Source organism: Pseudoalteromonas sp. SWN29 (assembly GCF_015864465.1).
Classification (GTDB): Bacteria; Pseudomonadota; Gammaproteobacteria; order Enterobacterales; family Alteromonadaceae; genus Pseudoalteromonas.
Genome location: NZ_JADYXE010000007.1, coordinates 57,672 through 115,342, shown reverse-complemented (window position 1 = coordinate 115,342; position 57,671 = coordinate 57,672). Strand labels below are relative to the sequence as shown.

The window sequence follows — 57,671 nt, the reverse complement described above, 5'->3', positions numbered from 1 at the left end:
GTCTTGATCTAATCGCTGAAAATATTGCACCAAGTTGTAAGTAAACGAATCGTAGTTATCGATCATTAACAGCATTACACAACAAACCTTATAAATTATTGACCACGACTTTACACAAGTGGTGCTAAGCGCTGCATTCTACCACTATTAATTAGCCAACATAAATTAGCAAAAAGCGTTAAAAATTAACTCCTTTAGCTAAAAAGGCTTCAAAGTCTTTGGCGGGTATTGGCTTACTCAGTAAATAGCCTTGTATTTGATCGCATTCATAGTCACTTAACTGTTGTAGTTGCTCAACTTCCTCTACGCCTTCGGCAATAATATCGAGCCCTAAGTTTTTAGCTAATTGGCAAATACTTAATACTAATGCTTGGTCACGGGTGTCGGTTACCATATTGCGTATAAAAGACTGATCAATTTTTAATTTATTCACCGGAAAACGCTGTAAATAACCCAGTGATGAATACCCAGTACCAAAATCGTCAATCGATAAGCTAATACCTAATTCGCTTAATTCACGTAGTACGCTAATACCAAATTCTTCATCGTCCATAATAGCGGTTTCAGTTATTTCAAGCTCAATTAACTCAGCCGGCACAGCAAAGTGCGCTAGGCGGTCTTTAATACTTTGCACAAAATACTGCTGAGTAAATTGCCTAGCCGATATGTTTATTGCTAAACGTATATTTAAGTTTTGTTGATGCCATTTTTTAGCTTGCTCAAACGCAGTATCGAGTATCCACTCCCCTAGCGGTAGTATAAAACCGCTATGCTCTGCAATAGGAATAAACTGCGCAGGAGATATAAATTCACCATTATCAAACCAGCGAATTAAACACTCACAGCTGTCTATTTGTTGTGTCTTTATTTGCATTTTAGGCTGAAAGTAAAGCTCAAATTGCTGCTTTTCGATTGCTGTTTCAAGGCGTCTGGCAATATATATTTTACGTGCATGCTTAGCACCGCTTTCACTATCAAAATGAGCAAATGGTACATTACGCTTTACAGCCTCTTCTAGCGCTATATTTGCATGCAGTAGTAGCTCATTATAATTATTACTGGTAGGAAAGCGCGTTACACCACAATTAAAACCCATGCGCATTTCGCCAAAAGGGGTTGATATAGCTTGGCTTAAACGACTTTGAACTCCGCTGAGTAAATCATCTATAGTGATTGAACAGTCTTGCGCGGTATAAACAACCACAAAGTTGGCATCTGCAATATGGTAAATAGTCAGCTTATTTGTACTATTTAAACGCTTAGAGAAATCACGCGCACTTTTAGATAAATGCTTAGCAAATGCATTTATACACTCGTTTGCACCGGTTAACCCATATTGCTCTAATAGTAATTTAAAGTGATTTACATCAATCAGCATTAAGCTGAAAGGTTGCTCTAAAGTAATAAGCTCATTGGTGTAGCTTTCTAAGCTAGCCTGATTAGGTACTTTTGAATACGGATGATGAAATGCTAAATACTCAAGTGAACGTTCGGCTTCGAACTGCTCAGTTACATCACGTATGTGCACATCAAAGGCATCTATTTCTTGTAGCCAATGTATTTGATAGGTGAGGTAATGGTTGTCCAACTGAGTATAAAAGCGCTTTACAAAGCTCGATGTTTGCTTAGCCTCAAGTAGTTGTTGCTCTATATTACGGCTCAATAATGCAATGGGTGTGCTGTTTTTATCTGCTACATACTCTTTATGCATCGCGATAGCCGCAGGGTTGCAATAATTGAGCTTTAAGTCTGCGCTTAAACTAACAATGGGGTTTGGATTGCGCGTAGGAAATAGCGCTAAACGCTCATTATGGGCGCTGAGTTTAATAAACTTTGATGCGTATCTGCCTGTATATATACTTACAAATATTAAAAATAATGAAAATACAATGACCACTTGTACTGTAGTTTGTAAGTCAGTTTCGGTTTCAAGGTAACCTTCTTTAACGCCTAACGATATTTGCGATTCAACTACTTTTAATATGTGGACCAATTTAACCTGTAATGCTGTTAACTGCTCCAACTGCTGCCTTGCTAAATCCCAAGCAACACTGGGCCCCGATAAATTATTATGTAACTCTAAAGCAAGGCTCAATCCACCTTTTAGTGGCTCAGCTAACTTTTGCTGTAGCTGCGCTTCTTTATTGTTTGCATCAATGGCGTTGAGCAGTAATAGCAGCTCGGCATGATTATTTAAAAAGTGAGTTAGGTATAACTGCTGATCGTTCGTTGCGTAATATTCATAAAGTAATCGTTCTTGCTTAACAATAAGTGTTTCTACAAATCGAATATCGCGAAGCGAAGGGATTTGCTGCTCCATAAGCTTAGATGAGGTATTTTTTATTGAATTGGCCTGTAAGTAAACAATGGCAGATACCACAATACCTACGATTACTACCCCAAGGTAAAATTGACGCGCTTTACTGGCAAACTTATTATTGAAGATTTTCATGTCAATTTTGCAACGACCTCATAATTATTAACAACAAATATAAAAACGTAATTATATACAATTAAAGTGGATACTGTTGTTTATATTTTGCTATATAAAAGGATCGATTTTGAAGGGGGTTTGTAAATAAAAAGTGTGATAAAAATAGTGACTAATTAAACGATCAGTCTTGTTATTTAATTATTATACGCTTATCCAATATTCTTTATTACTTGGCCACTTGTTAAATTGATATGTACTTTAGCTGCATCGACAAACGTAAAGCCTTGTTAAGCGGCTACAAATTCTTCAGCACCACCAAAACCATGAACACTCATTGCTTTTATGAGCGTTACCCCTACTAGCCGTTTATAAATAATCTATAATGAGGTTTTATTGTAGCTTTGCCTTTAATAAATGATAATAAGGCTAAATACACAGTCAGTTTCAACATAATACTGGGAATAAAGTATGAATAACGACCACCTGGCTTTGTTTGTACGCATTGCTAATACATATAATATAAGCCTTGCAGGAAGAGAGCTTGATTTATCACCAGCAGTCGCTAGTGCATATATTAGTAAGCTTGAGGAAAACTTAGGAGTACGCCTTATTCATCGTACTACACGTAAGGTGTCGCTGACCGAAGAAGGTGAGGCATTTTTACCTCATGCACAAGAAGTGTTAGCAACGCTTGAAACTGCCCGTGCGTCTGTAGGTGCAGGAAGTTTAGTACCACAAGGTACATTACGTATCACGGCTCCTGCTTCATTTGGACGCATGCATATAGTTCCTGCATTAAAAAGCTTTATGCAAGAATACCCAGGATTGACTATCGATTGTCGCTTTAGCGATACCATTGTTGATTTAGTAGAAGGCGGTTTTGATATTGCAATTCGCGATGCGGCACTTAAAGATTCAAATCTAATTGCTCGTAAACTGGCATCAGATAACCGTATTGTATGCGCATCACCTGAATACATAGCTAAAAACGGCTTGCCTAAAACGCCACAAGACTTAGTTAATCATCAAACGATTAACTTAGCCAGTGTAGAAAGTTGGGCTTTTAAATCAGGTAAAGACACTCTTAATATTAAAACCAAAGGCGCACTTCGTTTTGATAACGGCGAAGCGGTTCGTGATGCATGTGTACAAGGGTTAGGTATTACTATTAGTTCTAATTGGTGTAGCTATAAATGTTTAGAGGATGGCAGCCTAATAGAAGTGTTAAAAGACTTCCCGCTGGTAGCTAATGCCGATATTTGGGCTGTATATCCAAGCAATAGATTATTAGCTCCTAAGGTGCGTGCGTTTATCGATCATTTTATTGCTTACTTTGGTGAAGTCCCTTATTGGGAAAAAGCAGCAACTGCTAAAAAGTAAAAGCGGTTGTTTGCGCTATATCAAATTAAGTTGCCAATGGTTGATTTATGATTGTTTAAACCCCAGTGTATTATATGAAGGCAGTAATTCACTTAAACAACTCATTTATATCCTACTAAGGAGCAAATATGTTAGGCGAAGACCACTCACTCACAAATGACTTTCCAGAGTATTTAAATACCATTGCCAAGCTAAATGAAAGCGATACTGAGTTTGCAAAAAAAGCAGATAAGTACGATAAGCTAGACAAAGAAATTAGAATGTTAGAACTTAAAGATGCGCCAATTAGCGACGAGCAAATGCATCTATTAAAACACGACCGATCAGAGTTAAAAGATTGGCTGTATGAGCACTTACAACAAGCTACACAATAAGCAAAAAAAAGAGCTCACTGATGAGGTGAGCTCTTTAGATCAACAATGGGTATTTTCTCTAAAACTTTACAAAGCCACCCACTGGTTTCATAAATACTGTGCTTGGGCCTGCAAAAGCTTGCGCAAACTCTTCTGATAATTGACTAAATACCGTTACTTTATCCATATCAACTACGCTTAAAAATAATGGCCCACTTTTGGCCCAACCAGCAAGATGTGTTTTAGCTGCGTCTTCATTTTGGTAGCGCTCGTAAATGTGCACACTGCGTTTATCTTCACTTACTGTCCACTCATATATTAAAGTCCCAGCTTCACTTTTAGCCGAAGCAATTAGTTGTGCCATTACCAGTAAAAACTCGTCATATTTACCTTCTTTAATTTGGCCTTGTACAGTCCACGTAACGTGATTTTTCATTATGCTTTACCTAGTTTAAGTTGCGTTAAAATACTGTTTAACGTGTCTACTAGCTGTTGGTTTTTAACATTATTAAGTGCATCAACATGAGGAGGTGCAAAGCGTCCTGTATCGTTATCAAAATACAGGCCTGCGGCATCTTTAAATTCATCATTAAGCGCTGCGCGACAAAAAATATCTGCGCCAATTTTTAAATCGCCGCCATCTATGCCGTAAGCGTCTTTTACCATTTTACTACCCAGTAATGATTTAGGGTTTACCGATACAACTAATGGCCCACTATCTTTAAGCTCCAGTCCTAAATGACGCGACCACATAGTAATAGCCAATTTACTTTGTGCATAAGCCGCACTATCTGAAAGTTCAATGTTACCTACTAGCGCATCTAGGTTAACGCTTGATTGCGCAGCTGATGACACACTAACCACTCGAGAATCACGGCCAAGAACAGGTAATAATAGTTTTGTAAGAAGATAAGGTGCAATCGTGTTTACAACAAAGCGAGCATCAAGACCATCAACCGTTGTAATATCAGCTAATTGATAAACGCCTGCATTATTAATCAGTACGTCGAGCTGCTTATTATTTTCGGCCAAGTCGGCTATTACTGTTTGTGCCAATACCTGTACTTGGCTCATATCGCTTAAGTCAGCAATATAGGTATGTGTACTTCCACTTGGGTATTGCTCGGTTAAAGCTATTTGTAGCGCGCTGAGTTTTGCTTGGCTGCGGCCATGCAATAATACAGTGTGACCTTGTGCTAATAACATTTTAGCGGTTTCAAGCCCAATGCCATCGGTAGCACCGGTAAGTAATATTGTTTTGTTCATGTTGATCTCCCCTTACTTTATTTTCGCTATGTTAGCACCCCAACTTACTGCTGATAATTAGGCCAATAGTTGAATCAGTTTATAGAATTAATTGATAAAGCTAAGCCTATGTTAGTTAATGTAAAAATATTACTTTAAAAGGCAGATGAGTATTTAAGCTGAATGTTTTTTATGCTTTTATTTGAATTACCCAACAATCATAACTATTGTTTTTAAACCACCTTAATAGTAGTATTTATCATATAAATACACTTTTCGAGAAAACACATGAAAGTTTTAGTTACTGGCGGCATGGGTTACATAGGTAGCCACACATGTATTGCATTGCATGAAGCGGGCATTACACCTGTTATTTACGATAATTTGTCTAATGCTAGCCCTCGCGTACTTGACCAACTCGAAAAGATTACTGGTACTCGATTTGAGTTTATCTTGGGTGATATTCAAGACGAACAACAATTTAAGCTTGCTCTAAAACATACTCAAGCTAAGGCTGTATTTCACTTTGCTGCTTTAAAAGCCGTTGGCGAATCAACTGAGCAACCACTGCGTTATTATCAAAATAATGTGTCGGGTACATTAAGTATGTTACAAAGCATGCAAGAAGCCGATGTTAACCACATTATATTTAGCTCATCAGCTACTGTGTACGGCGAGCCAGACTACCTCCCTATTGACGAAAAGCACCCTGTACGCGCAACTAATCCTTATGGTTGGACTAAAGTCATGGTTGAACAAGCCATGCAAGACGTATGTAATGCCAATAGTCAATTTATGGGCATAGCACTGCGTTACTTTAACCCCGTAGGTGCGCACCCAAGTGGTTTATTAGGTGAAAGCCCTAATGGTATTCCTAATAACTTAATGCCATTTATTGCTCAAACGGCGGTAGGTAAACGCGACGTGGTTAATATTTTTGGTGACGACTACGACACTGAAGATGGCACGGGCGTACGTGACTATATTCACGTTTTAGATTTAGCTAAAGGCCATGTGGCGGCATTTATGCAGCATAAAACAGATACCGCCTTTCATGCTTACAACCTAGGCACAGGCCAAGGTTATTCAGTGCTTGATATGATTAAGGCATTTAGCGCATCAGCTGGTAAAAATATTCCGTATAAGAGTGCACCGCGCCGTGCAGGCGATATTGCCTGTAACTACGCCGATGCCACAAAAGCGCAAAACACACTTAACTGGCACGCAGAACTAACACTTAGCGACATGACCAACGATACATGGCGCTGGCAAACTAATTACCCAAGTGGGTTGGAGAGTTAACATGGCTTTATTAGAAAGTACTCACAGACGTAAAAACCCGCTAACGGGGCGTTGGGTATTAGTATCACCGCATCGTAATAACCGCCCATGGTTAGGCGCAACAGAAGCCGTTAATGAAAACGTATTACCAAAACATGATGAAAGCTGCCCACTTTGCCCAAGCAATACCCGTGCAAATGGCGACAGTAACCCTGATTACAAATACACACACGTATTTAGAAATGACTTTGGCGCATTAACACCTAATGCCAGCGAGCAATTACAAAGCTTAGAATCAGACAGCGATTTATTTATTGCCGACGAAGCCAGCGGAGAATGCCGCGTAATTTGTTTTTCTCCAGAGCATAATAAAACACTACCAGAGCTTAGCCAAAACGCATTGCACGAAGTAGTAAAAACCTGGAAACAAAATTACACAGAGCTTGCACAGCAGTACGAATGTGTGCAGGTGTTTGAAAATAAAGGCGAGATCATGGGGTGCTCGCAACCTCATCCTCACGGCCAAGTATGGGCTCACTCGCACTTATCAACCGAAATTGAAGCCGAAGATACGCAGCAGCTCGCCTATTATAAAAAACATGGCAGCGCAATGCTTGCCGATTACGTGCAAAAAGAGCAAACAGATAAAACCCGCGTAGTATTTGAAAACGAACATTGGCTTGTTGTGGTGCCATTTTGGGCAGCGTGGCCGTTTGAAACAATGATCGTAACTAAAGATAACATTCAAAACTTTAGCCAGCTAAACGATGCGCAAACAGACTCTTTAGCACAAGCACTTAAAGTATTAACCACTAAATACGACAACGTATTTAATTGTAGCTTCCCGTATTCTATGGGATGGCACAATGCACCGGCTAATCGAGGCTCAGATGAGCAACATTGGCGCTTGCATGCCCATTTTTATCCGCCGCTACTTCGCTCAGCTACCGTGAAAAAACACATGGTTGGCTACGAAATGCTAGGCGAAAGCCAGCGCGATTTAAGCGCAGAAACCGCCGCTTCTATTTTACAAGCAGCCAGTACCAAACACTATAAAGATACAGCAGGACACACAAATGAAGCTTAACGAATTCCAACAACAATTTTTGTCACTGTATGACGTGCCTGCTCAAGGTATTGCAGCCGCTCCAGGGCGTGTAAATCTAATTGGCGAATTTACCGATTACAACGACGGTTTTGTTTTACCGTGTTCGTTAGAGTTTCGGACCCAAATAATGTTTAAGGAGCGCGACGATAACATTATCACTGTGCATTCTTTAAATTACCCAGGCGAAAAAGACAGCTTTAGTGTTGATGAAGCAATCACTGAAGGCCAATCGCAATGGGGTAACTATATTCGTGCCGTGTCATTTGTATTAAAGCGTGCGGGCCATACTTTACGCGGCGCCGATTTACTTATCGACAGTAACTTACCGCAAGGCAGTGGCTTGTCGTCATCGGCAGCACTAGAAGTTGCTGTTGGCGGTATGTTTAACCATATTGCACAGCTTGGTTTAAGCGAAGAAAAAATTGCACTGCTAGGCCAAGAAGCCGAAAACGACTTTATGCATTGCCAATGCGGCATTATGGATCAGCTTATTTCAGCTAAAGGCGAAAACGGTCATGCGCTATTAATCGACTGTGAAAACCTCGCAACTAAATCAGTAAAAGTACCGGATGATTTAAATATTGTTATTGTTAACTCTAACTACCCACGTAAATTGGTAGATAGCGAATACAACCAGCGCCGTATTGATTGCGAACAAGCAGCTGTAAAAATGGGTGTAAAAACACTTCGCCAAGCAACCATGAATGGCCTGCAAGCAGTAAAAGCAACATTAAGCGAAAACGAATATAAACGTGCACACCACGTAATTAGCGAAAACGACCGTGTAATTGCAGCAACTACTGCACTACAAAATAATGATATGGATACACTTCGCACGCTAATGGCTGCATCGCACCAATCACTTAAACACGACTTTGAAGTAACCGTACCTGCAACCGATGGCCTAGTAGAAATTTGTAAAGAAGCGATGGGCGATCGCGGTGCAGTTCGTATGACGGGTGGCGGCTTTGGTGGTGCTATTGTATGTTTATGTCGTGATGCAGAAGTGCCACTAATTAAAGCAGCGGTTGAGCAGCATTACTTTGAACGCTTTAACTTAAATGCCGATATTTACGTATGTTCAGCGGGTTCAGGGTTACAAATTACGTCTTTTTAAATAAAGTTAAGGAATAAGCATGGCAAAGGTTAATTGGGGAATTATTGGGTGTGGCAATATTGCTCACACCTTTGCTAAAAGCATTGCGCATTGCGCTGATGCTCAACTTATTGGCGCAGCATCAACGAGTACGCAGCGCGCTAAAGAGTTTGCCACGCACTATTCAATTAAAGGTTATGAGAGCTATCAAGCTCTTATGCAATGCCCAAATATTGATGCCATTTATATAGCTAATACCCACGAGCAACATTTTAAAGCCATAGCGCAATGCTTAACACACAATAAGCACGTGCTAAGCGAAAAACCAATTACCGTTAATGCTCAGCAGTTGCAAAACCTCACTGAGCTTGCCAAGCAACAAAACTGCTTTTTAATGGAAGGCGTTTGGATGCGTTTTTTACCGGCCATAGTAAAATTACAACAGCTCCTAAGTGAAGGTGTTATTGGTAATGTGCACAGTGTTAATGCCAACTTTAGTTTACCTGGCAGCTTTGCCGACACTCACCGCTTAATGAACCCTGCAACAGCAGGTGGCGCCCTGCTCGATTTAGGTATTTATCCTATTTCGATTGCCGATATGGTATTTAATAAAGCCCCAGAACACATCAAATCCTTTGTACACAAAAGCACAACCGGTGTTGATGAGCGAAGCACTGCTATAGTTGATTACGGTAACGGGCAATTTGCATCACTTACCAGCGCACTTCAGCAAAACGGCCCAACAGAAGCATGTATTAATGGTGAGCTTGGCTATATGCGTATTCCTGAATTTGTAGGCGCGCAATCTATAGAACTGCATATAAATGGCCAAGATCCGCAACACTTTGAATACGACTTTAGTGACGATGAAAACTTTAAGTTTGAAATTGCACATGTCACGCAGTGTATATTACAAAAACAAACCCAAAGCAGCGTATTACCACTGGGTACTAGCTTACGGGCTATGAACATAATGGGTACCTTGCGAGCACAATGGCAGCTGCAATATAGCAATGCTATTGAGTCGGCTGAACTGACTAATTAAAAAATAAAAATACACAACAAGGACACACAATGACACACACACTCAAAGCGCTTTCAAAAGCCATGTTACTTGCTACGTGCAGTTTATCTGCCAGTGCAGCCTTTGCTGAATCTAATAAACCAGAGCAGCTATATCCGCCAATCACTAGCGAAGTACTTCCAGAACTTGCGGCAAAAGGTAATTACAATGTGGGTGTGCAAACACTTGATTTAGTTAACCCCGCGCAATTTGATCCCGCTATACAAGGTCAAAAAGATCGCCCTTTAAAAGTAGAAGTATGGTATCCGGCTGCAAATACAGCAAAAGTGCCACTTACCAGCTACACCGATGAAACTCGCTCAGGTAAAGAATTTACTCTGCAAGCTGATGCTATGCGCGATGTAGCCATTAATAATAAAGAGCATTACCCTGTTATTGTGCTTTCGCACGGTTATACAGGCTATCGTACGATTATGTACTACCTAGGCGAGCATTTAGCGTCGCATGGTTACATTGTGGTAGCGATTGATCATACCGACTCAACCAATGCTGATGTTGATTTTAAAAACGCACCGTTTTCGGGCTTTTTTAGCACGCTTATAAATCGCTCACGCGATCAGCAGTTTGTTATTAATTACTTTAACGAGCAAAAAAACTTTGCAAGCAAGCAAGTAGATAACAAAAGCGCTGGCGTAATTGGTTACTCAATGGGTGGCTATGGCGCGGTAAATACCATTGGTGGTTGTTACGCTTTTAATGAGCAAACAACAGCAATGTTTACAGGTATGAAAGACCCAGCTCAAATTAAAAAAGTACAACAATTACTAAACAGCTGCGCTGGTGGGCAATACCAAAATCCAAGAGTAGACCCGCGTATAAAAGCGATGGTGGCCTTTGCACCGTGGGGCGGACAACATAATATATTTGACGCAAAAGCGATGAAAAATATTAAAGTACCGTCGCTTTATATAGCCGGTAGTTTAGATGACATATCAGGCTATGAAGGTATTAAAAGCCTTTATAACCAAACAGGCAGCGAAGATAAGTACATGCTGACTTACAAAAATGCACGCCATAATATTGCACCTCACCCAGCTCCGGCTATTGCACAAAGCAGCAGTGAATTAGATATAGGGCATTACTACGAGCCATCGTGGTCTATGCGCACACTAAACGAAATCAACAAACACTTTGTACTTGCCATGATGGATTGCCACGTAAAAGGTATCGCCAGCGAGTGTAAATACTTAGATTTACCACAAAACGGCGACCAAGCTGTTGTTGATGGTAAGCCGCTGCCACAGTGGCGCGGGTTTGATAATCGCTTTTCAACGGGTATGGATTGGCAACAAGCCAAACCACACACCAAGTAATAATAAGCTTTAAGCGGCTGTTTTAATCAATAGCCGCGTACGCCCTTAAAATAATGCCAAAACAAAACGCCTTTTATATAAAAGAGTTACCAGTAAATATTCGCGCGTTTGTTTTTTAATCGGCTATTTTAAGAAAAAACCATTGCCATTGACTTCGGTTAAAGGCAATCTAGTCATATATAAGATAAGATAAATAACATAAATATCATGTCCAAATACATACTCTCAATTGATCAAGGAACCACAAGCTCTCGGGCCATCTTGTTTACAAAAGATGCAGACGTTTTTGGTACAGCACAACAAGAATTTTCGCAGCATTTTCCGCAAAATGGTTGGGTAGAACACGATCCTAACGATATTTGGCAAACAGTGCTTAGTACTAGCCGCGAAGTCTTAACTAAAAACGATGTAAAACCTGAAGAAATTATTGCCATTGGTATCACCAACCAACGCGAAACCACCCTAGTGTGGAACAAAAAAACAGGTAAACCAATTTATAACGCCATTGTATGGCAAGACCGCCGCACCAGTGATTATTGCGAAAGCCTAACGACTGATGAGCTTTGCCAAACGATTAGCGACAAAACAGGCTTATTACTCGACCCTTATTTTTCGGCGACTAAAATTCGTTGGATTTTAGATAATGTTGAAGGCGCACGCGAGCAAGCACTGGCTGGCGAACTGGCTTTTGGTACGGTTGACACTTACCTGCTTTGGCAGCTAACTGACGGTAAAGAACATCGCACTGATGCAACCAACGCGTCACGCACTATGTTATTTAATATTCATACTCAGCAGTGGGATCAAGAGCTTCTAGAGTTATTCGATATTCCAGAATCTATGCTGCCAGAAGTTATGGATTCAGCCGATGAGTTTGGTTCAACAAGCGCCGATATTTTTGGCGCGCCAATTCGTGTTTGTGGTATTGCAGGCGATCAGCAAGCTGCGCTTGTTGGCCACGCATGTTTTGAACAAGGCATGGCTAAAAGTACTTACGGTACGGGCTGTTTTTTAATGCTCAACACCGGCGAAAAAGCTCTGACCTCAGAAAACCGCTTACTGACTACTGTTGCCTATAGATTAAACGGCAAGCCAACCTATGCTATTGAAGGCAGCATATTTATGGCAGGCGCAACTATGCAGTGGATTGTTGAAGGTTTAAAGCTACTTAGCCATGCTGGCGAAAGTGAGTCGATGGTTAAAGATGTACCGCTAGACCATGGTGTATTTTTAGTGCCTTCGTTTACGGGTTTAGGCGCTCCTTATTGGGACCCTAATGCACGTGGTGCAATTTTAGGCTTAACACGCGACTCTGGTATTAGCACTATTGTTGCCGCTGCTTTGCAATCGGTGGGTTATCAAACCAAAGATTTACAAAAAGCGATGGAGCGTGATGGTCTTCGCCCAAGTGTGCTTCGTGTAGATGGCGGCATGGTAAAAAATAATTGGGTTATGACCTTTTTATCAAACATTTTAGGCGCAACAGTTGAACGCCCAACAGTGACCGAAACCACCTCTTTAGGCGTAGCATATTTAGCAGGCTTACAAACAGGTGTGTATGAGTCTACTGAGCAGCTAGCTAAAATGTGGACATGCGACCGTCGTTTTGAGCCAACTATGAGCGCCGACGAACGTAACGACCTATATGCAAAATGGCAGCACTGCGTAGCTCAAGTATGCTTAACAAATAAAAACTGTCCGTAGTAAATACTAAGTGGCTAAAGGCAACACTTTAGCCTCTTCGCCTTTTTAACTTAGCTAATAGCTTGATTTAAAAGGCGTGATTTACTACCTCAAATTACAAATGAATCAGCGTAAAAATAAAAAACTAGGTTTTCTATTGTCAAATGAAAACAGCAGCTTTATGATGTTTATGTCTTATTTATATTACAAATAAAAAGGTTAGCTCGGTGGAATTAGCAGATAACGAATATGACTTACTAGTCATCGGTGGCGGTGTAAACGGCACTGGAATAGCAGCTGATGCTGCAGGCAGAGGATTAAAAGTACTTTTGTGCGAACAATCTGATCTTGCCTGTGCAACATCTTCAAACAGTTCTAAGCTGATCCACGGTGGTCTACGCTACCTTGAGCATTACGAATTTAGATTAGTAAAAGAAGCCTTAGCCGAGCGTGAAGTACTACTTAAAAATGCACCACATATTATGTGGCCGCTTACTTTTAGATTACCGCATCAAAAGCATTTACGCCCTGCATGGATGATTCGCATTGGTTTGTTTATGTATGACAACCTAGCAAAACGCGAAACACTTGCGGGTTCTCGTGGTATTAAATTTGGTGAAAACAGCGTTTTAGAGCCTTCAATTACTAAAGGTTTTGAATACTCAGATGGTTGGGTTGATGACTCTCGTTTAGTGGTTTTAAACGCCCTTGCAGCGCAACAAAAAGGCGCCGTTATTAGCACGCAAACTAAGTGTGTAAATGCTAAACGTGAGCAAGGTAAGTGGCAGGTAACGCTTGAGCAACAAAAGAGCAAAGCTAAATACAGCATTTCAGCTAAAGGTATTGTAAACGCTGCGGGCCCTTGGGTTGCTAAATTATTTGATGAAGCGCTAGCAGAAAAATCACCACAAAATATTCGCCTTGTAAAAGGTAGCCACATTGTAGTGCCGCGTATTCACGATGAGAAACAAGCTTACATTTTACAAAATAAAGATCAGCGTATTGTGTTTGTTATTCCGTTTGAAGATGACTTTTCGCTTGTTGGCACAACCGATGTAGAACACAAAGGCGAAGCGCAAGACGTTAAAATTAGTGATGAAGAAATCGATTACTTAATTGATATTACTAACAGCTACTTTAAAAATCATATTAAACGCGAAGACATAGTACATACCTTCTCAGGTGTACGCCCATTACTTGATGACGAATCAGTTAATGCACAAGCTGTTACTCGCGATTATAAATTAGAACTTTCGAGTGATGCCAAGCAAACACCACTACTGAGTGTATTTGGTGGAAAAATTACCACTTATCGTAAACTAGCTGAAGCCGCAGTTAATAAGCTTGAAGAATTTTATCCGCAAATGAGCGAAGCGTGGACTAAACATAGCTCACTCCCAGGTGGCGATTTTAGCTCGGTAGAAGCACTTAAATCAGAGCTAAAAGCAAAATATGAATGGCTACCTGAAATAACGCTTAAACGCTTTGTACGTACTTACGGTACTCGTGCTAAAAACATACTAGGTAGTGCAACCGGCCTGAGTGATTTAGGCCAAGATTTTGGTCATGGTTTATTTGCAGCAGAAGTTGATTACTTATTAAATGAAGAGTGGGCAGAAAACGCATACAATATTTTATGGCGTCGGAGTAAATTAGGACTTCGCTTTAATGAAGCACAAGTTGCGACACTTAATCACTACATTGATAACAAACAAGCTGCTAAAAGCGCTTAGCTAAATTATATAGCTGCTTTTAACTGCAGCTATAATGATTTCCCGTAACCCCTTTATAATTTAACCGTTATAGAGGGGTTTATTTTTTTGACTCTAAATTAAATAAATAATTAAAGCCGCTTAGTGTGGCTGCTTTTATATCAAACTCAACACACTTCACACCAATTTGTTTAAGCGCTGTAGTAAAGCATTTATTTAGCTGCTTTGTACCAATTACCACAACTTGTGTATCACTCAATAATTGCCACTCGCTTGCATGTCGTGCAGCTCGTACATCGCTGCCAATTAACACGCCCGACAAATAAGCTTTGGCTTGTACTGGCGATAACTCTTTTGAAAGTTGACGGGTACGCACGCTAAAAATACCATGTGCTAAGTTACCGCTATCGCTGCCTAAAGTAAGCTCACAACCTTGTTCAAATGCCTTAAAGTCAAACTCACCTTCTGCGCAGTCATTCGCAATTAAAACACTTTGATGACACAACAAATCATACAACTCACCGGTCATGGCTGTTTTAAAGCAGATGATTTCGCCGTTGTTTATAAGCACCCATTTGGTATGTGTACCCGGCAAACAGAGTAATATTTTACCTTGTTGATACTGTGGATTTTGTTTTAAAAAGCCGAGTATTTGCAGCTCTTCACCACGCATTACATCAAATAAGCCATTTTGCAGCGTACATTTTGTACCTGGGAATGCCTTAATAATATGCCCATCGCAATCAAAGCTAATAGCCGCATTAAGGAGTTTTTCGGGATTAATTGGGCATTCTAAATAAGGGGTTTTGTGCCAGCCAATACTTGAGGTAATTTGCCCTGCAATATATATAGGTAAACTGCCATATTGTTGCTTCCACACCGCAACCGTGTCTATTAAGGTTTGTTCAAAATTTTGATTCGCCTTAACCACACCCAGGCCATCACGCTGTGCTAATAATGTAAGTTTTGACTGTGCTTTCACTTCGCACAAATAAGCGCGTAAATGACTTGTGCCCCAGTCAACAGCAATAAAAAGAGATGAATTAGCCAAACTTTACAGCCTCCCACCGTCAATTTTAATACTTTGCCCGGTAATCATACTGCTTTCGTCGGCGGCTAAAAAGAGTGCCAAATTAGCAACATCTTCAGGTGTTACTAACTTTTTAAGCGCCATGGCTTCCATCCACTTAACTTGCTCTTCTTCGGTAAACCAACTTGCTAGTTGACGGTCGGTGGCAACCCACCCTGGTAAAATAGCGTTAACGCGAATACCAAACTCGCCATAATCGCGTGCAAGTGCCTTAGTCATACCAATTAACCCTGCTTTTGCTGTTACATAACCGGCCATTTGTGGCTGGCCCATAATCGCGTTAATAGAGCTAAAGTTAATGATACTACCCGCCTCATCACCTTTCATAAAAGACATAGCAACTTGAGAAGCAAAAAAAGCAGGGTTTAAGTTTATTTGTAAGCACTGATCCCAGTCTTGCACTGTAACGTCTTCGCTTGCTTGGCGGCGGTCGTTCGCTACATTATTAACTAATACATTTATTGCACCAAAAGCGGCGCATGCATCTACAAGTGATTGCTGAAGTGCATGCGAGTCAGTAACATCTACTTGTCTGTACCATAGTTTTGCATCGGGTAAATCACTAATGAGCGATTGCGCAGCCTTATCATCAATATCAATAAACGCTACTTTTGCATTTTGGTTTACAAAGGATTTAACCATTGCTCTGCCAATGCCTGATGCACCACCGGTAATAAACACAACTTTGCCAGAAATACTATGATATTGAGCTAGGGTGTCCAAATTAAACTCTCCAAACAACAACTTACAATAGTGTTTTGCTTATTAAAAACGCCAATAGACGTTATAAAGAACTAAAACGCTGTGCTAAAATAATTAGCCAATTAAAACTTTATATCATATCCTCAAGTACATTAATATGATATATGATATATAATAAAGCAATATATCAACTCGGAATCCTGCGCAATGAAAAGCCAACCTCGTCAAAATTTAACACAACAATTAACCCACGATTTGGGTTTTGCTATTGTGCGTGGTGTTTACCCTGTAAGCGAAGGCCTGCCTTCTGAAGCCGATTTATGTATAAAATACGATGTGAGTCGCAGTGCTACTCGCGAAGCCGTAAAAATGCTCTCTGCTAAAGGACTTATTTCATCTCGTCCTAAGCAAGGTATTCGCGTACTACCAGAAAGTAGCTGGAATATGTTTGACACCGACGTACTGCGTTGGATTTTAAGCAGTAAGCCATCTTTATCATTATTAAAAGAGTTTACTCAAGTGCGTGTTGCGCTTGAGCCACAAGCAGCCGCGCTTGCAGCAGTAAATGCCACTGCTGAACAGCTCGCTGAAATTGATAACGCCTTAGCTCGTATGGCTGAAGCTGACGAAGGCTTAGACGACCCACTAGAAGCTGACATTGCTTTTCATACCAGCATATTAGTGGCCAGTAACAATCGCTTTTTTGTACAGTTAACTGAGTTTATTAGTACTGCCCTTAGAGTAAGTATTCGTTACACAAACCACATTAAAGGTGTACCGGGCGCAGACGTGGCTAAACATGCTGATATTTTAGAAACTATAAAATCACGCGACCCTGAACGCGCAAAAAAAGCAGTAGAAACAATTTTAGAAGAAGCACTACAGTTAATTGAATCTAAATTAGTTTAATGTTAGTTCAACATATTGTATGAATATTGAGTCCATCGAATTTACTCTTTGCAGTATATTTTATGGACTTTTTTATTGCCTATAAGACTTAAATTACAGGATTACAGGCATTAAAAAATCCGATATCAGTCACCTGATATCGGATTTTTAATTACTCAAACCAGATCGATCTGATTAAGCTCCTTTTTAGGCTCGAATTATAGTCCTAATTTCTTCTCAAGATAGTGGATGTTAGTGCCACCATTTTTGAAGTTTTCATCTGCAAGAATTCTTTTATGCAAAGGAGTATTAGTTTTAATTCCGTCAATTACTAGCTCGTTAAGTGCATTGCGCGCGCGGGCAATAGCTACGTCACGGTTTTCACCGTAAGTAATTAACTTACCAATCATTGAATCGTAATGTGGTGGAACCGTGTAGTCAGCGTAAATATGGCTGTCCCAACGAATACCTAAACCACCAGCAGGATGGAAACGTGTAATTTTACCCGGTGAAGGAATAAACGTTTCAGGATCCTCAGCATTAATACGACACTCAATAGCATGACCACGAATAACAACGTCGTCTTGAGTGAATGATAAAGGCTGACCCGCTGCAATTTTTAACTGCTCTTTTACTAAATCGATACCAGTAACCATTTCAGTTACAGGGTGTTCAACCTGAATACGTGTATTCATTTCGATGAAGTAAAACTCGCCGTTTTCGTATAAAAACTCAAACGTACCTGCACCACGGTATCCAATTTCGATACACGCACGTGTACAGCGCTCGCCAATAAATTTACGCGTTTCAGCAGTAATTCCTGGTGCTGGCGCTTCTTCAACTACTTTTTGGTGACGACGTTGCATTGAGCAATCACGTTCACCTAAATGTACTGCATTACCTTGGCCGTCAGCTAATACTTGAACTTCGATATGGCGTGGGTTTTCTAGGAATTTTTCCATGTAAACCATGCTATTACCAAAGAATTGCTTAGCTTCTTGCTGTGTTAATGCAATTGAATCAATAAGTTCAGATTCGCTGCGAACAACACGCATACCACGACCACCACCGCCACCAGCGGCTTTGATGATTACCGGGTAACCGATACGCTTAGCGATTTGCATGTTGCGTTCTTTATCATCTGATACCGGGCCGTCTGAGCCTGGTACACATGGAACGCCTGCTTTACGCATTGCTGCGATAGCAGATACTTTATCGCCCATAAGACGAATAGTGTCGCCACGAGGACCAATAAATACAAAACCACTTTGCTCAACTTGGTCGGCAAAATCAGCATTTTCTGCAAGGAAACCGTAACCAGGGTGAATCGCTACAGCGTCAGTTATTTCAGCCGCAGCAATAATGCGCGGAATATCTAAATAACTTTCAGTTGCTGATGGTCTACCAATACAGATGGTTTCATCTGCAAGCAATACATGCTTAAGATCGCGATCTGCCGTTGAATGCACAGCAACCGTTTTGATCCCAAGCTCTTTGCAGGCGCGCAATATACGAAGTGCAATTTCACCTCGGTTTGCAATGACTACTTTATCTAACATTAGAGTTGGCCTTTTAGGTTACGCTATTATTCAATGATGAATAGAGGTTGATCAAATTCTATTGGCTCGCCATTTTCAGCTAAGATAGCTCTTACTGTACCGGCTTTATCTGATTCAATTTGGTTCATCATTTTCATAGCTTCGATAATACAAAGCGTGTCGCCAACTTTAACTTGTTGACCAACTTCTACATATGCTGGCGCTTCTGGAGAAGCCGCAGAGTAAAAAGAACCAACCATTGGTGATTTAACTTGATGACCAGTAGGTTCTGCTGGTGCTGCTGCTTCAACAGCTACAGGAGCCGCTGCAACTGGTGCTGCTGGCGCTGGTGCATATTGCTGTGGAGCAAATTGCGGGTAACCTGGGCCTGCGCTCATGTTGTTACGATTAATACGTACTGATTCTTCACCTTCAGTGATTTCTAGCTCAGCAATACCTGATTCTTCTACTAATTCGATAAGCTTCTTTATCTTGCGAATATCCATTACACGACCCGCCTGTTAGTTGTTTGTGTGTTAATTTAAATTAAATTGCGTTTTGCAACCGGCTCACAGCGGCATTTAATGCTGCGTGATAACCCATTGCACCTAATCCACATATCACGCCTTGCGCCACATCAGAAAAATACGAATGATGACGAAAAGCTTCACGTGCGTGCACATTACTTAAGTGCACTTCAAAAAACGGAATATCAACACTTAGCAATGCATCACGTAATGCAACGCTTGTATGCGTAAATGCAGCAGGGTTAATTATTATGTAATCAACCGCTTGCCAAGCACTGTGTATTCGTTCAATGAGGGCTTGCTCACTATTACTTTGAAAATGCGTTAACTCAACATCTAGACTATCAGCGGCACTTGTTAGTTCGCTCATAATTTCACTTAGCGTTTGAAAACCGTATTTATCCGGTTCACGTTTGCCAAGCATGTTTAAATTTGGACCATTTATAACCAAAAGGTTAAATTTTGCAGTCATAATACGCGATATATCCTATAAGTAATGAGTTAAGCGGTTACTAACTAGTTTTTCACTTTTAAGTAAGCAGAAAAAGCAATGTAGCAACAAATTCTCACGTTAACCAACTATTATAGTGATTTCGATGTAAATAGCAGCAAAATACTGGTCCAATCTCTATTTTGGGAACGCGAGGGGAGGCATGAATTAGAAAGCCACTCGGTATACCCAAGTGGCTGTGTTGCACTATTATTGTGCGCTGGCGCGCACTGTAGCAAGGTGTTTAGCAAAATCGTCAGCGTTTAAAAAGCCGGTTACACGTTGTGTACTTAACTCTTTACCTTGGGTGTTAAAAAACAAAATACTCGGTAAACCAAACACGGTGTACTCTTCCATTAGCTCAATTGTTTTATTATCACTGTCCGTTAAATCAACTTGAATTAGCTGATAATGGCTAAATTCACTTTGCACTTTGGCATCTGGAAACGTGTAATGTTCAAACTCTTTACACGCCACGCACCAATCTGCATATAAGTCGACCATAACCATTCGACCTTCATTATTCGCTTGCGCTACCGCTTCTTTTAGCTCAGCTAAATCAGCCACCTTTTTAAACTCATTACTTTGCGAGCTAACCTGTACAGGTTGTACTGGCCAAAAATAGTTTTTAGTTAACGTAAAGCCTGTAATAACGAGTAGCGTTGCAGCAAACCACAGCGCTGTTTTTAACTTGCTTTGTGTTTGACTGCTTTGCCAATGGTGTAAGTAAAGTGCCGTTGCTAATGCAAGCACACCTGCCATTAATAATATAATGTCGGCGCTTACTAGTCGCTCAAGTAATATAAGTGGCACTACGAGCATCACAAAACCAAACAAGGTTTTAACTTGCTCCATCCAACCACCCGCTTTAGGCAGTAATTTACCGCCAGATGTACCGAGTAATAATAATGGTAAGCCCATACCTAAACTAAGCACGTAGAGTGTTAACCCCCCTACTAAGTAATCGCCGCTTTGCGCTACAAATAACAGAGCAGCCGACAACGGCGCCGTAGTACAAGGTGATGCTATTAAGCCCGAAAGTACGCCCATTAAAAATACGCCAACGTAGTTGCCGCCTTTTTGGTTGTTACTTACCTGGGTTAACTTGCTCATCATACTGCTTGGCAGTTTTATTTCGTACCAGCCAAACATCGACATAGCCAATAATACAAATAATAAACTAAAGCTGATTAACACAAATGGATGCTGTAAATACCCCTGCACTTGCCCACCAAGCGCAGCAACAACTAAGCCAAGCGCTGCATAGGTAACTGCCATACCTTGTATATATACAAACGACAACGCAAACGCTTTTTTAGTTGAAAGGTTTTGCTGACCCGCAATTAAGCTCGATAAAATAGGAAACATAGGAAATACGCACGGCGTAAAAGCAAGGCCTACACCCACTACAAAAAATATGAGTAAATTAGTTATCAAGCTCTGACTTGCTAATTGCTCAGTAAAGGTGAGCTCTTTTTTGGTGTCATCTGAATTTGTTGTAGGTTCAGTAGTTGGCTCATTAAGTGCTGCAAACGTACTTTGCGCTGTTGCCGCTTCATCGGTAGCGCTATTTTGATCTACATTTTTAATCTGTGCGTCACTAATTACACTCAGTGGAATACTGATAACTTCAGGCGGATAACAAAGCCCTGCTTTTGCACAGCCCTGATAACGAACTTTAACAACGGCGCCTTCGGTTATATTGCTTAGCTTACTTACAACACTCGCAGAATTGAAAAAGACTTCTGTTTTACCAAAAAATTCATCTTCAATAATTTCGCCACTACCAGAGTCACCTACTTGAATGTTTGCGCCCTTGGCAATGATTTCTATTTTCTTTTTATATAAATAATAGTCTGGCGCTATATCCCAACCCACAAACAAGGTGCTGCCTTGCTGGTCAAAGTCAAATACAAACGCTTGGTCTACAGGTAAAAAAGAGTGTTGAGGAGGCCCAAGTAGATCACCAAGCACATTATTAGCCGCAGCCTTTACAGGTACGGTTAATAACGTTACCAATAATAAAAAGAAAAACCGCATTAATTTAGTACCTCATCCATCCAATTAAAATATGCCAAGTTACCTGTTGAGACTTCTACAACCTGAATCTCTGGCACTTCGTAGCTATGTAGCTCTTTTATTGTTAAAAACACATCGTTCATTTTGTCTGCTTTGGTTTTTATAAGTAGTTTAGCTTCAGTTGCTTCTGCCACTTCGCCTTCCCACATATAAACAGAGCCCATGTTAGGTAAAATATTTACACAAGCCGCTAGCTTTTTTTCTACCAACGCCCTTGCAAGAGTACGTGCTTCAGCTTCGTCTTTGCAGGTCGTAAAAATCATTTTAAATTGCGTAGTCATTATGAACCTATACTTATTTAACAGTGTCTAGCTTCATAGTATCTGATAGCCGATACAATGTGTAGACGCTAAAATATCAGTAAAATGACGATACCTATGCCCTAACCTTGAAAAGAGACCTCGTCACCCTCATTTATATTTCATCAACTCTTTTGAGTGTCATTATTTAGAGAGCGCTATGTTTAGATTTTTATTTGTGTTGTTTATTATCATCCCTATTATCGAAATCGCCTTGCTGATTCAAGTAAGCGACGTGATTGGCGGATTTGCAACAATTGCACTTGTTGTTATTACTGCGATTTTAGGAGCCAAAATGGTTAAAACACAAGGTATGGGTGCGCTGCAAAATGTACAGGCGCAAATGGCGCAAGGGCAAATGCCAGCCAAAGAATTATTTACCGGAATATGCGTGGTAATTGCAGGTGTATTATTACTTACCCCTGGCATTATGACAGACGTATTTGGATTACTATTATTAACCCCTGCAATTCGTAACAAATTGGCTGCAGGCCTTGCTAGCCAAGCAACTGTTAGAATGAGCGCAGGTATGCAACAAGGGCCATCGCCGTTTGCTGGGCAGCAACATGCTGAACGAGAGCAAATGGAACGACCAACAACTATTGATGGCGAGTATGAGAGAAAAGATTAAAAATTTATCGTTTTTTCTCTTGGAATTTTACACTCCACCCCCATTAATGAATGCAAATTAGAAAAGCTTTTTTCTGTACTGTTCAGAAACTGTTAGGAGAACTAAAAAACATGAACATTCGTCCTTTACAAGATCGCGTAATCGTTAAACGTCTAGAAGAAGAAACAAAATCTGCTGGCGGTATTGTATTAACTGGCTCTGCAGCTGAAAAATCAACTCGCGGAGAAGTTGTAGCCGTAGGTAATGGTCGCGTTTTAGAAAACGGTGACGTGAGAGCGTTAGAAGTTAAAGCCGGTGACACTGTGTTATTTGGCTCATATGTTGAAAAAGTTGAAAAGATCGAAGGTCAAGAGTACCTGATCATGCGTGAAGATAATATTTTAGGCATTGTAGGCTAAACCTACTTTTCGTTTATAAACATTTAAGAATTTAGAGGAATTTAAAACATGGCAGCAAAAGAAGTACTTTTTGCAGGTGACGCACGCGCTAAAATGCTAACTGGCGTAAACATCCTAGCAAACGCAGTAAAAGTTACATTAGGTCCTAAAGGCCGTAACGTTGTACTAGATAAATCATTTGGCTCACCAGTTATCACTAAAGATGGTGTATCTGTAGCAAAAGAAATCGAACTTGAAGACAAGTTTGAAAACATGGGCGCACAAATGGTTAAAGAAGTTGCATCTAAAGCAAATGATGCAGCCGGCGATGGTACAACTACCGCTACAGTACTTGCACAGTCTATTGTTAATGAAGGCCTTAAAGCTGTTGCAGCAGGCATGAACCCAATGGATCTTAAGCGCGGCATCGACAAAGCAGTTATTGCTGCTGTTGCAGAGCTTAAAGCATTATCGGTTCCTTGTTCTGATACTAAAGCAATTGCACAAGTAGGTACTATTTCAGCTAACTCTGATAAAGAGATTGGCGACATCATTGCACAAGCAATGGAAAAAGTAGGCCGTAACAGTGGTGTTATTACTGTAGAAGAAGGTCAATCACTTGAAAACGAACTAGATGTTGTTGAAGGCATGCAGTTTGACCGTGGTTACTTATCTCCTTACTTTATCAACAGCCCAGAAAAAGGCACTGTTGAACTAGATAATCCATTTATTCTACTTGTAGATAAAAAAATATCTAACATCCGTGAATTATTACCAACATTAGAAGCGGTTGCTAAAGCAAGTAAACCACTACTAATCATCGCAGAAGACCTTGAAGGCGAAGCACTAGCTACATTAGTAGTTAATAACATGCGCGGTATTGTTAAAGTATCAGCTGTTAAAGCACCTGGTTTTGGCGATCGTCGTAAAGCAATGCTACAAGATATTGCTGTATTAACTGGCGGTACTGTAATTTCTGAAGAAATCGGCTTAGAGCTTGAAAAAGCAACAGTTGAAGACCTAGGTACAGCTAAGCGCGTAATTATCACTAAAGATGATACTACTATCATTGATGGTGCTGGTGAAGAAGCGGGTATTAGCGGTCGTGTTTCACAAATTAAAGCACAAATCGAAGAAGCAACATCAGACTACGATAAAGAGAAACTACAAGAGCGCATGGCTAAATTAGCTGGCGGTGTTGCAGTTATCAAAGTAGGTGCTGCTACTGAAATGGAAATGAAAGAGAAAAAAGACCGCGTTGAAGATGCATTAAATGCAACTCGTGCAGCGGTTGAAGAAGGCGTAGTACCTGGTGGCGGTGTTGCACTTGTACGTGCTGCAAGTAAGCTGGTTGATTTAGTTGGCGACAACGAAGATCAAAACCACGGTATTAAAGTTGCACTTCGTGCGATGGAAGCACCACTTCGTCAAATCGTAACTAACGCTGGCGAAGAAGCATCAGTTGTAATTAACGCAGTTAAAGGCGGCGACGGTAACTTTGGTTACAACGCAGCAACTGGTGAATACAACGACATGATTGAAATGGGTATCCTAGATCCAACTAAAGTAACACGCTCTGCATTACAGTTTGCAGGGTCTATTGCGGGTCTAATGATCACTACTGAAGCAATGGTAGCTGAAATCCCGAAAGATGAAGCTGGTGGCGCTGATATGGGTGGCATGGGCGGAATGGGTGGTATGGGCGGAATGATGTAATCATCCCCTAAACACCTAGCTCAAATAAAAACCCAGCTTCGGCTGGGTTTTTAGCTATTGGGCACAAAGAAAGTAAAAGCCACAGGTGTGGCTAATTAATAAAATGACTTCGCGTATCCCTTTGCTTCTTAAATGCATGCCAAGCCATACTCAGAGTTAATTTTATTTATTAAAAATTATTAAGGATATTAAGATGAATAAAAAACCTGAACTAATCATCTCATCACTTGATGCAGATAGATTGTATGACTTAATGGAATCATTGCCTGCAGGTAGCTTTGCTAACAAAGAAGAATTGGAAGCTGAACTGGCACGAGCAACAATAGTCGAACCTAAAGATATGCCATCGTCAGTTGTAACGATGAACTCAACTGTAAACTTTATTGTTGAGTCTTCTAAAGAAGAATTTACGTTAACCTTGGTGTACCCAAAGAACAGTGACTCTAGCGGCGATAAAATATCGATATTATCACCCGTTGGTAGCGCATTACTTGGGCTAGCTCAAGGCGACGAAATTGAGTGGCCAAAACCGAGTGGCGGCTTAATAAAAGTAAAAATAAAAGAAGTAACCTACCAGCCAGAACGTGCTGGTGAATTACACAGATAAACATTTTATGCACTTAGCGCTAAAACTCAATTTAAAGTAGACCCAGCCTCGGCTGGGTTTTGCTTTTTGTTATAAAGCAGATTGATACTGTTTAATTTATACCTATAACTAAGTTACATACTGCGGGCATATACCCTGCATAATCGTTTACCAAGCAACCTAAACTCTGGATAATAAATCTATCTCAAGCAGCTATTTTCAGCGATCACTGCGTTGAATTTACTTGCAATAGGCCAGCTATTGACGCGTAAGTTCGCCTTGTTTTCACTGAAAATCTCTGGCTAGAGAAAATAAATTTAAATATCACTATAATTCAATGTTTTGGTAAATATCTTAACCAAAGTTCAGGTTGAATATGATAAAAAGCACATTTATTAAATAGTACGGAGTAAACCAAACATGACTAACGTTCAACAGCATATCGGCAGCATTGCATTAGTTGTTAAGGACTACGATGAGGCAATTAAGTTTTACACTCAAAAGCTCAACTTTGAGTTAGTAGAGGATACTAACTTAGGAGAGGGTAGGCGCTGGGTGTTAATTTCACCTCCAAATTCAAACGGGGCTAGTTCAAACGGGACTAATTCGAGCAGAACTAATCTACTGCTTGCTAAAGCCACAACGCCCGAACAGATAAGCGCTATTGGTAACCAAACGGGTGGCCGCGTGTTTTTATTTTTGCATACCAATGACTTTTGGCGAGATTATAATTTAATGCTTTCAAAAGGCGTTACATTTACCGAAGAGCCTCGAGTAGAACCTTATGGCACCGTAGTGGTTTTTGAAGACTTATATGGTACAAAATGGGACTTACTGCAGCTTAATAATTAGCAAGATAAAGTGACGCTTAAACTCACGTCACTTTATTAACTAACTCTCTTACAATTGCGAATAAATCACTGGGTAGCATTCCCCTTTGCCCGTCTCGCTCACTGGCGATATCACCGGCTCTAGCATGCAGTGTTACACCATAGCGTGCTGCTTCATCAATAGTTAAACCTTGAGCAAGTAAGGCACCAATAATACCAGTAAGTACATCGCCACTGCCGCCAACGGCCAATGCCGGGTTGCCATCTTCACATACCCACGTGTGCTGGGCATTATCTATTAATGTTCCTGCGCCTTTTAATACACAAGTCGCGTTATAGCGTTTAGCGCAAAGGCGGGCATAATTAAAGCGGTCTGATTCTATGTCGCTGGTGCTAACACTTAGCAGTCGCGAAGCTTCGCCGGGATGTGGAGTAAGTACGCATTGCTCTAACGTGTATGATGAAGCTTTCTTAGCCAGTAAATTAAGGGCATCTGCATCTATAACCAATGGCATTTTATTGTTTTGGCAATATTGCATTACTTCATCGAATGTTTGTTGTGCCCACTCGTCTTGCCCAAGCCCTGGGCCAATAACAACGCAGCTTGCCCACTCTAGCGCTTGATGTAAGTTATTACTGCTTACCATAAGTTCTGGTCTGCCAATACTAATAGGCGTTATTGAGCTTTCGTGTGTATACACTCTTACCATGCCAGCACCCGTTCTAAGAGCTGCTTCACTACTTAACCTAATTGCACCTGCAGTACCTTGATTGCCACCAATACATAAAAGTTTACCGTGGCTTCCTTTGTGACTATTGATTGCCCGCGTGGCTATTCCTTTAAAGCTATTGATATTAATCAGAGTACCTGATGATTGAGCGATACGAATAAACGCATCGCCAATTGCTAAGTCATCAAATACTAACTTACCGCTATATTGTTTACCTGCCGTCGTTGTCAGCCCTTGCTTAATACCCACAAAAGTAACGGTTGAAGTCGCTTGAACTGCACACCCTAAAGGTTGCCCTGTATTCGCCTCAATGCCTGATGGAATATCAATGCTTATTACGGGCTTACCGCTGTTATTTACCGCTTTAATTATGCCCGCAAAGTTATCGCGCACGGTGCTTTTAAGGCCAGTACCAAGTAGAGCATCAATAACGATATCGCACTCATTAAGAGCATCTTTTGTAAAATGAGAAACCACCCCACCCGCTTCTACCCATAGCTGCTGCGCTTTTGCAGCATCACCGGTTAATACTTTATTAGGCTCAGCTGCGCATACTGTTACCTCTTTACCTGCTTGCATAATAAGCCTAGCTACAACGTAACCGTCTCCAGCGTTGTTACCATGGCCAACAATGACTAATGTATGCTGTTCAAATAACTGCCATTGCTTATATACAGCCTCGCCTGCACGCTGCATTAGGGTAAATAAATCACAATGACTATTTTTAGCCGCTAAAGCTTCATTGTCTCTTACTTGTTGTGCGGTAAATAAGGTTTTATTAAGCATAGAGGCTCCTTTACTAGGTGATACCTCACCTTATCAAATACTTATATCTAGCGGCTAGTTCTGTTGACGAATTTAAACTGCAATTTTATTTAAAGTCTAACTTAGTAAAACACTGCCACTTCAATTTGAGCATGACTCACTTGAGCACGTCTAACTTGAGCAAGGTGAGCTAATTAAAGTACAATGCAGTTAATTAAAGGCTTGGTTTACTTGTAATCCAAGCCTGTTTATTTTTAGGTAGAGAAAAGCATGGCACAAACTCGCGGTAACTTATTTATTTTGTCAGCCCCTTCTGGTGCTGGTAAATCAAGCTTAATCAATGCGTTATTAAAAAAACACGCTGACATGAAAGTATCTGTATCACATACAACTCGCGCCCCTCGCCCAGGTGAAGAAAATGGCGTGCATTATCACTTTGTATCTACAGACGAATTTAAAGCGCTTATTGCCAAAGATGACTTTTTTGAATGGGCTCAAGTATTCGATAATTACTACGGCACATCAAAGCAGGCTATTGAGTCGCAACTTGATGCGGGTATTGATGTGTTTTTAGATATTGATTGGCAAGGCGCTCAGCAAGTGCGCAAAATTATGCCAAGCGTACAAACTATTTTTATTCTACCGCCTTCAAAAGAAGAACTAGAACAACGCTTAAATAACCGTGGCCAAGATTCGGCTGAGATTATTGCCTCTCGTATGGCAAAAGCACAATCTGAAACATCACATTATAATGAATACGACTTTGTAATTGTTAATGATGACTTTGAGGACGCACTTGCCGACATAGAAATGATTGTAATGGCTCAGCGCTTAACACTAAAAGCGCAAGAAGATCGTCATCAAGTTTTACTAAATAGTCTGCTTAAATAATTTAAGCCTACTTAAATTAGGCTTAGGCAAGTAAAACTGATAAAAATTGAACACTGGCTATTGGCGAAAGTGGCTCCTTGGAGTAAACTACGTCTTTGCTTTTAAATTATTTTTGGAGTGCTGTGATGGCCCGCGTAACAGTTGAAGATGCAGTAGATGCAGTTGGTAATCGTTTTGACTTAATTTTAGTTGCGGCTCGTCGTGCCCGCCAAATTGCTGTTGGTGGTAAAACTCCACTAGTAGACCCTGAAAACGATAAGCCAACGGTAGTTGCTTTACGTGAAATTGAATTAGGTTTAGTTGATAGCGCTTCAATGGACTTAATTGACCGTGAAGAACAACAACACCAAGAAGCAGCAGAATTAGCTGCTGTTGCTGCCATTGTTGGTGGCAACCAATAATCGACCTCCCGGTCTGATTTAGCCAACGGCGCAGTATTTCTACTATAGCCGTTGGCAATCCTTTCATTTCATCGTATATTCGTAGCTTACCTAATTTGCTTCACTAGAGCCTTTTTATCTTTCGAGGTTGAATTTGCAGCAGTATGCTTGGTATTTAGGCAAGGCAGAGCCTATGTAGTGTGGTTATTTCCCATAAATAGGCGATAACGCAGCATAAATGCAAAACATGCGCTGCCCAAAGGGTTCTGCCTAGGGGCAATTTACTCTTTGTTGCTCGATTTTTACTTAGCCCGCTAGGCTAAAAACCTCGCGCCGCGATTAAATCGCCCCTAGATTGAACAAATTTTAATCCTGAAAGGTCAACAGGCCCTAGAACATTGGAGTGTGAATGTATCTTTTTGAAGGTCTTAAAAAGAAAATTTCAGAATACTTGCCCGCTGCTGATGTAGAGCTGGTTCAAAAATCTTACGTGGTAGCCCGAGAGGCCCATGAAGGACAAACTCGCTCAAGTGGCGAACCTTACATAACTCATCCAGTAGAAGTAACCCAAATTCTTGCAGGCATGCATCTTGACCATGAAACGCTCATGGCCGCGCTAATGCATGATGTAATTGAAGATACTGATTTTAGCCAACAAGATTTAGCCGAAATTTTTGGCGAAACTGTGGCAGAACTCGTTGAAGGTGTAAGTAAGCTCGATAAGCTCAGCTTTAAAGATAAAAAAGAATTCCAAGCTGAAAACTACCGCAAAATGATTATGGCAATGACTCAGGATATTCGAGTTATTTTAATCAAGCTTGCTGATAGAACGCACAATATGCGTACTTTAGGGGCACTGCGCCCAGATAAGCGCCGCAGAATAGCACGTGAAACGCTTGAGATTTACGCGCCAATAGCAAACCGCTTAGGTATTCACGATATTAAAAATGAGCTTGAAGACTTAGGTTTTCAAGCTTTATATCCTATGCGTCATCGCGCACTTAAATCTGAAGTAGCTAAAGCACGTGGTAATCGCAAAGAAGTTATCACTAATATCCAACATGAAATAGAAGCACGTCTTGAAGAGTCAGGCATTAAAGCGACTGTGTCAGGCCGAGAGAAACATTTATATAGTATTTATAAAAAAATGCTTAATAAAGAACTGCTATTTAACGAAGTTATGGATATTTACGCGTTTAGAATTGCAGTTGATTCTATGGATACGTGTTATCGCGTATTAGGTGTGGCTCATAGTCTTTATAAGCCTATAGAAACACGCTTTAAAGATTATATTGCTGTACCAAAAACTAATGGTTACCAATCGCTTCATACTTCATTAGTTGGCCCACACGGAATACCTGTTGAGATTCAGATTCGTACTCACGATATGGATCAGATGGCCGACAAAGGTGTAGCGGCGCACTGGATGTATAAAAAATCAGGTGATGGTGCAGGTAATACTTCGCAGCAACGTGCTCGCCAATGGATGCAAAGCTTATTAGAGCTTCAGCAAAGTGCGGGTTCATCGTTTGAATTTATTGAAAACGTAAAAACTGAGCTATTCCCAGAAGAAATTTACGTATTTACACCTGATGGTCGTATTGTTGAGCTACCAATGGGCGCTACCGCAGTCGATTTTGCGTATGCGGTTCATACTGATGTAGGCAATACTTGTGTAGGCGCTCGCGTTAATCGCAAGCCACATCCTTTAAGTCGGCCATTAGATACAGGGCAAACCATAGAGATAATAACAAGCTCAGGTGCCCACCCTAATGCAACATGGCTAAACTTTATTGTTACTGGTAAAGCACGCTTGGGTGTTCGTAATTACCTTAGAAGTCAGCATCATGAAGAAGCCATGCTTTTAGGGCGCCGTTTACTTGATTCGGCATTAGGCGAAAACAAACTAGATAGCATTGCTGATGAAAATATAGCGAGAGTACTTGAAGAGCACGAACTAACTACTCTTCTTGAATTACTTGTAGAAATTGGCTCTGGTAACTTAATGAGTATGTTAATTGCCAAGCGCTTATTGCAAAATGACAATGACGATTTAACTGATATAACAAGCCAAGCTAAAGCGACCATTATTGGTACTGAAGGCATGTTAGTGAATTACTCTAAGTGTTGCCGACCTGTACCAGGCGATGCCATTACAGCTCATATAAGCCAAGGTAAGGGCCTGACCGTTCACCGCCAAGAATGTAAAAATATTCGTGGTTGGGAAAATGAGCGCTCTAAATACTTAGTTGTAAAATGGGACGATAACCCAGAAAAAGAATATATTGCAGCTCTGAGAGTTGAAATTATTAACCATCAAGGCGCGTTAGCTAAGCTAACCAATGTTGTCGCTACAACCCAAGCCAATATTGTCGAAATTGCCACCGATGAAAAAGAAAGTAATTTATACGTGATAGATTTAGGGGTTACCGTTAAAAACCGTATCCACGTTGCTAACATTATGCGCCGCATTCGCGTTATGCCTGATGTACAAAAAGTCTATCGTAAAAAATAAAATAGGAAACACATGAATAAAGCATTTATCTCTACCGACAAAGCACCTGCAGCTATTGGCACTTATAGCCAAGCAGTTAAAGTAGGTACCGCTGTTTATTTATCTGGTCAAATTCCATTAGTTCCAGAAACGATGGAAATGATTTCAGAAGATTTTAGCGAGCAAACGCATCAAGTATTTAAAAATATTGCTGCGGTATGTGAAGAAGCAGGCGGAAAAATTCACGATTTAGTTAAAATCAATATTTACCTAACTGATCTATCTAACTTCGCCACAGTAAATGAAGTGATGAGCCAATACTTTAAACAACCTTACCCAGCTAGAGCTGCATTAGGTGTTCGTGCACTACCAAAAGGTGCACAAGTTGAAATAGACGGAATAATGGAATTACCTTCTACCAATTAAGTATTACAGGCTATAGAGCTTCTCTATAGCCTTTATTTTTCGCTCCACACTTCGTTTTATCTGACTTCTTGACTCAAATGTAAATTTCTAGCAATCTGTAGTTGTGTTTTAAAAAACAAACTTAACTTAAGTAGTAAAAAAGGATTAACTCGTGTTTAAGCTTGCCAACAATGGAAATGTTTTACTTGATGTAAAAGAGCATATTCCTCCCAGCGCTGCATTTATTTTAGAGGCTCTCGAAAAGTCAGCTTTTTGCGACTGTAAAATAGATCATGACGCTATTAATGATTTTTTTAAAAACGAAAACACACAACAAACTCTCGTTGTAGCAACAAAACACAATGCCACTTTAAATGTAACAATTAGCGACGATAAAATGCTGGCCATTGGCGAGCTAACGCTTGCCCAAGGCGGAAAGCTATTAAGTCTAGAAGATGCAAAAAAACAACTTATTAAAGCAGGAATTGTTCGTGGCTATAAACAAGCATTTTTAGAGCTGTTACTGCAAAAGCAATTTGAGCACCCAGCAGGCTCTTTAGTTAAAGGTATATTAGCTAAAGGCAGACTTCCAAGCGACGGTTTAGCTACAAAACTAATAGCAACAGTAGAAACCTTAAAAGATCGCTTAAAAACACCCAAACTCAAAGAAGATGGCAGTGTGGATATGCGTGATTTTGGCAAGCTGGCAAGTGTAGAGCCAGGCTCTGTGCTTATTCGTCAGCAACCAGCAACCCCCGGAAAAGAAGGCTTTACTGTAGTAGGTGACATACTGCCCGCAAAACCTGGAGAAAATAAGCAATTAGTTGCTGGTGAAGGTACCGAAATATCAAAGCTAAACCCGCTTGAGCTAGTCTCTACTATTGCAGGTGTTCCTGTTGAAATAAATAACGGTATGCGTGTCGACGATATTTTTACTATTTCAGATGTAAATGTAAAAAGCGGCCATATTGACTTTCAAGGCAGTGTTATTGTCACTCGCAATATAGAGCCAGGTATGAAAGTAACCGCCAAAGGTGATATTACTATATTTGGCACTGTTGAATCTGGCGAGCTTACCGCAGGCGGAAACATAACTGTTAAACAAGGTATTATTGGCCATCAACAATCAGATAATAAGTCACTTTCTTGCAAACTAATTGCGCTGGGTGATATCCATGTATCTCACTCACAGTATTGCTACCTAGAAGCAAATAATATTTTTATTGATCGCCAAACAAGCCACTGTGTAATGAAAGCTAAACGCTTACTGCAAGTTGGTCAATCCGACTTACCTAAGGGTAAAATATTTGGTGGTGAAATACTTGATGCAACGACCCTCATTGCTGGCGAAATAGGGAATGAGTCAGGCGCTAAAATGATTATTAATTTAGCAGCGTCAGGCGCTGAAATAACCGCCGATACCGATAACTGCTTTAAAGACTTAGCTAAAACAGACGAGCAATTAGATGCACTGCAAGCGGCGCTAGAAAAAACTGATTTAGTGAAAGACATCGAAAAAAAGAAAATATTAATTACTAAAATTGGTGCTACTCAAAAACATTATTGTGAGCAAGCAGAACAGTTAGAAAAACGTCTTTCAAACTTAGATCACGACTTACATGATTTGCTTAACGACGCTAATTTAGCGATAAATTCTGTTTTGCATTCAGGTGTAGAAATTCATATTTTTGATAAAGTGCTAAAAACAATCCGTAATTACCCTCCTTGCAACGTTAAACTTTTAAATAACAAAATTGAAATAGAGTTTAAAACCAGCTAAGAACTGAGTGCTCTATTGAGCACTCAAATTAATTAACGTTTTAAAGTAAGCCACTTACCGTATCATAAGTTTGACTTGGCCATACACCCACTTGTACTTGACCAATATGTTGCTTTTGCAGTAATAACATAGCTAGCCGCGACTGCCCTATTCCACCGCCAATTGTTTGCGGGAATTTGCTTTGTAAAAGCGCTTTGTGCCAATCAAACTCTAAGCGGTCTTCATCCCCTGTTGTACTTAACTGCGCTTTTAAAACCTCAGGGCTTACACGTATACCCATTGATGATATTTCAAAGGCATCTTCAAGTACTGGGTTCCATACTAAAATATCACCATTTAAACCCATGTATTCATCGCATGTTGGTGTAGACCAATCATCGTAATCTGGGGCTCTTACATCATGAATTTTACCATCTCCAAGCGCGCCACCAATACCAATTAAAAATACAGCACCATATTCTTGTGCAATGGCTTTTTCGCGCTGCTTAGCACTAAAGTCAGGATACATTTTACGTAGCTCTTCACTATGCACAAACTTAATATCGTCCGGTAAAAAAGGCGTTAAGCCATAAGACTCACTTACAAAAGCTTCCGTCTCTTTTATCCCTTTATAAATAGATTGAACAGTTTGCTTGAGCGTTGTCAGCGAACGCTCTGTGGTTTCGTTAATTACTTTTTCCCAATCCCACTGATCAACATATACAGAATGAATCGGACTTAGTGAATCTTCATCTGGGCGCAAAGCTTTCATTTGAGTGTAAATACCCTCACCAACACCAAAGCCATAAGTAGCCAGTGTTTTACGTTTCCACTTAGCCAGTGAATGGACCACTTCGTAGCGGCTATCTGTAATCGCTTTCACATTTACAGCAACTGCGTTTTCATGGCCGCTTAAGTTATCTTGCGTGCCGTCGCCTACTTTGGCCAAAATAGGGGCTTGAACCTCAATAAGCCCAAGCTGGGTTTCTAGTTGTTGTGAAAAAAATTGCTTAACTTTACTTATTTGCTGCTGTTGCTGCACATAATGTGAACTCATAATAATTGGCCTCATTCCCAGTTATTGTTACTTGCTTAATTGTTAAAAAGCGCTTTAACCAGCGCCTTTAATGAAGTTAATGTAACGATTTAAATGATTAATTCAATATCCCATAACAAAAATAGCTTTAATATATAAAAACCATCAATTAAGTGGTATAAAAACCATATATTCGATAATTTCATGAGAAAAATAGAATGGAAAATTATTTGATCGATAATCTCGATAAACAGATACTGCATGCGTTAATGGCACATGCCCGTACTGCGTACGCCGAATTAGCAAAAAGATTTAATGTAAGCGCAGGGACAATTCACGTAAGAATTGAAAAAATGAAGCAAGCAGGGATCATTACAGGAACGCAATTAACGATTAATACTAAACAGCTAGGCTACGATGTATGCTGCTTTATAGGCATTAACTTAAATAACGCACGTGATTACCCACAAACACTTATAAAGCTAGAAGCATTGGAGGAAGTGGTAGAGGCTTATTACACAACAGGTAACTACAGTATATTTATAAAGGTAATGACAAAGTCCATTGACCACTTACAAGATGTGCTGATTAATAAAATACAGGCAATAGAAGCAATCCAATCAACAGAAACACTTATTTCTCTACAAAACCCAATTAGCCGCACAGTAATGCCTTAACTGTAAAAATCTCGTATAATTGCCGAAAAAAGAGGATAACCATGCAGCAAACTCGCTATCAAAGAATCGAAGACGTACTTTCGCGCCGTCAAACAGACTTAACCGTGTGCCTAGAAGACGTGCACAAACACCATAATTTATCTGCAATAGTACGAAGTGCTGATGCGGTTGGTTGCCATCACGTACATGCTGTATGGCCTGAAAAACAAAAATGGCTAACAAATAATACCTCTGGTGGCAGTAAAAACTGGCTAGAAACGCACCTGCATAGAAATATTGATGATGCCGTAGTGGCAATGCGTGAACGCAATCCAGAAATACAAATACTCGCGACTCATCTATCAGAAGATGCCGTTGATTTTAGAGAAGTAGATTATACCAAGCCAACGGCTATTATTGTTGGACAAGAAAAAACGGGGATATCAGAAAAAGCCCTAGAATATGCCGATCAAAATATTATTATTCCAATGCAAGGCATGGTGCAATCGCTTAATGTTTCAGTTGCTGCTGCGCTAATATTGTTTGAAGCACAGCGCCAACGTGAGCTGGCTGGTTTATATAATAGAGATATGCTGAGCGCCGAAGTTAAGCACCCACTTTACTTTGAAGGCTGTCATCCTATTATTGCAAGGCAGTGCAAGCAAAAAAAACTACCTTATCCTGCACTTGATGAAAACGGCGAAATAGTCGCTGACGAGCAATTTTGGCAAGCTTTAAAACATACTTGATGGACTAAAGCTCTGTAAGTACACTTAACTTATTCACAAATAATAAGATTGATATAATTTGTCTAAACCTAGCTTAAATCAATACCCAATTACAGAGCTCAAAGGGGTCGGCCCAAAAATGGCTGAACGTTTGTTAAAGCTAGGTATTTTAACTGTACAAGATATGCTTTTTCATTTGCCACTTCGCTATGAAGATCGCACTCGCTTATACGCGATTAGCGAGTTGTCACTTCACAGCCACGTAAGTGTTGAAGCAACTATTGAAACAAGCCAAATAACGTTTGGTAAAAGGCGCATGCTTGTTTGCCAGATTAACGATGGCACGGGCAGGCTAACACTACGATTTTTTAATTTTACCGCTGCACAAAAAAATGCATTTAGTGCCGGTAAAATAATACGTTGTTTTGGTGAAATACGCCGTGGCCGCGTTGGCTTTGAAATGAGCCATCCTGAATACAGCATCAGCGATACTTCTAACGAACAACCAGTAGCTACAACGCTTACGCCCGTGTATTCAACAACCGAAGGTTTAAAGCAACTATCGATTAGAGCTTTAAGCGAACAGGCTATTGATTTACTACATAAATACTCAGTAGAAGAACTACTGCCTTCACAGTGGCAGCCATCAAATATGCCACTAAGTGACGCCTTATTATTACTGCACCGCCCACCTAATGATGTTGATGTAACTGCATTAGAGCTAGGAACTCACCCTGCTCAACAGCGCCTGGTATTTGAGGAGCTACTTGCTCAAAACCTCAGCTTATTAAAAGTGCGAGAGCAAGGACAACAAGTTAAAGCCGTAGCATTAAATCCGGTAAACACATTAGAAAGCCAATTTTTAGAACAACTTCCTTTTGCACCCACAAATGCACAAAGCCGCGTAGTTGCTGAAATTAAAGGTGATATGCAACACGCATATCCTATGATGCGTTTAGTGCAAGGTGATGTAGGTTCAGGTAAAACGCTGGTAGCGGCACTGAGTGCACTAACCGCTATTGCGCAGGGCTTTCAAGTAGCTTTAATGGCGCCAACTGAGATTTTGTCAGAGCAACATGGGGTTAATTTTACTGCTTGGTTTAATCCGCTCGGTATTTCAGTTGCTTGGCTTGGCGGTAAAAAAAAGGGTAAAGAGCGCGTAGCAACACTTGAAAAAATAGCCTCTGGTGAGGCGCAAATGATTGTAGGTACTCACGCTTTATTTCAAGATGAAGTTAAGTTTAATAACTTAGTGCTTATTGTTATTGATGAACAACACCGCTTTGGTGTCCACCAGCGTTTATCACTGCGTGAAAAAGGTAAGTTTGGTGATTGCTATCCTCATCAACTCGTTATGACCGCTACACCTATTCCACGTACGCTCACGATGACAGCCTATGCCGACTTAGAAATCTCGGTCATTGATGAATTACCACCTGGGCGTACGCCAATTACAACAGTAGCACTTCCTGATACGCGCAGAGACGATATTGTTGCTCGTGTTAAATTAGCGTGTAACGAGCAAGGCCGACAAGTTTACTGGGTGTGCACGCTTATTGATGAGTCTGAAGTACTGCAGTGCCAAGCAGCGGAGGACAGCGCACTACAATTAAAAGAAGCACTACCAGAGCTAAACGTAGGTTTAGTACATGGCCGAATGAAGTCAGCTGAAAAACAAGCCATTATGAGTGAGTTTAAAGCAGGTAATATACATGTTTTAGTGGCTACGACCGTTATTGAGGTTGGTGTTGATGTACCTAACGCGAGCTTAATCATTATAGAAAACCCTGAGCGCTTGGGATTAGCACAATTGCATCAATTACGTGGGCGCGTTGGCCGTGGCGCTACGGCATCGCATTGTGTGCTTCTATATCACGCACCGTTGTCTCACACCGCTCAAAAGCGATTAGGAGTACTACGCGATAGTAACGATGGTTTTGTGATAGCAGAGCGCGATTTAGAAATTCGTGGCCCAGGTGAAGTACTCGGTACAAAACAAACGGGTTTAGCCGAATTTAAAATTGCCGATCTTACCCGCGATAAGCACATACTCAACCAAGTTAGGCCAATTGCACAGCAAATGCTTAAGCAACATCCAGAGGTTGTTGATCCGCTAATTCAGCGCTGGTTAGGTAATAAGCAAAATTACGCGCAAGCGTAACCACTCTATTTTCGATATTTTTGAGTCTACTAAGTTAGCGGTGCTAAATTTATTTGTTAGCATTTTGAGGGGATAAAAAAAGTCAGCCCTAAACAATATAGAGCTGACTACTGATATCTAAACTGAGCTTAGCTAAGCAGAAAAAAGCGATTAGCACCCTTTACTGCTCTTAGTTAAATTTAAGCTTTGTTAAGCTCAAATATAAGCGATGTTTGTGGGAATGAAATTGGCATTTGTAAACCAAACTGCATTAGCGCTTCACCTGTAAATGTTTGACCATTTACCGCAGCAATAGAAGACGGACGATACTCTTCAAATTTAACCGGCCACACTAAATTAAGTGTGTACTGCGCATCGGCATCAAGGCCAACAAAACGAAGCTTATTAGGCGCTGTACGCGGTGTTTCGCGCACGCTGTTATAAGCAAATAACGCTTTTGATTTTTGCTCGTCGATTAAACCAAAATTAATTGATAAATCGTCGCTATCAAGGCGGTACAAATCGGCGCTATGAATAAAGTCACGATGCTCTTTATGCAAGGCAATAGCTGCTTTAAGTGCGCTGTACTCGTGATCGGTCAGCTCACGTGGGTCCATTTCGATTCCCATATGACCAAACATTGATACCGCAGCACGCATTTCAATACTTACGTTACGCCCTGTGATATGACAATCACGCGGGCCTACATGTGCCCCCATTACCGACGATGGGAAAAAGAACGAACACCCACGTTGTATTTCAAGACGATCAAGCGCATCGTTTGAATCTGACGTCCATACACGGTCGGTGTGTGCAAGTACGCCGTAATCTACACGTGCACCACCTGACGAACAGCTTTCTATTTCAAGCCCAGGATGCGCTGCTTTTATACGGTCAATTAAACGATAAAGTGCTAATGTTTGCTGATGCACAGCAGGCTTGCCATCAAAATTACCCGCATGGTTAATATCGCGGTTCATATCCCATTTAATGTACTTAATAGTTGGGTATTCAACTAAAATATCGTCAATGGCTTTATATAGGTACTCAACAACTTCTGTGCGAGTTAAATCAAGGACAAGCTGGTTTCTAAAGCTTAGTTGATCGTTATTTTCTGAGCCTAATATCCAATCAGGGTGAGCACGGTATAAATCGCTATCTGGGTTTACCATTTCTGGTTCAAACCAAATACCAAACTCCATGCCTAAACTGTTTACATGGTCGATTACTGGCGATAATCCATCTGGGTAAATTTTGTAATCTACAGTCCAATCGCCTAAGCCTGCGTTGTCGCCTCGACGACCTTTAAACCAACCATCATCAAGTACAAAACGTTCAATGCCTAACGGCGCTACTTTGTCGGCTAGTTGCTTAAGCGTATCTACATCGTGATCGAAGTAAATACCTTCCCATGTGTTGTAATGCACAGGACGCGTTTTTTCACGCTGTGCTTGGCTAAGTAAATTAGCTTTAACAAAACGATGAAAATTACGAGAAAGCGCACTAAAACCTTCACTCGAAAACGAGCCATAAATGCTCGGGCTTTGATATGTTTGACCTTTAGCAAGCGTAAGCTCACCAGGGAGTAATAACTCACCCATCTGTACATAACGACGACCTTCAGCTAAAAGCTCTGCGCGTAGTTTATTATTACCACTCCAACCTAAATGAAAGCCGTAACATTCGCCGTGTTGCTCGCCTGCATTTTCGTTATGCACTAATAAGCCTGGGAATACATCGTGTGATGTTTTGCCTTTACGGTTTTCACGTACAAAGCTGCCTAAGACTAAATCAACTGATTGACGTTGGAATTCGTTTGACCAACGACCTTCAAAACTTACTATTTTACTTACGCTATCTGGCAGCTGGAATGTTGGCGCCGCGCAAAAGTTAACACTTAATGGCGAATCGCCTAAATTAGTTAATACGGTATGCGCGCTCAATACGTCAGTGTTTTTATCAAGCGTGATGCTGTGTACTACTTCAATACCACGAAGTTTATCTACACTTACAAATTCAAGTGTTGCAGCTGAAGGCTCACGTACTTCTTGAAGCTCTGGCCCTACTGACCATGCGATTGAATCATTTACTAGCTCAAGCCCTGGCGCACCAGTAAAGCCCTCGCCTAATAAAGGAGATAGAGAAATAGGCGCTTCTTCAACCACGGCACATTTTACTTCTTGACGCGTAGCAAGCTGAGTTAGCATTGTTTCTGTTGTTTGCTCAGATAGGCGTTTACCAAAGTACAGTAACACCGGTGTTTTGCTCTGGCAGTCGAAAATAACGGTGCTGTTTACACTGTCTAATCGATAAAATGATTTAGTGTCGGCCATGATTTTCCTATCCTCTTGTTCATTGTGTGAGTTATAAATATAACGAAAGTAACTTAGTGATACTAAGTATTAATGTATCTCTCGCTGTTTAAGGCACAATCTATCAGACGGTGACATTCAACAATAATAGTATATATCATATAAATTAGGTTTTGATAGTCTTTACATCGCAAATAGTTAGATAAACTCACTGGAAGTACCACTGTAGCAAAAAGCTATAAACTAACCTTAACTTTAAAGTGCTGCTACTAATTTCTTATACATATAAAAAAATCGGCCAGAGTTGCCTCATGACCGATTTTGTCAGCTTAAACTATTTATAATCTATTTTTGTACTTGTACTTGGCCTGCGTCATCAAGTGCCGGTGTTTTACCTGCCCACTGTGCATTCAAACCAAATACCACTTTATTTACTATCAATGCAAAAGCCACACATACAATCAGTGTAATTGGCATTAAGTGAATGTAATGAATGTCAGTATGTAGTGGTGAGTTTGCAAATGTAAGCATGCCGTACATTACAACACCTAAAATTACTGCTGCAATACCTGCACGTGCATCAACATTTTTAAATAATAAGCCCACTACAAAAATAGAGAATATAGGCATACTTAATAAGCCATTTAATTGCTGAAGTAAGTTAATAATGCTATCTGCTTGCTGGTAAATTGGTACAAGTACCAGTGTTAAGCTTGTGAGTAGCAATGTTACGTAACCACTTAATTTCACAACACTTGGCTCTTTATTAAAGTAAGCTTCGTGAATGTCACACACATACAATGCGGTTGCTGAGTTTAGTAAGCTGTTGTAAGTAGATAGTACTGCTGCTGCCATTGCCGCTGCAAATACACCGGTTAACCATGCTGGCATTACATCACCCACAATTCGACCATAAGCAGCGTCGCCAATATCACCATAAAGTTTAAACGAAATAATACCCGGTAATACCACAATTGCAGGGACGATTAAAAAGCGAATACCCGCAGCTGCAAATATACCTTTTTGCGCTTCTTTAACATTAGGCGCAGCCATTGCTCGCTGCGTAATTGTTTGGTTAGTACCCCAGTAATACATTTGAATGAAGATCATACCGGTTAAAAGTGTTGGCCAAGGAATAGGTGAATCAGCATCGCCAATTAATGTTAAACGTTCTTCCGGAATACCCGTAAAGTCATAATCAATTGCATTAAGTGCTAAAAACACCACTAAAACAGCCATACCGAGTACAAGTATACCGTTGTAGGTATCCGATACTGCAACTGCCCGCAGGCCACCAAAAAACGCATAAACAGCACCAATAATGGCAAAAGCTGTCGCGATATACATTAGTGGAATATCAACTTTAAACATGGTTTGCATAAACAACGCACCAGAGTAGATTACCGCTGGCATATAAATAAGTGCATTACCTAAAAAGAACAACCCACCAATAACAGCGCGAATATGCTTGTTGTTATAGCGCTTTTCTAAAAGCTCTGTGGTGGTTGTACAGTTGTATTTGTAATAAACAGGGATGAATACTTTAGCTAAAATAATTAAGCCAATAATCGCTGCAAGCTCCCACCAAACAAGCAAAGCCATTTGGTTACCATTCATACCTACAAGTTGGTCAGTACTTAAATTAGTTAATGTGATTGAACCTGCAACAAACATCCAAGTAAGGCCACCGCCCGCTAAAAAATACTCTTTGGTTTGGCTTTGTCCGTTATTACGATTTTGGCCTCGGCATTTCCAATAAGTAAGGCCACCAATTAAAGCGGTGACAAAAACAAAAACCACCAGCTGTAAAATGTTATCTGACATGTGTGTGTCTCCTGCGCGTTATGCGCAATGTCTGGGTAATAAAAAATGCACGCTACAGCGCGTGCGCATCTCGACTTAGTTCTAACTTAATCTGCTTTAAAGGCATAAGTTCGGGACGTTGGTTGTGCAGCTTTACCAATGCATTTAACTGAAACAGTGAAATGAGCATGCTGTTAAGCACACTTAAGTAACCCTGCTTTTGTAGTTCTGCAATGGTATTGCTATCTAATGTTTGCAGTTTGTCTTCATCAACGGTGCTCAAACCTTGAATGGTTTGGGTTTCGCCTTGTTCAAACTGCAATACAATATCTATGTTTTTAATGAGTCCTAAACGCGCAACTTCTTGGGTAAATTGATACGTTTGGTAATCATTTTTTAAATCGCTTTCTAACAACTTTTGCTGCGCACTTAAAAATAAACTTGGGTTACCTTTAGCATCAAATAGTGACTCACCCTGCTCGGTGTTTACAGCTAAGCTTTGCTCATCAATCGCGATAAAATAGTCGCTACTATTTGCTTCTCGAGTCATTAAGTAAAGTGGCTGGGTTTGCATGCATACCGGTGTGTAAAGTGCCTGCCATTGGTTGTTATTTACCAATAGACTTTGCCCAGCACTAAAGCTTGTTAACGCTGATACGGTATAGCTGCCATTTTGTGCGTTACGTGCTAAAAAAACAGGTAAATCGCAGGCTGCTTTTGCTATTTCATTTGCTCTTAAATTAACTAAATGCTGTGTTTTTGCGTATTCAACAGCGGCATTGTGGTTAATTTTTAATGTTTGGTGTTTGGTGTTTACTAGTTCACTAATAGCCATAGTTACACATCCTTAAACTGGGTTAGCTGCTAACCACTGCTCTATAAAAGCACGGTGCGGTGGTAAAGTTTGCAACATCTGCTGTGTAAGCTGGCTGTTACGTTCTATTATTTGTTTAGCTTGCGCGTCTTGTGAATACAAATACGCTTGTTTAGTAAAGTCAGGCTTAAAGCCCATACCGTACAAAACATACTGATAGCTGGCGGCTGGAAATAACTCTAATGCGCCATGAAAATCTTGAATAAGCGGGCCACGGCTTCCCCAAAGAAGTAAGTCTTCTTGCAGGGTTTCTGGAATAGTATCAGGCTGTACATGCGCTTGCCAGTAAGGTTCTGGGCGCTTGGTTAGCATGTAATGTAGTTTTAAAAAGTCGATAATACGCTGCCAACGATAATCCATCTGCTCATTAAAGCGCTTAGCTACAATAGGCATTACTTGGGTATCTGCTGGCATATGTTCAGCAACAAAGCGTGCTGAAATTTCAACAAGCATAATGGCGGTAGCTTCAAGCGGCTCTACAAACCCTGCCGACATACCAATGGCAACACAGTTTTTATGCCAAAACTTCTCACGGTATCCTGATTCAAAGTTGATTTTACGGGCAGTTAAACCGTTTGCTGAATCGCCTAAATAGTCTCTTAGGTTTTGCTCTGCTTCATCGTCTGATAAAAATTTGCTTGAATAAACATGCCCTACACCTCGGCGGTGCGTTAAACCAATATCCCAAATCCATCCAGCGTTTTGCGCTGTTGCTATGGTGTGGCTCGCCAAAGACTCATCGTTTTCATCGTAAGGAACTTGCATAGCCAGTGCGCTGTCGTTAAATAGCACGTGGTCCATTTTTTTAAACGGTACGTTGAGCGCTTGGCCTAATAACAATGATGAAAAACCAGTACAGTCTATGTATAAGTCGGCATTTATGGTGCGAGTTTGATCTTTTAATGTCAGCGTATTTATTGCACCATCGTCATCAAGCTTTACCTGATCAACAGTACCAATAATATGCTCTACGCCAAGCTTACTTTTACAATGCTGTTTAAGCATTTCGGCAAAAGCGCCGGCATCTAAGTGATAAGCGTAATTACAATTACCTTGATATTCACCTTGCGCTATACCTCTTGGGGCTAAATTTTCTTCGCAAATATCATGTTGAAAATTTGTTTGCTGTGCAAAGTCTTCAACATTATCTAAATAAGGGGCTAAATCTATACGGCCGTAGCCTAGCGGTACAGTAAATGGATGGTAGTAAAAGTCATTATTGCCATGAGTCCAATTTACAAACTTCCCACCTTGTTTAAAAGTGGCATTACAGGCTTTAAACACGTCAACTTCACGTAAACCAATTTGCTGAAGCGTGTTTTTCATAGTGGGCCAGGTACCTTCACCTACGCCAATTGTTGGAATGTCTGACGATTCAACCAATATCACTTTTAAGCCGTCACCATTTTGACCTTGGTGATACGAAGCTATAATTGCAGCGCTCAGCCATCCTGCTGTACCACCGCCAACTACCGCTACTGTTTTTATTGCTTTATTCATAATGGACTACTCTTTGAGTATTTTTGATAACGTTTTATACAACAAATGCCCGTTAGGGCATTTTGATTTAATGTGGTTTCATTTTAGCCAATTAGGTTAACTAACATACATTACTGCTAAATCAACCTAATTGGTATTAGCACCAAAGTGCTGCAATGAAACAAGAGGCGAGAAATTCGCCTCAAGCATTAATTAAAACGATCCGCGAATACCAAACGCGTAACGTGAACCATTATCTTCAACCGAATAGATTTGGTTAGCAAAACGACCCGTTTGTACTAACTCTTCTTCAGTGATGTTGATGCCTTCAGCAAAAATAGTGAAGTTTTCGTTAATATCGTAGCTTGCACTAATATCCCACTGACCGTAAGTTTCTACGTTCACTGGTTCACCGTTAAAACCATTATCAACTAAGCGTAAAAAACCTTCACGGTTGTTAAATGCAACACGTGCTTGCCAGTTATCTTGCTCATAAAATAATATTAAGTTTTGTGAATCGCCTAAACCTTCAAGTGCAAATGTTTGTGTGGTGTCTGCACCTACGCTAATGTCACTATCTACGACAGTCGCATTGGCTATAATACCAAAGCCATTTTCAAATATGTGCGTCACACCTACTTCGTAGCCAGTTACTTTAGCTGACTCACCATTTTGAGGGCGAGTTACTGTGTATATTTCTGAGCTACCATTAAGCTCATCATCTGCTTGCCCTGTACAAGTGGTACACGCAAAACCAGGACCTGAGCGGTCAGCCATTTCAAATGTTTCTTCACCTGTTAGCGTAACAATAAAGTCATCGACTTCTTTACTAAATACTGCAAAGCTAAATAAGTTAGCGTCGTTGTAGTACCACTCGTAAGAAATATCCCAGTTTTCTGACTGGAATGGCTTAAGTGCAGGGTTACCACCATTTGCTGTTAAGTTTTGACGGCGTGGTTCGTTAAACGTAGTAGCAGGAGATAATTGAGACATCGTTGGACGAGTAATACTGTCGTACGTTGCAAAACGTAAAATCATATTGTCTTGCAGCTCTAACTTAACATTCAAAGATGGTAGTAAGTTTGAGTAGCTAGTGCCCTGTTCAATGTTCGTTGCTGGGCCAAATACGTTAGCAAATAATGTTGCATCAGTTGTTGGCACTACATCACTAATAAAGCTTTGTACTGCAGCTACTTCAATATCAGTTTCTGAGTAACGTGCGCCTAAATTAACAGTTACAGGCATATCAGCCAAGTCAAAACCAAGCGTAAAGTCCATGTATAAGCTAGTGATGTCTTCGTTAATTGTGTAACGGTTATTTTGTAGTGTTGGCTCTACTGGGAAACCTTGATCGGCTAGGTAATCAAGCATTTTATCACCGTCGTAGGTGTAGAATGTATCGATTAAGCCTGGGAAGTAGTTGCTTGCTTGGTAAGCTTCAAAATCAATTGCATCAAGTGGTGCTTCAGTACCGTAACCACAGAACTGACATTGGGTACCATAAACTTGGAAGCTTGATTTTTCACGCTCTTGACGATAAGCACCAAAGTTAATGCGATCTACAGGGCCCTTATCTGGCACGTATTCAAAATCAGCTTTTACTTCAGTAATTTCATCTTCATCAGTAAACTGTAGACCCACTTCGTTATAGTGAAGGCGGGCAAGGCTTGGATCTGGCAATGAACCATTTTCAAAGCCATCATGCTGTACAGTAGGAATACTGCCTGTACCGTCAAAAGTATAACTATTAATAATACCGACAACGTTAAAGCGGTCAGTACCTGCACGGTCATTTTCGGCTGTTGAACGAGATACATCAAATTTTGCTTTTAATGAATCATTTACTTGCCAATCAACGTTAATACCAAATGCTTTATTAGTTACATCACGTGAGTTACGTGTATGTGATACAAAGTCACTTGCAGGGTCACCACTTGGTGCGCCTAAACCAACGTCTTGAGAGAAAGTTAAAAGAGTACCTGTTTCTGGATCAATCGTTGCGCTACCTACGCGGTCTGGTTCAAACCAAGATGCTAAATCGCGTACTGTTGAATCAACTTCAAATTTTGAAATCATACCATCAACAGTAATCGTAACATCGTCAGATGGTGCGTATTGCAATACTAAACTTGCGTTTGTACGTTCACGGTCTTGCTCATCAACTACTTGGTCCCAGTTACGCGGAATGTAGGCATTTTCAAACAATACACCATCTGTTGGATTAGAGATTGTTTGGCCGCCGCGCCAACCTGCCGTTAAAATTTGGTTATTTTGAAGTTTACGTTGTTGATTAGTGATGGCAAAAAGCACACCTAACTTATCATCGTTAAACGTATTACTTATTAAGAATGATGTTGATGGAGATACTTCTTCAGAAAGGCTTTCGTACATACCTTTAACTGAACCTAAAATATGTAAACCACCAAAGTCAAAAGGACGTGCTGTAGTTACGTTAACCGTACCACCAATGCCGCCTTCTTGAAGTGTTGCTGTATTACTTTTATAAATATCAGCACCGGTGATTTGGTCTGCTGCTAATACATCAAAATTAAATTCACGACCTGCACTGTCTGTCGCAATTTGACGACCATTAACAAGTACAGTATTAAATTGTGGACCAAAGCCACGAATAGTTACCGCTTGGCCTTCACCACCACTACGGTCAATTGCTACACCTGTAATACGTTGCAGAGATTCTGCTACGTTTAAATCAGGAAATTTACCAAGATCTTCTGCTTTAATCCCGTCTGTAACAACATTAGATGCTTTTTTATCTAACATTGATGAACGTAAACTGCTGCGGATACCCGTTACTGCGATAACTTCAACATCTTCATTTACTACTGTAGGCGTATTGCCTTCAGCGCCTTGAGCTGCAACGTTTCCGCTTGCCAATATGCCAGTAATAGCAATACTGATCGCGGTTTTCTTGTTGAACGATAACTTATTGTTAATTATCATTTTTTAAAAACTCCTGATTGTGTGTAGTCGTTGTGTCGTTGTGGTAGTGTATATAGTTTCAAATACTATTTATATTATAAATACTTTAAACCGATAAAAAGTGCAACCTTTTCCTTAATTATGAGCATCATTTAATCACTGTATTTTTGCTTTTAATTTTCTTTAAATTAACATTGCAATGCTGTATTCACTCAGAAAAAGAGTAAATAATAACCTGTTCGTAATCCTCTCCCGGTAATAAATTAGCTTTAGGAAAATTTTCACGATTTGGCGCATCAGGCCAATTTTGCGCTTCAAAACACAAAGCTTGACGTGCTTTAAATGGCGCGCCTACAAAGTTAGCGGTATAAAGCTGCATACCTGGCTGCGTACTTTTAAGTGTTAAATTAACCTTCGTGTGTGGCGAAGTTAACGTAGCCATCGTTTTTAAACTGCTGTCATCATTAAAAATATAGCAGTGATCAAAACCATTGCCAGCTTCTAGCTGAGAATGTGCGGCGCTTAATGCCTCACCAATTTGAGCTGATTTAGTAAAGTCAAAGCAGGTACCTGTAGCTAATGCGGCTTCATTGAGTGGAATACTGGTTTTATCGATAGGAAGATAGTGATTAGTGTTAATTTGTACACAATGTTCATTAATTGATTCGCTGCCATCAAGGTTAAAATAACAATGGTTAGTAAAATTAACGAGTGTTTCTTTGTTAGTTATCGCTTTAAAGCTCAGAGTAAGCTCGCCGTTTTTAGCACTAATCGTTTGCCAAACCTGCAACTCACCGGGGAACCCTTGTTCGCCATCGGGTGAGCAACAATAAAGCTCCACTTCACTTTCACTTTGTTTAGTTACTTGCCAAAGTACTTTATTAAAGCCTTTAACACCGCCGTGCAGGCTATTAGGGCCATTATTTGCTTCTAATTGATACTGCGTACCAGATAAGTTAAAACGCCCCTTTGCAATGCGATTAGCGTATCGCCCTACTGTTGCACCTAAGTAAAATGGGTTTTCAAGATAGTATTGAGGGTCATCGACGCTAAGCGTCATTTCTTGTTTTTTAAATTTAATGCTTTTTATTATTGCGCCAAATGGCAAAATTTCAGCTGTTAAATTTTGACTATCACTGAGCTGAATAACTTGTAAAGGTTGGTTATTGGCAATAGATGTCACACGCATTCTCCAATCAAATTACCGAATTAACATTTCCTGTTATAACGGCGCAACAATATATAATATAAATAGTATATAATTGAAGCCTGTAACTCAATCTAAATACGTTAAAAATTCTCGACAAAAAATTACAGTTGCCATCATATATTTACAATAATTCAGCTCAGTATGGGCTTATGTAAAATATAAGCCTCGTAAGGTTAACTGCTTTGGTAAATATGCTCGTTAAGCGCTGCTTTTTCGTCAATGCTAAGTGCTTGCTTTGATTTAGCAATAAAGTCGTACCTCACCATAATGGCCTTACCTATTGCGCAGCATTTATCGTGTTGCCACGCTTCTTGTCTCAGCGTAAAAGAGCTAGTGCCTATGTGCTCTACAGACGTTTTAACTGTTACCTCATGGCCGTAAAATAATTCACCGACAAATGATACTTCAACTTTGGCGATAATCAATTTCCAATCGTGTGGATTTAAGTCCGGTGTAAAAAACTTAAAAATAGGTCCACGTGCGACTTCAAACCATACTGGGAGTACGGTATTGTTAATGTGTCCGAGTGCATCTGTTTCGCTAAAGCGCGGCATCACTTTTTCAATAAACATAAAAATCCAATAATAATTATATAAAGGTAAACCATGACGGACTTTATACGCGTTGTTGATAACGCATTAAGCGATGAATTTTGCGATCAATTTATTACCATATTTGCGCAAAGCCCGCATGTAAAACAAGGAGTGACATCGGGCGGTGTCGACTTAAAGAAAAAAGACAGCCACGACCTACACCTAAACAATCACCCCGAATATGCACAACAATTAAAACACATACAACAAACGACTGCACAGCATGTTTTTAAGTATGTTGAGGAGCATATTTTTATGCTGATTGGGGCGTTTGGTTTAAAGGTCTATCACCCAAAAACAGGTGACGTAGTCGATTTAACCCAAGAGAATTTTGAAGAAGTAGGCAAACCGCAATTACCTTTGCTAGTTCAGCAAATTTTTAGACTCGGTAATATTCAGGCGCAAAAATACGAAGTAAATAAAGGTGGCTATCCTTACTGGCACAGTGAGGTTTACCCTCAGTTACAGCATAACGAGGCGTTGCATCGCGTGTTGCTCTTTATGTTTTATTTAAACGATGTAGAAGAAGGTGGTGAAACAGAGTTTTACTATCAAAATCGTAAAATAGCCCCAAAAAAAGGCACTATGGTAATAGCCCCAGGCTACTTTACACATACTCATAGAGGTAATAAGCCAGTATCAAACGATAAATATATTTTAACCTCGTGGGTACTGTTTAACCGCGCAGAACAAATATACGGTGCGCCAAAGAGTTAGCGCACCAAAACTTACATGATTAACCGAGTAGTTCATCAAATAAGTCAAATAGCTTATCAAGTTCAGCAATCGTGTTGTAATGCATACAACCAATGCGCACTACACCGCCTTTATCAAGCACACCTAATTGTTTACACAAACCTTGTGCGTAAAAATTACCATCCCACACGCAAATATGCTGCTTACCTAAAAATTCAGACACTTCACGTGGCTCAAGCCCTTCAAACGTTAAAGCAAAAGTAGGTGTGCGCTCGTTTAAGCGATCAAAGTCATCAATACCAAATAATTTAATACGCGGATAATTTACCAAACGCGTTAAAAAGTGCTCACTAAGGGCCATTTCGTGCTGTTTAGTTTTAGCAAAGGCAATACTTAGCTTTTCGCGGCGTGAATGGCTGTCGTCAAGTTCGCTAATTGCTGCAATGTAATCAACTGCCGCAATAAAACCAGCCATAGCTTCAAAGCTTTGTGTGCCGGTTTCCCAGCGTCCTGGTGCTACGTCTTTAGCTGGCTCAACTTTATAAGGCGTAAACCCGTCTAAATGCTCTTTTTTACCATAAACCATACCTAAATGCGGGCCAAAAAACTTATATGCAGAGCAGGCTAAAAAGTCGCAATCAAGCGCTTGCACGTCAACAAGCTCGTGTGGTGCGTAATGTACCGCATCAACATAAACAAGTGCGCCTACAGCGTGAGCAAGCTCTACTATACGTTTGATATTGTTAATTGAACCTGTGGTATTTGAAGCGTAAGTTACCGCTACAAGCTTAGTATTGCTGTTTAATAAGCTCTCAAATTGCGCCATGTCTAAGCTACAATCAGCTTCGTTAATAAGTGCGGTGTTAACTTTAACGCCTTTATCTTCAGCTGCTTGTTGCCACGACGACACGTTTGAGAAGTGATCAGCATTGGTTACAATTATTTCATCGCCAGCCTGCCAGTCACGTGAAATAGCACGGCTAAAACTAAACGTAAGGCTGGTCATGTTTGGACCAAACACAATTTGTTGTGAGCTAGGCGCATTAAGTAAATCAGCGGCGGCTTGGCGCGCATTCGCCATCAACTCAACGGTTTTATCGCTTGAGAAAAACGCGCCACCTAGGTTCGAATTATAATGACCTAAATAAGCGGTCATCGCATTAAGCACCGATGTTGGTACTTGCGAGCCACCTGGTCCGTCTAAAAATATTGGCGATTTACCATCAACGTTTTGCATCAATGCAGGAAACTGCTCACGTAATTGCGTTATATTCATGCTTATTCCTTAAGACGTTAATACAAAGCAATCCAGGTAACCTGGTTTGCTAGCATCAATTTTGTTCATCGGTGTTGCGTTATGCCACACTTGACGGTCATTTATTAATGCAAACATGCCGTCTTTTATTTCCATTTTAAAACACGGTTCAGCTTGCTTGTTTTCATATACAAGTAGCTCGCCGCCTTCTAAATTTTCGTGAGAAACACCGCATATACATACATGGTCAAAACCATCTTGATGCACGCCTTCTGGCGCTGCAGGTGTATCGCTATCAATGGCAAGCATACGGAATTGATGGATTTCAATATCACGTTCTTCATCAATACCGGTAAGTTGGCGAAACTCATTCACAATGCTTTTCATGCCTTCTGACTCAAGTAAACTTTGCGCTAGGTTTTCGTAAGTACGCTCTACATTACCCTGAAAAGTATTAATTGAATCGTCTTGAACAAATGCTTTGGTTTGTTGTAACTTTATTTCACCATTTTGCATTTTAACTACTGAGTAACGACGTTTACGAAAGGCACCATCTGCATAAGGATTAGCAGGCAGGTTATCAAAAGAAGGCTTAACCAAATCAATATTTGCTTGGTTAACAAAACGTAGTTGCAGTAAATTCTGGTTGTTTAATGCTGTCATAAAATCTCGCCTAAAATAATGAGAATATTGGTGAGGATTTTAATGCATATAGAAAGGAATTTTTGCTTTATTATTTATATTTAAATTAATTATTAGCTAAATTCAATGTAATAAACCATAAAATAGAGCATTAACTATCTAATATTTATTTTAGCCAATAAAAAACCCGCCGAAGCGGGTTTTTAAACAAACTCTAAAAATTATACAGCTTGTTGAATAATCACGTTGTCTGCTTTTTTAGTGTAAGCAGGCATACGGTGGAAGTTCAAGTAACGGTATGTATCTGACGCCGTTGCATTGATCTTCGCTGCATATTCTTGGTACTCAGCAGATGTTGGTAATCTACCTAAAATAGCGGCTACTGCAGCAAGCTCAGATGATGCTAAGAATACATTAGCGCCATTACCTAAACGGTTAGGGAAGTTACGTGTAGAAGTAGATACTACAGTCGCTTTATCTGCAACACGTGCTTGGTTACCCATACACAGTGAACAACCTGGAGTTTCGATACGTGCGCCAACACGACCAAAGATACCGTAGTAACCTTCTTCCGTAAGTTGGTCTTTGTCCATCTTAGTAGGTGGAGCAACCCAAAGTTGAGTTGGAAGTTGACCTTTAAAGCCATCAAGCAACTTACCAGCAGCACGGAAGTGACCAATGTTAGTCATACAAGAACCGATGAATACTTCATCAATTTTCTCGCCAGCAACATCAGAAAGAAGACGCGCATCATCTGGGTCATTTGGAGCACAAAGAACAGGTTCTTTAATCTCAGCTAAATCAATTTCAACGATATGCTTATACTCTGCATCAGCGTCAGCTTCCATTAGTTCTGGGTTAGCTAACCAATCTTGCATTGCAGTAATACGACGTTCAATCGTACGTACATCGCCGTAACCTTCAGAGATCATCCACTTAAGCATAACAATGTTAGACTCAAGGTACTCAGAAATAGACTCTTTAGAAAGTTTAACTGTACAACCAGCAGCAGAACGCTCTGCAGATGCATCTGATAATTCAAATGCTTGCTCAACAGTAAGGTGCTCAACGCCTTCAATTTCTAGTACGCGACCAGAGAATTCGTTAATTTTACCTTTTTTCTCAACTGTTAATAAACCTTGCTTGATACCGTAGTAAGGGATTGCATGAACAAGGTCACGTAACGTGATACCTGGTTGCATTTCGCCTTTAAAACGAACCAAAATAGATTCTGGCATATCAAGTGGCATAACACCCGTTGCTGCTGCGAATGCTACTGCACCCGAACCTGCTGGGAATGAAATACCTAATGGAAAACGTGTATGTGAATCACCACCAGTACCTACGGTATCTGGTAATAACATACGGTTTAACCACGAGTGAATAATACCATCGCCTGGACGAAGTGAAACACCGCCACGGTTCATGATGAAATCAGGAAGCGTATGGTGAGTGCTTACATCGATAGGCTTAGGATAAGCTGATGTATGACAGAATGACTGCATAGTTAAATCTGCAGAGAAACCTAAACATGCTAGATCTTTAAGTTCATCACGTGTCATAGGACCTGTTGTATCTTGCGAACCAACAGTTGTCATTTTAGGCTCACAGTACTGACCTGGACGAATACCTGCAACGTTACATGCTTTACCAACCATTTTTTGCGCTAGTGTGAAGCCTTTATCAGAAACTTCTGTTGCTGTTGGTACTTTAAATGTATCAGTTGCGCCTAAGCCAAGAGATGTACGCGCTTTATCAGTTAAACCACGACCGATAATTAGTGGAATACGACCACCAGCACGAACTTCATCTAAAATCACATCAGATTTAAGCTCAAAAGTAGAAATCACTTTATCAGTACCATGTTGCTTAACAACACCTTCGTACGGATAAATGTCGATTTGCTCACCCATGTTAAGCTCATCAACATTTAATTCGATTGGTAATGCGCCTGAATCTTCCATTGTATTGAAGAAGATTGGAGCAATTTTATTACCTAAACATACACCGCCAACACGCTTGTTTGGTACGAACGGGATATCATCGCCCATAAACCAAAGTACAGAGTTAGTTGCAGACTTACGAGAAGAACCCGTACCCACAACATCACCTACGTAAGCAAGTGGTAAACCTTTCGTTTTTAATTCTTCAAGCTGAGTAATTGGACCAACTTCGCCCGCTTTATCAGGTGTAATACCGTCACGTTCAATTTTTAGCATTGCTAAAGCATGAAGTGGGATATCTGGACGAGACCATGCATCTGGTGCAGGTGACAAGTCATCAGTATTTGTTTCGCCAGTTACTTTAAATACAGTAACTGAGATCTTTTCAGCAACAGCTGGTTTATTAGTAAACCATTCTGCATTTGCCCAAGACTCGATAATTTGCTTAGCGAATGTGTTACCCGCTTTTGCTTTTTCTTCTACATCGTAGAACGCATCAAACATAAGTAATGTATTTGAAAGGCCTTTAACTACGATTGGTGCAAGTGTTTCGTCATCAAGTAGGTCAATCATTGGCGCGATATTGTAACCGCCCAACATTGTACCTAATAATTCTGCCGCTTTTTCTTTAGAAACAAGCGGAGAATTAGCTTCACCTTTAGATACAGCGGCTAAAAAGCCTGCTTTGATATAAGCTGCATCATCAACACCTGCTGGTATACGGTGGATGAATAAATCTAAAATGAATTCTTCCTCACCTGCCGGTGGAGTTTTTATTAATTCAATAAGATCAGCTGTTTGCTGAGCATCTAATGGCGCTGGTACGATACCTAACGCGGCACGCTCTTCTACGTGTTTACGATAATCTTGTAGCACAATATTGCCCTCTTGGTGACGTGAAAGTATTCGGTAGCGCTTCATGCGCAAATAAGTTACCCAATACTTATAGTATTCTAACGCGTGATTATAAAGCTTTTATAGTTAGATGAAAATCCATCCAGTTACGCAACTGATTATACCGATTATAAATACTATGAATAGTAGTTGTAGTAAAATCTATTTTCATGAATGTTTGTTAAGTAATAATCATTACTATTAACTAAATTGCAGACATAAAAAAACCCAGCCTAAGCTGGGTTTTTATTACAAACTATTTTAATTAACGTAAAACTTTAACGTTTTTGATAGTTTTGATATGCGCTTCTACACGACGGTTTTCTGCGTTTGCAGCTTTAGTGTTAGCATCATTTTTAAGACGCTCTTCACCTAAACCAACTGTAGTAATACGGTCTTTAGCAATACCTTCAGAAACTAATTGCTTAGCTACTGCGTCAGCACGCTTTTTAGACAACCATTTGTTGTAAGTTGCTTTACCTACAGAAGAAGTATGACCTTCTAAAAGTACTGTTGTATCTGGGTACTCTTTTAAGAATGCAGATACTTTTTCAATATCATTTAAGTACTGAGTAGATACTGCTGAAGCATTGTTAGGGAAAGTCACTAATAAGCTTACAGTTACTTCTTTGTCTTCATATAAAGTACAACCAGTGCCATCAACTGCATCAGTCATAGGTGTGTTAGCACACTTATCATCTGCATCAGCAATGTTGTCGTTGTCGCTATCTAAAGGAGCTACAGCCACTTCAACAACTTCAGGAGCTGGTTTAACTGGCTCTACAGGAGCTGAATTTTGACCAAATAAGTAGTTAATACCAATTTTAGCGCCTACATCTGTGTAACCACGGTCAAGACCTTGGTATACAGCTGTTTCAGCATTTACAAATAAGCCATCTGTAATGAAGTGTTGGTAACCAACACCTGCATTTAAGAATGTGTTGTCATCAACTACATCAATTTCTTTAATACCGAAAAGACCGTAGAAAGGACCGCCATTTAAATGGTAAAGAGCATCAATACCGTAACGCTCGCCATCGATATTATTGCGGTTGCCAGCAACTTTATCAAAAGCATTAAAATCCATATCTGCATATTCAAGACGTGCGCTCCAGTAATCACTGAAACGGTAACCAGCTTCAACACCCCAGCCAGTTGATTCATTTACGTCAAGACCAGCTTGATCACGCATGTTTTTCCAAGATGCGTCGTAGTAGTCGCCAAATGCGCCAATGTAGAAACCTTCTTCTTTATCAGCAGCGAATGTAGATGCGCTAGTTGCAGCCAACGCGATTGCAATTGTAAGTGATTTTAATTTCATTGTTTTCTTCCCATTTGAACAATTTAAAATTGTAGCTAATCGATACTAGCTCAATCAGTTTTATATAGACTAACTGAGCCTTTGTTAATCAATACTTAACGAAAAATAAAGTTTATAAATTTTTTAATGCCCTGTCACAACACACATCCACTTACTATAGGCGAAATTAAAACTTTATTGAAAAATAAATATAGTAGTTTTTTGTAAATTAGTACTGAACAAGGAATGTGAGAGCAATTAAATTAAATGCTCTCAGAAATGCAAAGAAATATTGCTTGGCTTTAATTCGGCGCATAATACCACCAGAATTAACATTCCCCTACATATATGCACATTTTTGATTAAAAAATGACTCTTTTTAATCATGTAGTTATATTCAAGGTTAGTAATTAAGTACCACAAAAAGTCTGGTAATCATTATCATTTATCGGTGCAGCCTGAAATTCTGATAGCTTTTCGTCATCAGAATACGGATTTCCCACTATTTTCATAAAGCGCTTTAGTAACTCACTAGACCCTGCAGCATTATACTCTGCAATTATTTTTTCGATCATGTGGTTACGAGGAATTACACGAGGATTTGCCGCTCTCATTACTTCATAACTATTATTGTCAGTTAAGTTTACCCACTTAGCTCTCCATTCGATTAGCGACTCGGGTACTACTGTTTCTCCTTTTAAGGATTCAGTAAGCACATCAAAGGTATTGGTGTAGTCGAGCTGGTTATCTTTTAATAGCGTTAATAACTCTGCAATTAACTCACTTCCGCTTGCATTTTTTGCACGCAAGCCCATTTTTTTCTCCCACATAGCCGTAAACTCAGCATTAAACTGCTCAGCAAAGCTATTAATGTATGGCGTCATTAACGAAACAGCTTGCTCGTCATCATCACTAATAAGCGGTATTAAGCTCTCAGCTAAGCGTGCGCAGTTCCAGTTAGCTATATTAGGCTGGTTACCAAAGGCATAACGACCTTGTTTATCGATAGAGCTAAACACGGTGTCAAAATCAAAATTATTCATCATGGCGCAGGGGCCGTAATCAATGGTTTCTCCGCTTACTAGCGTATTATCGGTATTCATTACTCCATGAATAAAACCAACGCGCATCCAACTAACCACCAATTCAACTTGGCTTTTAATTACAGCGCCTAAAAAGGCTAAATAGCGTTGTGGCCCTGTATCTGTTATTTCTGGGTAGTGTCGTTCAATAGCTAAATCAGCTAAATTTTTAAGCCCTTCAACATCGCCTTGCGTCGCTAAATATTGAAATGAGCCAACAC

General features: G+C 40.2%; 49 protein-coding genes (2 of these 49 cut by a window edge). 24 read left to right on the top strand and 25 right to left on the bottom strand.

Going from position 1 to position 57,671, the window contains the following annotated elements; genetic code table 11:
- Together I6F53_RS04385 and I6F53_RS20570 are read right to left on the bottom strand one after the other, a co-directional pair.
- A protein-coding gene (locus tag I6F53_RS04385) for an anthranilate synthase component II (protein ID WP_197238620.1) crosses the window boundary here: on the bottom strand, nucleotides 1-75 show its 5' portion. It extends 507 nt beyond the left edge of the window; only the first 75 of its 582 coding nucleotides appear in the window; its start codon is at nucleotides 73-75; the stop codon falls past the left edge of the window.
- Nucleotides 76-178: 103 nt separating this feature from the next.
- The gene (locus I6F53_RS20570; RefSeq protein ID WP_166420089.1) at nucleotides 179-2,452 is read right to left on the bottom strand and encodes a putative bifunctional diguanylate cyclase/phosphodiesterase; all 2,274 of its coding nucleotides are present in this window, start codon (nucleotides 2,450-2,452) and stop codon (nucleotides 179-181) included.
- A 450-nt stretch (nucleotides 2,453-2,902) separates the two neighbouring features.
- Between I6F53_RS20570 and I6F53_RS04375 the strand changes: the two genes are divergently transcribed.
- Both I6F53_RS04375 and I6F53_RS04370 read left to right on the top strand, forming a co-directional pair.
- The gene (locus tag I6F53_RS04375; RefSeq protein ID WP_166420090.1) at nucleotides 2,903-3,814 is read left to right on the top strand and encodes a LysR family transcriptional regulator; all 912 of its coding nucleotides are present in this window, start codon (nucleotides 2,903-2,905) and stop codon (nucleotides 3,812-3,814) included.
- A 128-nt stretch (nucleotides 3,815-3,942) separates the two neighbouring features.
- Nucleotides 3,943-4,188 carry a YdcH family protein gene (locus I6F53_RS04370; RefSeq protein ID WP_166420091.1) on the top strand — a complete coding sequence of 82 codons (246 nt, stop codon included), beginning with the start codon at nucleotides 3,943-3,945 and terminating at the stop codon, nucleotides 4,186-4,188.
- Nucleotides 4,189-4,246: 58 nt separating this feature from the next.
- On the opposite strand, the gene I6F53_RS04365 is transcribed toward I6F53_RS04370, so the two are convergent.
- Nucleotides 4,247-4,603 carry a putative quinol monooxygenase gene (locus I6F53_RS04365; RefSeq protein WP_197180115.1) on the bottom strand — a complete coding sequence of 119 codons (357 nt, stop codon included), beginning with the start codon at nucleotides 4,601-4,603 and terminating at the stop codon, nucleotides 4,247-4,249.
- A complete protein-coding gene (locus I6F53_RS04360; RefSeq protein ID WP_197238619.1) occupies nucleotides 4,603-5,433 on the bottom strand; it encodes an SDR family NAD(P)-dependent oxidoreductase in 831 nt (276 codons plus the stop codon). Before I6F53_RS04360 ends, I6F53_RS04365 begins: the two co-directional genes overlap by 1 nt.
- 267 nt (nucleotides 5,434-5,700) lie before the next feature.
- Here I6F53_RS04360 and galE point away from each other — a divergent pair, with 267 nt between their 5' ends.
- The 7 genes from galE (at nucleotide 5,701) to glpD (ending at nucleotide 14,710) form a co-directional block, all read left to right on the top strand.
- Nucleotides 5,701-6,714: a UDP-glucose 4-epimerase GalE gene (galE, locus tag I6F53_RS04355; protein ID WP_197238618.1), complete on the top strand. Its 1,014-nt coding sequence runs from the start codon at nucleotides 5,701-5,703 to the stop codon at nucleotides 6,712-6,714.
- A gap of 1 nt (nucleotide 6,715) precedes the next feature.
- Nucleotides 6,716-7,780, top strand: coding sequence for a UDP-glucose--hexose-1-phosphate uridylyltransferase (locus tag I6F53_RS04350; RefSeq protein WP_197238616.1), 1,065 nt, complete (start codon nucleotides 6,716-6,718; stop codon nucleotides 7,778-7,780).
- Complete coding sequence (galK, locus tag I6F53_RS04345) at nucleotides 7,770-8,918, top strand: galactokinase (protein WP_197238615.1); 1,149 nt, start codon at nucleotides 7,770-7,772, stop codon at nucleotides 8,916-8,918. The genes I6F53_RS04350 and galK overlap by 11 nt, the downstream gene beginning before the upstream one ends.
- Nucleotides 8,919-8,937: 19 nt before the next feature.
- Nucleotides 8,938-9,942, top strand: coding sequence for a Gfo/Idh/MocA family protein (locus I6F53_RS04340; RefSeq protein ID WP_197238613.1), 1,005 nt, complete (start codon nucleotides 8,938-8,940; stop codon nucleotides 9,940-9,942).
- A gap of 29 nt (nucleotides 9,943-9,971) precedes the next feature.
- Nucleotides 9,972-11,294, top strand: a complete 1,323-nt coding sequence (locus I6F53_RS04335; protein WP_197238612.1) for an alpha/beta hydrolase family protein — start codon at nucleotides 9,972-9,974, stop codon at nucleotides 11,292-11,294.
- 207 nt (nucleotides 11,295-11,501) lie between these two features.
- Complete coding sequence (gene glpK / locus I6F53_RS04330; RefSeq protein WP_197141249.1) at nucleotides 11,502-12,998, top strand: glycerol kinase GlpK; 1,497 nt, start codon at nucleotides 11,502-11,504, stop codon at nucleotides 12,996-12,998.
- Between the two features lie 206 nt (nucleotides 12,999-13,204).
- Nucleotides 13,205-14,710 carry a glycerol-3-phosphate dehydrogenase gene (gene glpD, locus I6F53_RS04325; RefSeq protein WP_166378333.1) on the top strand — a complete coding sequence of 502 codons (1,506 nt, stop codon included), beginning with the start codon at nucleotides 13,205-13,207 and terminating at the stop codon, nucleotides 14,708-14,710.
- A gap of 79 nt (nucleotides 14,711-14,789) precedes the next feature.
- Here glpD and I6F53_RS04320 read toward each other — a convergent pair whose 3' ends face one another.
- Together I6F53_RS04320 and I6F53_RS04315 are read right to left on the bottom strand one after the other, a co-directional pair.
- On the bottom strand, nucleotides 14,790-15,740 hold the full coding sequence (locus I6F53_RS04320; protein WP_197238611.1) for a 2-dehydro-3-deoxygalactonokinase: 951 nt from the start codon (nucleotides 15,738-15,740) through the stop codon (nucleotides 14,790-14,792).
- 3 nt (nucleotides 15,741-15,743) lie between these two features.
- Nucleotides 15,744-16,502: an SDR family NAD(P)-dependent oxidoreductase gene (locus I6F53_RS04315; protein WP_166378329.1), complete on the bottom strand. Its 759-nt coding sequence runs from the start codon at nucleotides 16,500-16,502 to the stop codon at nucleotides 15,744-15,746.
- 186 nt (nucleotides 16,503-16,688) lie between these two features.
- Between I6F53_RS04315 and I6F53_RS04310 the strand changes: the two genes are divergently transcribed.
- Entirely contained in the window at nucleotides 16,689-17,390 is a 702-nt protein-coding gene (locus I6F53_RS04310; protein ID WP_165728301.1) for a FadR/GntR family transcriptional regulator, read from the top strand.
- Between the two features lie 197 nt (nucleotides 17,391-17,587).
- Here I6F53_RS04310 and accC read toward each other — a convergent pair whose 3' ends face one another.
- The 5 genes from accC to cutA all read right to left on the bottom strand — a co-directional run bounded on the left by accC (nucleotide 17,588) and on the right by cutA (nucleotide 22,284).
- Nucleotides 17,588-18,928 (bottom strand): acetyl-CoA carboxylase biotin carboxylase subunit, encoded by a 1,341-nt coding sequence (accC, locus tag I6F53_RS04305; RefSeq protein ID WP_165728302.1) that lies wholly within the window; start codon nucleotides 18,926-18,928, stop codon nucleotides 17,588-17,590.
- Between the two features lie 26 nt (nucleotides 18,929-18,954).
- Complete coding sequence (accB, locus tag I6F53_RS04300) at nucleotides 18,955-19,413, bottom strand: acetyl-CoA carboxylase biotin carboxyl carrier protein (protein ID WP_007580042.1); 459 nt, start codon at nucleotides 19,411-19,413, stop codon at nucleotides 18,955-18,957.
- Between the two features lie 40 nt (nucleotides 19,414-19,453).
- Nucleotides 19,454-19,906: a type II 3-dehydroquinate dehydratase gene (gene aroQ / locus I6F53_RS04295; RefSeq protein WP_166420101.1), complete on the bottom strand. Its 453-nt coding sequence runs from the start codon at nucleotides 19,904-19,906 to the stop codon at nucleotides 19,454-19,456.
- A 228-nt stretch (nucleotides 19,907-20,134) separates the two neighbouring features.
- A complete protein-coding gene (locus I6F53_RS04290; RefSeq protein ID WP_197238610.1) occupies nucleotides 20,135-21,964 on the bottom strand; it encodes a protein-disulfide reductase DsbD in 1,830 nt (609 codons plus the stop codon).
- On the bottom strand, nucleotides 21,964-22,284 hold the full coding sequence (cutA, locus tag I6F53_RS04285) for a divalent-cation tolerance protein CutA (protein WP_197238608.1): 321 nt from the start codon (nucleotides 22,282-22,284) through the stop codon (nucleotides 21,964-21,966). The genes I6F53_RS04290 and cutA overlap by 1 nt, the downstream gene beginning before the upstream one ends.
- 178 nt (nucleotides 22,285-22,462) lie before the next feature.
- Here cutA and I6F53_RS04280 point away from each other — a divergent pair, with 178 nt between their 5' ends.
- The 5 genes from I6F53_RS04280 (at nucleotide 22,463) to I6F53_RS04260 (ending at nucleotide 26,464) form a co-directional block, all read left to right on the top strand.
- Complete coding sequence (locus I6F53_RS04280; protein WP_197238607.1) at nucleotides 22,463-22,933, top strand: FxsA family protein; 471 nt, start codon at nucleotides 22,463-22,465, stop codon at nucleotides 22,931-22,933.
- A 110-nt stretch (nucleotides 22,934-23,043) separates the two neighbouring features.
- The gene (locus I6F53_RS04275) at nucleotides 23,044-23,331 is read left to right on the top strand and encodes a co-chaperone GroES (protein WP_007580032.1); all 288 of its coding nucleotides are present in this window, start codon (nucleotides 23,044-23,046) and stop codon (nucleotides 23,329-23,331) included.
- A 48-nt stretch (nucleotides 23,332-23,379) separates the two neighbouring features.
- Nucleotides 23,380-25,026: a chaperonin GroEL gene (gene groL / locus I6F53_RS04270; protein ID WP_007580030.1), complete on the top strand. Its 1,647-nt coding sequence runs from the start codon at nucleotides 23,380-23,382 to the stop codon at nucleotides 25,024-25,026.
- Between the two features lie 193 nt (nucleotides 25,027-25,219).
- Entirely contained in the window at nucleotides 25,220-25,633 is a 414-nt protein-coding gene (rnk, locus tag I6F53_RS04265) for a nucleoside diphosphate kinase regulator (RefSeq protein ID WP_166420104.1), read from the top strand.
- Nucleotides 25,634-26,032: 399 nt separating this feature from the next.
- A complete protein-coding gene (locus I6F53_RS04260; protein ID WP_197238606.1) occupies nucleotides 26,033-26,464 on the top strand; it encodes a VOC family protein in 432 nt (143 codons plus the stop codon).
- A gap of 22 nt (nucleotides 26,465-26,486) precedes the next feature.
- Here I6F53_RS04260 and I6F53_RS04255 read toward each other — a convergent pair whose 3' ends face one another.
- Entirely contained in the window at nucleotides 26,487-27,959 is a 1,473-nt protein-coding gene (locus I6F53_RS04255; protein WP_197238605.1) for an NAD(P)H-hydrate dehydratase, read from the bottom strand.
- A gap of 249 nt (nucleotides 27,960-28,208) precedes the next feature.
- Between I6F53_RS04255 and gmk the strand changes: the two genes are divergently transcribed.
- The 5 genes from gmk (at nucleotide 28,209) to I6F53_RS04230 (ending at nucleotide 33,888) form a co-directional block, all read left to right on the top strand.
- Nucleotides 28,209-28,829 carry a guanylate kinase gene (gene gmk / locus I6F53_RS04250; protein ID WP_165728309.1) on the top strand — a complete coding sequence of 207 codons (621 nt, stop codon included), beginning with the start codon at nucleotides 28,209-28,211 and terminating at the stop codon, nucleotides 28,827-28,829.
- Between the two features lie 125 nt (nucleotides 28,830-28,954).
- On the top strand, nucleotides 28,955-29,230 hold the full coding sequence (rpoZ, locus tag I6F53_RS04245) for a DNA-directed RNA polymerase subunit omega (protein ID WP_007378835.1): 276 nt from the start codon (nucleotides 28,955-28,957) through the stop codon (nucleotides 29,228-29,230).
- 388 nt (nucleotides 29,231-29,618) lie between these two features.
- A complete protein-coding gene (gene spoT, locus I6F53_RS04240) occupies nucleotides 29,619-31,724 on the top strand; it encodes a bifunctional GTP diphosphokinase/guanosine-3',5'-bis pyrophosphate 3'-pyrophosphohydrolase (RefSeq protein ID WP_007580016.1) in 2,106 nt (701 codons plus the stop codon).
- Nucleotides 31,725-31,736: 12 nt separating this feature from the next.
- Entirely contained in the window at nucleotides 31,737-32,129 is a 393-nt protein-coding gene (locus I6F53_RS04235) for a RidA family protein (RefSeq protein ID WP_007580015.1), read from the top strand.
- 151 nt (nucleotides 32,130-32,280) lie between these two features.
- Nucleotides 32,281-33,888, top strand: a complete 1,608-nt coding sequence (locus tag I6F53_RS04230) for a DUF342 domain-containing protein (protein WP_197238603.1) — start codon at nucleotides 32,281-32,283, stop codon at nucleotides 33,886-33,888.
- Nucleotides 33,889-33,928: 40 nt separating this feature from the next.
- Here the strand turns inward: I6F53_RS04230 and asnA are convergent, their stop codons facing one another.
- A complete protein-coding gene (gene asnA, locus I6F53_RS04225) occupies nucleotides 33,929-34,924 on the bottom strand; it encodes an aspartate--ammonia ligase (RefSeq protein WP_197238602.1) in 996 nt (331 codons plus the stop codon).
- A 197-nt stretch (nucleotides 34,925-35,121) separates the two neighbouring features.
- On the opposite strand from asnA, the gene asnC reads away from it, so the two are divergent.
- The 3 genes from asnC to recG are packed head-to-tail and all read left to right on the top strand — an operon-like array spanning nucleotide 35,122 to nucleotide 38,448.
- Complete coding sequence (asnC, locus tag I6F53_RS04220) at nucleotides 35,122-35,580, top strand: transcriptional regulator AsnC (protein WP_197238600.1); 459 nt, start codon at nucleotides 35,122-35,124, stop codon at nucleotides 35,578-35,580.
- 41 nt (nucleotides 35,581-35,621) lie between these two features.
- Nucleotides 35,622-36,308, top strand: a complete 687-nt coding sequence (gene trmH, locus I6F53_RS04215; RefSeq protein ID WP_076925783.1) for a tRNA (guanosine(18)-2'-O)-methyltransferase TrmH — start codon at nucleotides 35,622-35,624, stop codon at nucleotides 36,306-36,308.
- A gap of 58 nt (nucleotides 36,309-36,366) precedes the next feature.
- Nucleotides 36,367-38,448, top strand: coding sequence for an ATP-dependent DNA helicase RecG (recG, locus tag I6F53_RS04210; protein ID WP_197238598.1), 2,082 nt, complete (start codon nucleotides 36,367-36,369; stop codon nucleotides 38,446-38,448).
- A 179-nt stretch (nucleotides 38,449-38,627) separates the two neighbouring features.
- On the opposite strand, the gene I6F53_RS04205 is transcribed toward recG, so the two are convergent.
- The 7 genes from I6F53_RS04205 to I6F53_RS04175 form a co-directional block, all read right to left on the bottom strand.
- On the bottom strand, nucleotides 38,628-40,760 hold the full coding sequence (locus I6F53_RS04205) for an alpha-galactosidase (RefSeq protein ID WP_197238597.1): 2,133 nt from the start codon (nucleotides 40,758-40,760) through the stop codon (nucleotides 38,628-38,630).
- A gap of 324 nt (nucleotides 40,761-41,084) precedes the next feature.
- Nucleotides 41,085-42,563, bottom strand: a complete 1,479-nt coding sequence (locus I6F53_RS04200; RefSeq protein ID WP_024607662.1) for an SLC5 family protein — start codon at nucleotides 42,561-42,563, stop codon at nucleotides 41,085-41,087.
- Nucleotides 42,564-42,615: 52 nt separating this feature from the next.
- Nucleotides 42,616-43,377, bottom strand: coding sequence for a SapC family protein (locus tag I6F53_RS04195; RefSeq protein ID WP_197238595.1), 762 nt, complete (start codon nucleotides 43,375-43,377; stop codon nucleotides 42,616-42,618).
- A gap of 12 nt (nucleotides 43,378-43,389) precedes the next feature.
- The gene (locus I6F53_RS04190; RefSeq protein ID WP_197238594.1) at nucleotides 43,390-44,916 is read right to left on the bottom strand and encodes a tryptophan halogenase family protein; all 1,527 of its coding nucleotides are present in this window, start codon (nucleotides 44,914-44,916) and stop codon (nucleotides 43,390-43,392) included.
- Between the two features lie 192 nt (nucleotides 44,917-45,108).
- Nucleotides 45,109-47,856, bottom strand: coding sequence for a TonB-dependent receptor (locus I6F53_RS04185; protein WP_165728314.1), 2,748 nt, complete (start codon nucleotides 47,854-47,856; stop codon nucleotides 45,109-45,111).
- A gap of 187 nt (nucleotides 47,857-48,043) precedes the next feature.
- Entirely contained in the window at nucleotides 48,044-49,018 is a 975-nt protein-coding gene (locus I6F53_RS04180) for an aldose epimerase family protein (protein ID WP_197238593.1), read from the bottom strand.
- A 200-nt stretch (nucleotides 49,019-49,218) separates the two neighbouring features.
- A complete protein-coding gene (locus tag I6F53_RS04175) occupies nucleotides 49,219-49,617 on the bottom strand; it encodes an acyl-CoA thioesterase (RefSeq protein ID WP_165728316.1) in 399 nt (132 codons plus the stop codon).
- 33 nt (nucleotides 49,618-49,650) lie between these two features.
- Here I6F53_RS04175 and I6F53_RS04170 point away from each other — a divergent pair, with 33 nt between their 5' ends.
- Complete coding sequence (locus I6F53_RS04170; protein ID WP_197119395.1) at nucleotides 49,651-50,355, top strand: 2OG-Fe(II) oxygenase; 705 nt, start codon at nucleotides 49,651-49,653, stop codon at nucleotides 50,353-50,355.
- 19 nt (nucleotides 50,356-50,374) lie between these two features.
- Here the strand turns inward: I6F53_RS04170 and I6F53_RS04165 are convergent, their stop codons facing one another.
- The 5 genes from I6F53_RS04165 to I6F53_RS04145 all read right to left on the bottom strand — a co-directional run.
- Nucleotides 50,375-51,610 carry a cysteine desulfurase-like protein gene (locus I6F53_RS04165; RefSeq protein ID WP_165728318.1) on the bottom strand — a complete coding sequence of 412 codons (1,236 nt, stop codon included), beginning with the start codon at nucleotides 51,608-51,610 and terminating at the stop codon, nucleotides 50,375-50,377.
- A gap of 9 nt (nucleotides 51,611-51,619) precedes the next feature.
- On the bottom strand, nucleotides 51,620-52,252 hold the full coding sequence (locus I6F53_RS04160; protein ID WP_165728319.1) for a 2OG-Fe dioxygenase family protein: 633 nt from the start codon (nucleotides 52,250-52,252) through the stop codon (nucleotides 51,620-51,622).
- A gap of 200 nt (nucleotides 52,253-52,452) precedes the next feature.
- A complete protein-coding gene (acnB, locus tag I6F53_RS04155; protein WP_165728347.1) occupies nucleotides 52,453-55,050 on the bottom strand; it encodes a bifunctional aconitate hydratase 2/2-methylisocitrate dehydratase in 2,598 nt (865 codons plus the stop codon).
- Nucleotides 55,051-55,333: 283 nt separating this feature from the next.
- Nucleotides 55,334-56,389: an OmpA family protein gene (locus tag I6F53_RS04150; RefSeq protein WP_197238591.1), complete on the bottom strand. Its 1,056-nt coding sequence runs from the start codon at nucleotides 56,387-56,389 to the stop codon at nucleotides 55,334-55,336.
- 389 nt (nucleotides 56,390-56,778) lie between these two features.
- Nucleotides 56,779-57,671, bottom strand: the 3' portion of a protein-coding gene (locus I6F53_RS04145; RefSeq protein ID WP_197238590.1) for a protein adenylyltransferase SelO. The gene runs 517 nt beyond the window's last position; only the last 893 of its 1,410 coding nucleotides appear in the window; the start codon falls outside the window, past its right edge — the gene reads right to left on this strand; it ends in the stop codon at nucleotides 56,779-56,781.

What these genes read in the sequence shown, in the direction of transcription:
- I6F53_RS04350 (WP_197238616.1), top strand. Translation starts at nt 6,716, where the DNA reads ATGGCTTTATTAGAAAGTACTCACAGACGTAAAAACCCGCTAACGGGG.
- I6F53_RS04310 (WP_165728301.1), top strand. Translation starts at nt 16,689, where the DNA reads ATGAAAAGCCAACCTCGTCAAAATTTAACACAACAATTAACCCACGAT.
- I6F53_RS04275 (WP_007580032.1), top strand. Translation starts at nt 23,044, where the DNA reads ATGAACATTCGTCCTTTACAAGATCGCGTAATCGTTAAACGTCTAGAA.
- I6F53_RS04280 (WP_197238607.1), top strand. Translation starts at nt 22,463, where the DNA reads ATGTTTAGATTTTTATTTGTGTTGTTTATTATCATCCCTATTATCGAA.
- gmk (WP_165728309.1), top strand. Translation starts at nt 28,209, where the DNA reads ATGGCACAAACTCGCGGTAACTTATTTATTTTGTCAGCCCCTTCTGGT.
- galK (WP_197238615.1), top strand. Translation starts at nt 7,770, where the DNA reads ATGAAGCTTAACGAATTCCAACAACAATTTTTGTCACTGTATGACGTG.
- asnA (WP_197238602.1), bottom strand. Translation starts at nt 34,924, where the DNA reads ATGAGTTCACATTATGTGCAGCAACAGCAGCAAATAAGTAAAGTTAAG.
- I6F53_RS04160 (WP_165728319.1), bottom strand. Translation starts at nt 52,252, where the DNA reads ATGACAGCATTAAACAACCAGAATTTACTGCAACTACGTTTTGTTAAC.
- glpK (WP_197141249.1), top strand. Translation starts at nt 11,502, where the DNA reads ATGTCCAAATACATACTCTCAATTGATCAAGGAACCACAAGCTCTCGG.
- I6F53_RS04190 (WP_197238594.1), bottom strand. Translation starts at nt 44,916, where the DNA reads ATGAATAAAGCAATAAAAACAGTAGCGGTAGTTGGCGGTGGTACAGCA.
- I6F53_RS04335 (WP_197238612.1), top strand. Translation starts at nt 9,972, where the DNA reads ATGACACACACACTCAAAGCGCTTTCAAAAGCCATGTTACTTGCTACG.
- I6F53_RS04340 (WP_197238613.1), top strand. Translation starts at nt 8,938, where the DNA reads ATGGCAAAGGTTAATTGGGGAATTATTGGGTGTGGCAATATTGCTCAC.
- I6F53_RS04185 (WP_165728314.1), bottom strand. Translation starts at nt 47,856, where the DNA reads ATGATAATTAACAATAAGTTATCGTTCAACAAGAAAACCGCGATCAGT.
- I6F53_RS04195 (WP_197238595.1), bottom strand. Translation starts at nt 43,377, where the DNA reads ATGGCTATTAGTGAACTAGTAAACACCAAACACCAAACATTAAAAATT.
- cutA (WP_197238608.1), bottom strand. Translation starts at nt 22,284, where the DNA reads ATGACTACGCAATTTAAAATGATTTTTACGACCTGCAAAGACGAAGCT.
- I6F53_RS04235 (WP_007580015.1), top strand. Translation starts at nt 31,737, where the DNA reads ATGAATAAAGCATTTATCTCTACCGACAAAGCACCTGCAGCTATTGGC.
- I6F53_RS04375 (WP_166420090.1), top strand. Translation starts at nt 2,903, where the DNA reads ATGAATAACGACCACCTGGCTTTGTTTGTACGCATTGCTAATACATAT.
- spoT (WP_007580016.1), top strand. Translation starts at nt 29,619, where the DNA reads ATGTATCTTTTTGAAGGTCTTAAAAAGAAAATTTCAGAATACTTGCCC.
- I6F53_RS04290 (WP_197238610.1), bottom strand. Translation starts at nt 21,964, where the DNA reads ATGCGGTTTTTCTTTTTATTATTGGTAACGTTATTAACCGTACCTGTA.
- I6F53_RS04260 (WP_197238606.1), top strand. Translation starts at nt 26,033, where the DNA reads ATGACTAACGTTCAACAGCATATCGGCAGCATTGCATTAGTTGTTAAG.
- asnC (WP_197238600.1), top strand. Translation starts at nt 35,122, where the DNA reads ATGGAAAATTATTTGATCGATAATCTCGATAAACAGATACTGCATGCG.
- I6F53_RS04365 (WP_197180115.1), bottom strand. Translation starts at nt 4,603, where the DNA reads ATGAAAAATCACGTTACGTGGACTGTACAAGGCCAAATTAAAGAAGGT.
- aroQ (WP_166420101.1), bottom strand. Translation starts at nt 19,906, where the DNA reads ATGACTGCAAAATTTAACCTTTTGGTTATAAATGGTCCAAATTTAAAC.
- rnk (WP_166420104.1), top strand. Translation starts at nt 25,220, where the DNA reads ATGAATAAAAAACCTGAACTAATCATCTCATCACTTGATGCAGATAGA.
- I6F53_RS04370 (WP_166420091.1), top strand. Translation starts at nt 3,943, where the DNA reads ATGTTAGGCGAAGACCACTCACTCACAAATGACTTTCCAGAGTATTTA.
- I6F53_RS20570 (WP_166420089.1), bottom strand. Translation starts at nt 2,452, where the DNA reads ATGAAAATCTTCAATAATAAGTTTGCCAGTAAAGCGCGTCAATTTTAC.
- rpoZ (WP_007378835.1), top strand. Translation starts at nt 28,955, where the DNA reads ATGGCCCGCGTAACAGTTGAAGATGCAGTAGATGCAGTTGGTAATCGT.
- galE (WP_197238618.1), top strand. Translation starts at nt 5,701, where the DNA reads ATGAAAGTTTTAGTTACTGGCGGCATGGGTTACATAGGTAGCCACACA.
- accB (WP_007580042.1), bottom strand. Translation starts at nt 19,413, where the DNA reads ATGGATATTCGCAAGATAAAGAAGCTTATCGAATTAGTAGAAGAATCA.
- I6F53_RS04150 (WP_197238591.1), bottom strand. Translation starts at nt 56,389, where the DNA reads ATGAAATTAAAATCACTTACAATTGCAATCGCGTTGGCTGCAACTAGC.
- I6F53_RS04175 (WP_165728316.1), bottom strand. Translation starts at nt 49,617, where the DNA reads ATGTTTATTGAAAAAGTGATGCCGCGCTTTAGCGAAACAGATGCACTC.
- I6F53_RS04170 (WP_197119395.1), top strand. Translation starts at nt 49,651, where the DNA reads ATGACGGACTTTATACGCGTTGTTGATAACGCATTAAGCGATGAATTT.
- I6F53_RS04205 (WP_197238597.1), bottom strand. Translation starts at nt 40,760, where the DNA reads ATGGCCGACACTAAATCATTTTATCGATTAGACAGTGTAAACAGCACC.
- I6F53_RS04360 (WP_197238619.1), bottom strand. Translation starts at nt 5,433, where the DNA reads ATGAACAAAACAATATTACTTACCGGTGCTACCGATGGCATTGGGCTT.
- I6F53_RS04200 (WP_024607662.1), bottom strand. Translation starts at nt 42,563, where the DNA reads ATGTCAGATAACATTTTACAGCTGGTGGTTTTTGTTTTTGTCACCGCT.
- accC (WP_165728302.1), bottom strand. Translation starts at nt 18,928, where the DNA reads ATGTTAGATAAAGTAGTCATTGCAAACCGAGGTGAAATTGCACTTCGT.
- groL (WP_007580030.1), top strand. Translation starts at nt 23,380, where the DNA reads ATGGCAGCAAAAGAAGTACTTTTTGCAGGTGACGCACGCGCTAAAATG.
- trmH (WP_076925783.1), top strand. Translation starts at nt 35,622, where the DNA reads ATGCAGCAAACTCGCTATCAAAGAATCGAAGACGTACTTTCGCGCCGT.
- I6F53_RS04255 (WP_197238605.1), bottom strand. Translation starts at nt 27,959, where the DNA reads ATGCTTAATAAAACCTTATTTACCGCACAACAAGTAAGAGACAATGAA.
- I6F53_RS04165 (WP_165728318.1), bottom strand. Translation starts at nt 51,610, where the DNA reads ATGAATATAACGCAATTACGTGAGCAGTTTCCTGCATTGATGCAAAAC.